Source organism: Saccharopolyspora indica, from assembly GCF_027853965.1.
Classification (GTDB): Bacteria; Actinomycetota; Actinomycetes; order Mycobacteriales; family Pseudonocardiaceae; genus Saccharopolyspora; species Saccharopolyspora indica.
Window position 1 is genome coordinate 680,836 of the sequence record NZ_JAQGLB010000002.1, and the last position, 56,405, is coordinate 737,240.

A 56,405-nucleotide genomic window follows, 5' to 3' on the forward strand; every position below is an offset into this window, starting at 1 on the left:
GCGAGTTGAGGACGGTCTCGCTGAAGGCCCGCCAGCGTTGGGTTTTCGCTGCTGAGGACAAGATCCGAGAGCTTCGGGAGAACCCCCTTCCCACGGCGTTCGGGCTGTCCCTCAGCGGCGAGACGCTGATCGAGCTGACCAAGGGCACCGCGGCCGAGGAGCTGGGCCGGGCGCTCGCGGAGTTGAAGGGCCAGAGGTCGCTGGCTCAGCTGGCTCTCGACTCGGTGCACGAGGACGGCTTCGTGCACCCTGAGATCACGAACCTCCAGCGCTCCGGCAGGTGGAGCACCACGAAGCCGGGGCTGACGGTCTGGACGTCTCGGGGAGAAGGAGCGGCGGAGAAAAGCTACTTCATCCCCGACTCCGAAGACGATCTGCTGCTGGAAATCGACTATTCGAACGCTGACGCTCGGATCGTCGCGGCCCTCAGCGGAGACGCGAAGTACGCCGAACGATTCGAACCAGGAGCGGACGGCCACACCATTAACGCGATTGCCGCGTGGGGCGAGGAAGCCGTAGCCGCCGAGCCGGAAAAGTACCGGCAGATGGCTAAGCCTTTGGGGCATGGCTGGTCATACGGTGGTCGGGCGAAGGGTCTTTCCCGTGCTTCGGGACTGCCGCTGGAAACGTCCGAGACCTTCGTCAACGGTATGGACGCCCAGTTCAAGGTTCTCATTTCCTGGCAGAACCGGGTTCGCGAGTTCGCTCGGAAGAACGGTTACGTTCAGAACGAATGGGGAGGGAAGCTGTGGGTTGAGAAGGGGCGCGAATTTACCCAGAGTCCGGCGCTGCTCGGGCAGAACGGGACGACGGAAATCGTCTGTGACGCTTTGCTCGCTATGCCGTACCACGTCATCCGACGAGTGAAGGCGCAGATTCACGACGCCATCTTGTTCTCGGTGCCCAAGAAGAACTGGGAAGCCTGCCGGGACTACCTGTTCGAAATCATGGGGACGAAGTTCAAGCCTGCTATCGGCGGGCAGGAGATCGAGTTCCCAGTCGACGCTAAGCCAGCCGGGGAGACCTGGCAGGAAGCCAACCACGCATAAGGGGAGAAAATGAATCAGCCCGAATTCCGGAAGTGGCCCTCCACTCCGCGTCTTTACCGCGACATCGTGATTACCGAGAAGATCGACGGAACGAACGCCTGCGTCATCATTGCGGAGGACGGCTCCGAGATCTGGGCGCAGAGCCGGAACAAGCTCATTACGCCGGACGATGACAACTTCGGCTTCGCCCGCTGGGTAGAGAACCACGCTGGAGTTCTCGCCGACACGCTTGGCCCTGGCTACCACTACGGGGAATGGTGGGGATCAGGCGTGCAGCGCGGCTACGGCCTGGAGAAGGGCGAGAAGCGGTTCAGCTTGTTCAACGTCGGCCGGTATTCCGACGTAGAGCTGGACATGGTGCCCGGCCTTGGCCTGGTGCCAGTTCTCTACGAGGGTCCGTTCGATCAGGCGGAGATCGAGCAGACGCTTGCGGATCTCGAAGTTCGGGGTTCGGTCGCGGCTCCTGGATTTATGAAGCCTGAGGGGATCATCGTGTACCACTCCGCAGCTCGCCAGGTTTTCAAGGCGCTGTTGGAAAACGACCACCTCAGCAAGACGGAAGCGGGCGTGAAGTGACTGACCTCGAATACCGAATTCAGACACGCCTGGATTGGGCTTACGAGGACCCCTATTCATTCGGGGAGAGCCCTTTAAACGCTCTTCGGGCTGTGCTGGACCTCTGCAACTCGATGGAGCTGGCACCGGTCTACGCCGGTATCGCAGCAGATTTCCGAAACACCATCGCCAGGGAGTTGGGAGTGATCGGTGCTTAACCAGGGTTTCGTGACCATCACGGCGAAGCGTTTGCGAGATCTGGAGGAGGCTTACGAGGAGCTAGCTGCTCTTGAGGCTCACGGGGTCGATAACTGGTCCGGCTACAGCGAGGCACTTATCTGTGCTTCGGGTGAGGAATGCGAGATCTGTGGATGACGAGACGCCGGACCTTGTAGTCGAGGTCTGCTCTCACGGAAAACAGAACGACGGCGGTTACACAGCGGTTCCGGAAGGGACCGCTTTTTCATTCCCGGCCTGCGGTCGAACTCATGTCGCGACTCGGGACAAGTACGAGGTCGATCCGCGGTGGGTCGAGGAACAGGAACGGCTGAAGGTGATGCGCGAGCGGGCCGCTAAGGCTCGTGCAGCTCGATTGGAGGGGTGGGATGAACGGCGGCGAAGTCGAACAGCTCGTTGATGAGTTCACCGCAGACGTCTTCGACGCTGCAGAGGGCGTCTACACGGAAACGATGTGCGGCCCCGCAGGATGCTGCGGAGATCTGCACGGGGCACTTCAGGTTGCTATCCGATACACGATCAAGAGGTTGGGCAGTGGAGCGGCCTGATTGGGATGAGTACTTCCTGCAAATCGCTGAGGCGGTGGCCGCTCGCTCTGACTGCGAGCGGTCCCGCGTCGGCGCTGTAGTCGTCCAGGAAAGGCGAATTCGTGGAACCGGTTACAACGGAGCCCCAGCTGGTACTCCGGGGTGTCGCACCTGCCCAAGGAGAATGGCGGAGGTTAGACCTGGTTCTGATTACGACTCAGGCGCAGGCCAATGCGTCGCTATTCACGCCGAAGCGAACGCACTTCTCTACTGCGACCGAGAAGACCTCATCGGCGCAGACCTCTACATCACCCGAGAGCCTTGCTACGGATGCCGAAAGCTGATTGCAGGTGCGGGCATCAGTCGAGTCATTACACCTGAAGGGGAGATCGAAGCATGAAGAAGTTCGCGCTTATCGCGGTCCTGGCCGCTCCGATTTTGGCGGGGTGCGGAAACAGCGAGGGAAGCACATTCGTGGACACCTGGTGTGAAGGTTCTGACAAGGTATTCATCTATTCAGGAACCGGTATCTACGTGATTCCTGATCACCGCGGCTGCGAGCGGCGGTGACTGACGCAGCTCTTCAACTCATAGCGATTCTGTTGCTGGTAGCGGCCGGGTATGCACTCGGCCGCTTTGTGTCTAAGGAGAGAGAATGAAGCTTCACGAACTGCTCGACATGACGGAGCTGAACGAGATGATCGAGCAGAAGTTCATCCGGGTGCAGCGCCACCCGGATTACCCGCTGTCGATCTACAACTACACCGACAAGGCAGTTATTTTCCACGTGTGGAACAAGGTCACTAAGACCTGCCGGGGCCTGATTGTGGATGATGAAGGAACCATTGTCGCCCGGCCGTTTCCGAAGTTCTTCAACTACGGTGAAGCGGAAAGCAAGACGTACAAGGAGTACGAGCGAGTCACGGTCTCTGACAAGCTGGACGGGTCGCTCGGGATTCTGTACCCGACCCCTGACGGCCAGTGGGCAATTGCAACCCGCGGTTCGTTCACCTCGGACCAGGCTCTCCACGCCACTGCGGTTCTCCAGGAGAAGTATTCGGATGCCCTGTTCCAGGAGTCGGAGACGTGGCTGTTCGAGATCATCTATCCGGAGAATCGGATTGTGGTTGATTACGACGGTTTGGATGACCTTGTTCTGATCGGAGCCGTGCACAAGGAATCCGGGCTGATCTACCCCGCCCGGTACTTCGAGAAGGAGGACTGGTCCGGACCGCAGGCCGAGGAGTTCGAGTACTCCACGCTCGAAGAAGCGCTGGCTGCTCCGAGCCGGCCGGGCCGTGAGGGTCTAGTGGTTCTGTTCTACGAGACGCAGACGATGCTGAAGCTCAAGCAAGCGGACTACCTCCGGCTGCACAAGATCGTGACCGGTCTGAATGAGCACGTTGTTTGGGAGCACATCCAAAATGCGTGGCTGGTCCGCGATCTGCTGGAGTGCCTTCCCGACGAGTTCCATGGCTGGGTTCTGCGAGTGGCCGATGACCTGTTCGGGAAGTGGTACGACCTGAACGACGAGATCCAGGATCGGTTTAGCGAGCTGGTGAGCCACGGCCTTACCGAGGGGCCTCGAAAGGACTTCGCTCTTGCAGTGAAGGATCTGCCTCCGGTTGTTAAGGCAAGCCTGTTCAAGTTGCTGGATGGCCAGAATCCGCAGGCTTTGATCTGGAAGGCGATCGAGCCGAAGAAGAACACGTTCGTTCATTGAGTTGACATTAACGTAAGGGGAGAAAATGAAGGAACTGTTCGTGTACCGCGGCTTGCCGGGCAGCGGCAAGACCACTCGGGCTCGGGAACTCCAGGCGGCGACCGGCGCTTGCTTGGTCGGCCGGGACCACCTTCGGAAGCTGCTGTTCGGGAAGTTCGTCGGACTAACCCAGGCGCAGGAGAACGAAGTCACCAAGGTTCAGGAGCGGCTGATCCGAGACGCACTGCGGAGCGACCAGCCCGCGATCGTGGACGACATGAACCTGCGGGCTCGATACGTTCGCCGGTTCATGGAGATTGCGGAGCAGGAAGGGGCGCAGATCTCCGTCATCGACCTGACGAACGTCGAACTCGCGTGGTGCGAGTTCAACGACCGCAGTCGAGAGAGGTCGGTCGGCTGGGAGGTGATCGAAGACCTTCACCGAAGGTTCATCGAGGGGAGGGAATACCCCCTTCCGCTTCCAGAACTGCCGGAGAAGCCGTCTGAGCTCTTGACGTACAAGCCGCCCGAGGGCGGACAGCCGGCGATCATCGTGGACATCGACGGGACCGTTGCGAAGATGGACGGGCGTTCCCCGTACGACTATTCCCGCGTCTCCGAGGATCTGCCGAACGAGCCTGTAATCGGAATTGTCTTGATGTATCACGCGATGGGTTACGAGATCCTGTTCACCTCTGGTCGGCCGGAAACCTGCCGTGCCGACACGGTGTTGTGGATCAAGGAACACCTTGGCTTCGGATGGGGTGCCGACTACGAGCTGATGATGCGTAACGCTGGAGATCACCGGAAAGATAACGTAGTGAAGAAGGAGCTGTTTGACCGCTTCATCCGGAACCACTACCGGGTCGCGATCGTCCTGGACGACCGGGACCAGGTGGTGGAGATGTGGCGATCGCTCGGGCTGACCTGCCTCCAGGTGGCCCCTGGGAATTTCTGAGGAGACAGAAGTGAAGAGGTCGCTGCTAGTCGTCGGAACCGCCCTGGCGGTCAGCGGGTGCGCGCCGAGCATCCCGGCTGCACCGCGGCCTCCGGCCGAGACCGTGACGGTTGCGGCGCAGCCGGAGGCCGAAGCCACGTCAGGCGACATCGGCGACGGCACCCACATCGTCGGCAGCGACATCGAGCCCGGCACCTACAGCACGGACGGCCCCAGCAACGACCGGCGAGCCTGCTCCTGGGCTCGCTTGTCGGACACGACGGGCGATACTTCGTCGTACCTCGCGAGCGGGTACGAGAAGGGGAAGGCGACCGTCACGATCAAGGAATCGGACGGGGCTTTCCGAACTCAGGGAGGATGCACCTGGGTCAAGAAGTGACTGGTACGCTGTCGCCGTTCTGACAGCACCGGACACCGCAAGGCGTCACCGATGGCATTCTACCGTTGCAGAACAATGATTGAGCCCCTGGCTGGACTCCCAGCCAGGGGCTCTTTTTTCGTTTCACAGGAGAATCACCTGCGGACACCTTGGGTTCAGATTGCTACTAGCGGGCAACGCCTCGGGGTACGGTCCGAGCATGATCGAGGATGAAGAGCGGGGGATACCGAGACGGGTTGCAACCCCGACGCAGGTGCACCTGACGGACGAGCGGGTGCTGCTGGCTGGTCGGGATGTTGCCGACCCGTCAGGGGAGACGCGCATCGTGGTCCAGCGGCCCATGGTGATGCTCTGGTACCAAGACGGCACGCTGGTCGCGCACCCTGACCTGTCATCGGCCGTCGTGGACGACTGGCTGAAGTCCGATGAGATGGACATCGACTCGGTTCAGTACATCCCAGGTGATCCGGAAGAGCAGATCCCTGGAATTCGGGAAATAGCGGATAACTTCGGTACTTTGTACCTGAAGGCCATGGGTGCATTCATTCGCGAGAAGGGCGGAGCTGCTGAGTATTGGAAGTCTCACGTGCACGGCCCATTCGACCCCGGCCGGCGTCCAGAAAAGACGCGCGAGTGGGACACGCTACTTCGAATGATCGACGCTTATTTCGGCGATAGAGTTAGGCTGGATGACAGGCCGCGGTTGGACGACATTGTCCTAGTGCCGATGCTCCAGCGGGAATTCGAGATGCTGTGCGAGGGAACCTACTTCTCGGACTACCAAAATAGCGGGAACCGAGGTCCGCACGAGTACCTTCTTCGTGAGCTGGTGCTGACTATGCGATTTAGGGGAGGGAATCTGTCGAAGAAACCCTTCACGGAAGAATCGCTCAGGGAGGCGTTTGACCAATCGTACCCTGGAATGGACATCATGGTGGCAAGGCTCGCGCAAGGAGTTAGAGAGCTCTGGAGACAATGGGGGCTGGATGGCACGGCCGAGGAGCGCAGGAAGCGGAAGGCTCGCGAGAATGATGAATTGACACCCTGACTGAATACGTACGTAAAGACCCCCTCCCGGCCGGTATCCGGGAGGGGGTCTTTTTGTGTTTCAGGACTTAGTAGTGCATCGACCGACGCCAGGCTGTGGCCTTCTGCTCCTCGGTCAGTCCGAAGTCCTTCTCGGCCTCTTCCTCTTTCTGTGGCTGGTTCTTGTCGTCATTGTCACTCATGGTTCTCCTTCAGAGCTGAGGTCCGACGTTGGGCCAGATCGTGGTTCCGTTATAGTCGTGATCCGGCTTGATCTCTTCGTTCTCCTGGGTTTCTTCCTTCGGCTCTTCCATTTCTCTCCTCATTTCTTCTTGGTGCCGACAAAGATCCAGTTGCCTTCGGGTTCTTGCTCGTCGCTCATTTCCTCCTTCCGGGCTGATGATTAGAAAGGGATCCATGGCCCAGGAGCCATAAGAGTTTTATTCAGCCAGTTAACGGAATCATAGTAGGCGTACCGGAACATGAGATAGTCCCAGAATGCGAACCGCACAAACGCAGGCAAAACAACGAATATGACCCATAGTCCGACAACGAATAAGATTGGATACGCGATGAGCTTCAGCATGCCCCTCGGTGGTTTCTGTTGGTCGTCTCCATTGGAAAGAGGGGCCAACCCGCCCATGCCCCACGCTGCGGACGGATCGGCCCCTCAGCGGACACACACCCAGCTCCACCACAGGGCGCATGTCCGGGCCTCTAGCCCCCTACGCGGCCCATGCGGTACTCTCCGGCACGGCCCCGGGCGGTCCGGCTAGGTAACGACTAGCCGGAACGTCCGGGGCTTTCTTGCTGAACTCCGCAGACGGATTCTGATCCTGGGTGGGCCACTGGATATCGCCCAGCAGCATTTTCAGCGGCGAATCGAGCCGGGGCATTCGGATCGTTGGGATCGTCGGAATCGTGGTGTCCCGTATGTTGTCCCGCCAGAAGAGGCAGTTATCGCATAAAGAATAACCGTCAGAGGCATCTGGAAACTCGCCCTGCCGTTTATGGACGGGGCCCCTAACGTAGTGATGGCACAATGCCCGGACAGGGTCACCATAGTATTTGACGAGGTGCCAGCGGGATTCATGGACGCTCAGCACCCACGCGGTAGTGTCGATCAAGATATTTTCCCGCTCTTGCCTTTGGGGTCGTGCGGTTGTGGATTCGGCCCCCAAGCCATAAACAGCAGGGCCACAATCAGGATGAGGACTAGTGCTACCCCGAGCATGATCAAACACCTCCCCTCTCCGTTGAGGGTCCCCGATCAGAGGAGGGCGCAGGGTCCACACCAGCAGCCAACTCAGCAGGCGAATCACCCACACAGGACTGGTTCCTTTCCGCGAACCAGTCGAAAGGCTCTGGGTTGAGAGTGGATATCCATAACACGACAGCGCGTCTCATCGGATTCCCTTCTGGCTCGCTTACTAGCAGGTGCAAAGGCACACAATTCGTGCCTTGAGGTAGGAGGAGCCGTCCCTGAGTCCTGGGGGTCGGTGGTGAGACTCAGGGACGGCTCATTTGGCCGGGTGCAGGAGAAGAAGTCCCGGCCAGGCATGGCGTTACACCGATGAACGCGGAATGATTTGGGGCCGTCCCCTCGCGCAGAGCTATCGGGGGCTAAGGCGAGGGGACGGCTGCCCGACCGAGGGCTGCGACCCGTGATCCTGTTGGTATCTCGGACCCTCGGTCGGGCGGTCTCGAAATCTGCGATCGGGACGCTGCCTAGAGGTCAGAGCCGCACGCGCACTCGGCGGCGCTCCCGCGCCCGGCGAGCCTGTTCCCGTGCCCGGTGCTCCTGATACCGGTGAAGCCATCCTCTGATAGAACGTCTCATGCGATCACCGCTTGTGTTGACTGCTGCTCTGGCACTATCAGACACTAAACCTGATACTGTCAGGTTCGCAAGTCCTCTAGATGGGTGAACAGGTGGTGATCGCAACGAGCGATAAGCTCTCGCGCATGTCGACGGCGCGACAGCGGCAACTCGGAAGTTGGCTGACGAAGCTACGCAAGCAAGCGGGCCTGGACGTGGACGCAGCCGCAGAGGTCCTGGGCTGTTCGGTCTCCAAGATCAGGCATCTAGAAGCCGGGCGAGCCAAGGTCAAGAAGGCTGAGCTTGACCGGCTGCTAGCCGCCTTCGAAGCGCCGGCTGAGGTTCGTCATCACCTGAACGAGCTCCGCAGTCAGGCGGAGCAGCGCGGTTGGTGGCACAGCTACAAGTTGCCGTCTTGGTTTGAGCCGTACGTGGATTTCGAACAGGCAGCGACCGAGGTGTGCAACTTCGAGTTGGATCTCGTTCCAGGGCTGTTGCAAACCGAGGCGTACGCGCGGGAGATTCACCGCGTTGGCCGGAGTCAGGTTCTCGACATCGATCGATTCGTGAGCGCTCGCATGGAACGGCAGCGTCGGCTGCTGGCGGAGTCGCCTCTCCAGCTGAGGGCTGTGGTTGGCGAATCGGCGCTGCGTAGGCTGGTTGGTGGGCCTGACGTGATGCGTGAGCAGATCGAGCGGTTGATCGATCGGTGCCAGCTTCCGAACGTCATCCTTCAGGTCTTGCCGTTCGGGGCGGGCGCGCACGTGTGTCCGAGCAGTGCGTTCGTCGTGCTGGCCTTCGCGGCAGATGAGGAGCCAATCGGCTACATGGATAGCCCGTTGGGCGGCCATACTGTTGATGAGGCCGAAGACGTGACGGTGCTTCGGTACCTCTTTGACGGCCTGCGAGCGACGGCGCTCCCAGCAGCCGCTTCGCTGGAGCTGCTCCGTAGCATCGCAATCGACATCTCTAACTCGTAGGAGGTAGGACGTGACCAACGTGTCGCGAGACGTCCTAGACCACGCGGCGTGGCGCAAGTCGTCGCGGTCCAACGCCGGAGGCCAGTGCGTGGAGGTTGCTCAAAACCTCCCAGGGATGGCCCTGGTTCGGGACTCGAAGCTCGGGGACGACAGCCCGGTCCTGGGCCTGTCCCCGGCTCAGTTCGCCGCTTTCACGGCTAGCGTCAAGGACGGCCGTTACGACGGCTGAACGAACTAACCGCGGCCCCCACCTGGCGTCTTGCTAGGTGGGGGTCTTTTCGTGTGCCTACTGTCACACTCTGATACTAACCAGCTACCCTCGCTGATGCGACCTGTGATTCTGTCACGTCCCAAGTTGAGGGAGCAGCGATGGCTATCAGCCCAGGACGAGATCCTGAGTACTTCAGCCCGATCTGGGCACCGCCTCACCAGTGCTTCCACCCGTTCGAGCACGTTCGCCTTCAGGCGGGCCAGTTCCCCCCAGAGAACCCTGAGCAGCTGAGCGTGTTCCGGATGGACTGCCTCATGTGCGGGTCCTACTGGGATCAAACGTCCACCGAGGACTGGGTCTACGAGTACCTGGGCCGGATCATCGCCGAAGGCAAGTTCGGGGTCGTGTCGCCAAGCGGACTGGACCTCGCCGCGCCAGTGGAGTGGCGGCGGCAGACACGGTACGGCGCGATCATGGAAGACCTCACCGGGTCGGATAACCCGATCCTGTCGAGCACTGTCAACTTGAAGCGACCCGATTAGCCGATCGTTGTCAGTGGTTCTGCCTGATAGTGTCAGCCTGCGACCTGTGATCCAGAGATGGAGCGCAGAATGAAGCTCATGGTCAACGGCAACGAGCTGGAGTTCGTCAAGGCCAGGAAGAGCTACTGGGAAGGCTCGGAGTGCCTGTACGTCAGCGCTGACGGCGACCAGGTGCACCTGGTTGAGAGCGAGAACCAGGAGACGGTTCTCAGCACCACCCGCTCCAAGTTCGCGGCGTTCCTGGATGGCGCGAAGAAGGGCGAGTTCGACTTCGCGATCTGATCCTCTGGAGAGCCCCCACCCAAGGTGGGGGCTCTCGTCGTGTGGAAACAGGCGTAAGGATCTGATCGAGGAGTAGCCCGTGTTCCCATCCCAGCCCGTTGATGGCTGGATCACGTCAAGCCACAGCCACGCCGGAACGTGCGTACAGGTCCGCGGTGTGGATGGCGGTGCAGCGGTGCGTGACAGCAAGAACCAGGGCGGCGGGTACTTCGTCGCCGACCGCGCGCAGTGGTCCGCCTTCATGGCAGCGGTCAAGGCGGACCGCTTCGGCGGCTGAGCCCTGACGTGAAGCGCCCCTTCCTTCGGGTGGGGGCGTTTCCGCAGTTCAGGGGGCATTTGTAAAAGTTGTCAACGCTAGAGGAGCGAGGTCCCGCTCAGCGACGCGACGAACGCCTTGATCAGGTCCTTGCGGGGTGGCCGCGCGGTGGCGGGGGTGGCTTGAGTCATCGGGGTCCTTGTCGTACCAGGTCATCGGCTTGCCGCGCCGAGGTGCGGGTGGCTGTGATACTAAATGTATACAACCGGTATGCCGTCTTGGAGGGGATTGTGTTTCCACTGCGTTTCGATGTCAACGGCGAAGTCGTCGAGGTGTCGGTGACGACGCTGCTCAACGGCGGCTACGCCGGCCGCAGCCAGGAGGACGTGGCCGCGCACGTCGCCGAGCTCGCCGAACTCGGCGTGCCCGCGCCGACCAGCACGCCGTGCCTGTACCCGGTCGCGCCGTACCTGGCGATGCAGCCGGACCAGGTCCCGGTGCAGCACGACCGCACCTCGGGCGAAGCGGAGTGGGCGCTGGTCATCGCCGGGCCTGAGGAGCGCGACGTGCTGCTCACGGTCGCCTGCGACCACACCGACCGGGCGCTGGAGGTGCACGGCGTCGCGTGGAGCAAGCAGGCCGGACCGGACGTGCTGGGGCGCCAGGCGTGGCGGCTGGTCGACGTCGCCGACCGCGTCGACGAGCTCACCCTGACCGCGTGGGCGGGCGGCGAGCAGATCCAGCGAGGCACCCTGGCGGAGCTGCTCTCGCCGCAGTACTGGCTCGACGACCTGCGGGAACGCGGCCTGCTCCAGCCGGGCACCGTGCTGCTGTCGGGCACCATCCCGATGGACTCGGCGGTCGACCAGTTCGCCGGTTCCTGGCGGGTGGAGCTCGGCGACCCGAAGACCGGCGCCACCATCTCCTGCGAGTACCGCCTCGACCGCATGCCCGACCCGGTGGCGTGAGCGCGGCCGGACCCGTGAGCGCTTCGGGGCGCTATAACACCCCAAAGCGCTCACGGGCATGGCGAGGAAGCTCACCATTATTGAGAAACATTTGCAGCAGTGCTTAAAGTTCAGGCGTGCTCAATCGTCGTGGCTTGCTCATCGCCGTTCCAGTCGCGTTGACCCTGCTCGGTGCCGGGTGCGCCGCGCCGACCGCACCGGGGTCCGCGGATCCCGGTTCCATGCTGCTCGCCGACGGTTTCGAACCGGAGAGCCTGAACCCGCTGCTGGGCTACGGGGCGGAAGGCGCGGCGAAGTTCTACGACGGCCTGCTGGCCTTCGACGGCCGCGCTGAGCTGCGGCCCGCGCTGGCCGCCGAGTCCCCGCAGGCCTCCCCGGACGCCAAGACCTGGACGGTGAAGCTGCGCGACGGCGTGCGCTTCCACGACGGGACGCCGTTCGACGCCGAGGACGTGGTGGCCACCTACAAGGCGGCGATCGATCCCGCCTACGCCTCCACCATCAGCTCCGACTACGACATGCTCGCCGAGGTGCGCGCGCTCGACCCGCACACCGTGCGGTTCGACCTGAAGATCCCGTACTCGGCCTGGCCGTCGAAGCTGGTGCTGGGCATCGTGCCGAACGAGAAGCTGGCCGCGCCGCAGTCGCAGGAGAGCTCCGAGCTCAACACCGAGCCCGTCGGCACCGGCCCGTACAAGCTGGTCGAGTGGCGGCAGGGCGACCAGATGACCTGGGAGGCCAACGCCGACTACTGGGGCGGCGCTCCGGCGATCGGCAAGGTCACCGTGGTCTTCGCCAAGGACGACAACACCCGCGCCCAGCGGCTGGCCTCCGGCGAGTTCGACGGCACGGTGCTGCCGCCGGTCCTCGCCGAGAGCGTCGGCCGCGACGGCTACCGCACGGTGCACCACAACACCGCGGACTTCCGCAGCATCGCGCTGCCCAACACGCACCCGGCCGCCGGTGACCCCGCGGTGCGCGAGGCGCTGAACCTCGCGGTCAACCGCGAGGGGATGATCAAGGCGCTGCTCGGCGGGCACGGCAAGCCCGCCTACGCACCGGTCCCGGAGTCGATGGGCGCCAACTTCGAGCCCGCCGCCCGCTTCGCCTTCGACCCGGAGCAGGCGAAGAAGCTGCTCGACGAGGCCGGCTGGCGGCCGGGCGCGGACGGCATCCGCGAGCGCGGCGGGGTGCCCGCCCGGTTCACCGTGATGTACTTCGCCGACGACAGCCTGCGCAAGGACCTGGCCACCGCGTTCGCCTCCGATGCCAGGGCGGTCGGCATCCAGGTCGACCTCGCCGGGGTGGACCGCTCCGCGGTCGCCGCCCGGATCGGCAACGAGGGCATCGTGCTGGGCGGCGGCAACCCGATCGACCCCGACCCGCAGGTCTACAACAGCCTGCACTCGTCGGTGATCGGCACCGGCACCTACAACAACCCCGGCCAGTACCGCAACGCCGAGGTCGACGCGGCGCTCGACGGCGCCCGCCAGGAGCTCGACCCGGCCAAGCGCGCGGAGCTCTACCGGCAGGCCCAGCGCGCCTACGTCGCCGATCCCGGCCTGGTGTACCTGGCGTTCATCGACCACAGCTACGTGATGCGCGACGGCGGGTGGACCGGCTACCAGCCGCCGGTCGAGCCGCACACGCACGGCACCACCTGGGGTCCGTGGTGGAACATCGAGGCCTGGAAGCCGCAGGGATGAGCGGTGCGATCGGCCGCCTGGTGCTGCGGCGGATCGGGTTCGCGGTGCCGGTGCTGGTGATCGTGGCGCTCGGGGTGTTCCTGCTCGCCGCGGCCTCGCCGTTCGACCCGATCCACCAGTACTACGGCGTGGAGATCTTCGGCGCCTCGGCGGCCGACGTCGCGCGGGTGCGCGCCGAGCTCGGGCTCGACGATCCCGTGCTCGTGCAGTTCTGGAACTGGCTGAGCGGCGTGCTCGGCGGGGACCTCGGGGTGTCGCGCTCGTTCCGGCAGCCCGTCGCGCAGGTCGTCGCCGAGCGCCTGCCGTGGACGATCCTGCTGGCCGCGACCGGCCTGGCGTTCGCGGTGGTGCTCGCGCTGGTGCTGGGCACGGTGGCCGCGTGGCGGCAGGGCGGCTGGGTCGACCGGTTCGTCACCGCCATCGGCCACGCGCTGGAGGGCCTGCCGCCGTTCGTGCTGGCGCTGCTGTCCATCGCGGTGTTCTCGCTGGGGCTGGGCTGGCTGCCGGTGGCGGGGCTGACCGATGCGGGCCAGGCCGTCTCCTTCGGCCAGGTCGCCGAGCACCTGGTGCTGCCCGCGCTGGTGCTGGGCGTCTCGCAGTCGCCGTGGCTGGTGCTGCACGTCCGGCAGTCGATGCTGACCTCGCTGTCCGAGGACCACGTGACCGGCGCGCGGGCGCGCGGGCTGGCCGAGCGGGTGGTGGTGCTGCGGCACGCGCTGCCGACCGCGCTGCTGCCGTTCGTGACGCTCATCGGCGCGCGGATCCCGGAGCTGGTCACCGGGGCGGTGCTGGTCGAGGAGGTCTTCTCCTGGCCGGGACTGGCCGCGGCGGTGGTCACCTCGGCGACCGCGGTGGACTACCCGCTGCTGGCGGTCCTGACGCTGGTGGCGACCGCGGCGGTGCTGATCGGCTCGCTGCTGGCCGACATCGCCGCGATCCTGCTCGACCCGAGGGTGGCCGCCGATGGCTGAGACCACGTGGCGGCCCGCCGGTCGCTCCCGCACCACCCGGGCGCACCCGCGGGCCCGGTTCTGGGGTTCGCTGGTGGCGTTCGCGGTGCTCGTGGTGGGCGCGTTCGCGGTGCCGGTGCTGTTCGGCAGCGAGTCGGTGCGCTACGACTCGATCCGGCTCGCGCCGAGCCTCGCGCACCCGTTCGGCACCGACTCCGGCGGCCGGGACCTGTTCGTGCAATCGCTGACCGGACTTCGGATCTCCTTGCTGGTGGCCGGGTTCAGCGCACTGGTGTCCACTGTGCTCGGTTCGCTGGTGGGTGCGGTCGCGGGAGCGCTCGGCGGCTGGCCGGACCGGCTGCTGATGCGGGTGGTGGACACCGTGAACTCGGTGCCGCACCTGCTGCTGGGCATCGTGATCGTCGCGCTGTACCGGGGGAGCCTGGGCGCGGTGATCCTGTCGATCGCGCTGACGCACTGGACGACGGTGGCGCGCATCGTGCGCTCCGAGGTGCTGTCGCTGCGCAGCCGCCCGTACGTCGACGCGGCGATCGCGGGCGGCTCGTCGCGCTGGCGGATCCTGGTGCGGCACCTGCTGCCCGCGATCGTGCCGCAGGCGGCGCTGTCGGCGGTGCTGCTCGTGCCGCACGCGGTGTGGCACGAGACCGCGCTGAGCTTCCTGGGCCTCGGCCTGCCCCCGCACCTGGCCAGCATCGGCAACATCCTCGGCGACGGCCGCGAAGCAGTCCTGCTGGGCGCCTGGTGGATCGTGCTCTTCCCGTCGCTGCTGCTGGTGGCCACCACGCTGGCGGTGTCCGGCCTGGCGGCGACCTGGCGCGACCGCGTCGTGCCCCGACGCCGATCGGAGCTGGCCCTGTGACCGCGAGAATCCCCGGAGCGCACGGTGCCCGCACCGTGCGCCGACGACGGCCCTCCGTGCCCGGCGGCGCCTCCCCGCGTCAGGCCTGCGCGATTTCAATGGAAGTCGCACGACCAGTCGGTGCGTCGGGCACCCGACACGCCGACGGCGCGTCGGGATCCACGCGATTTCAGTGGAAATCAGACGTCCGGTTTCCACTGAAATCGCGCACACCGCATCGAAGGGCTGGGGAACGGGCACGAGTTCGGAGGTCGTCGGATGGGTGAGCCTCTCCTCGAACTGGAGCGGTTGTCCGTGCGGTTCCTGCTCGGGCGCCAGGCCGAGGTGCGCGCGGTGACCGACGCGACGCTGCAGCTGCGGCCCGGCCGGGTGCTGGCGCTGGTCGGCGAGTCCGGCTGCGGCAAGTCCGTGCTGGCCTCGGCGCTGCTCGGGCTGCTGCCCGGCAACGCCGAGGTGCGCGGGAAGGCGTTGCTGCGCGGCGGGACCGAGCTGCTGTCCGCGCCCGAGCAGGTGCTGGCCGGGCAGGTCCGCGGGCGGGTGATCGGGTTGGTGCCGCAGTCGGCGGGCACCCACCTGACCCCGGTGCGCACCGCGCGCAGCCAGCTCGTCGAGACCATCCGGGCCCTCGACGGGCCTGCCGATGCCGATGCGCTCGCCGAACGCGTCGGCCTCGACCCCGCCGCCCTCGACCGGTACCCGCACGAGCTGTCCGGCGGCATGGCCCAGCGGGTCGCGCTCGCGCTGGCGCTGGCCGGGAATCCGCAGATCGTGCTGGCCGACGAGCCGACCACCGGCCTCGACCGGCCGCTGGTGCACCGCACCGTGGACCTGCTCGCCGAAACCGCCACCGAGGACCGCGCGGTGCTGATGATCACCCACGACCTGGCGGCGGCCCGGCGGGTCGCCACCGACATCGCGGTGATGTACGCCAGCCGCGTCGTGGAGGCCGGGCCGGCCGCCGAAGTGCTGGCCGAGCCCTGGCACCCCTACACCGCGGGGCTGCTCGCCGCACTGCCCGACGGCGGGTTCCGGCCGATCCCCGGCCACCCGCCCGCCCTGACCGAACTGGACCGCATCGAACGGGAATGGGGTTGCGTGTTCTGCCAACGTTGCCCGGACGTGCCCGGTTTCCCGCCGTGCACGGGTGATCCGGAGCTGATCGACCACGGCGGCCGCTGGGTCGCCGCGCACCCGCCGTGCTGAGCGCGACCGGGATCGTCGCCGGATACCGGCGCGGCGAACCGGTGCTCGACGGCGTCGACCTGGAGCTGCCCGCCGACGTGGTGGTCGGCCTGGCCGGTCCCAGCGGCTGCGGCAAGTCGACCCTGGCCAGGGTGCTCGGCCTGCTGCACGAGCCGTGGGCCGGGCAGGTCTCGCTCGACGGCGAGCCCGTCGGCGGCTTCCGGCACGCCACCCCGAAGGCGCAGCGCGCCGCCATCGGCATCGTCTTCCAGCACCCGCGGCCCGCCGTGGACCCGCGGTTCACGCTGCGCGAGATCGTCGCCGAGCCGCTGCGGGCCACCGGGACGACCGGCGACGTGGACGAGCTGGCCGAGGAGGTCGGGCTCACCGCGGAGCTGCTCTCGCGGCGCCCGCACGAGGTCAGCGACGGCCAGCTGCAGCGGGCGTGCCTGGCCCGCGCGCTGGCGCTGCGGCCCCGGTACCTGATCTGCGACGAGATGACCGCCATGCTCGACGCCTCCACCACGGCGGCGTTGGTGCAGGTCGTGGACCGGCAGGTGAAGGAGCGCGGAACCGGGGTGCTGGCGATCAGCCACGACGAGGACCTGCTCGCCCACTGGGCGGAGCACGTGGTGCGCCTGAGCGGCCAGGCGGTATGACAAGGTGGAGCCGTGCGCGGTTGCGGGGAACCGCTCGGCAAGTGACGACGGACCCGAGGAGTCGACGGTGAGCGACGGCGAAGGCACCACCTTCATGCAGTGGCGGGAGCGGGCCCAGAGCGAGGTGCGCGACGACCGCCCGAAGATGCGCGCGGTCATGATCACCGCAGCGGTCGTGGTGGTCATCGGGATCGTGGTGGGAGCCCTGTTCCTGCTGCTGTCCTGACCCGGCGGAAGCTTCCGGCCCCTCCGGCCTCGCGGCGGAGGGGCCGTCGCCGTCTTCCGGGGCGATTTCGGGCTCTTGCGAGGTGTTCGTGGGTGCGGCGCTTGGTGGTCGGCGGTGATAGCGGGGCTGGGTCGGGGTGGTGGCCGGGTTGGGTTCAAAGCGGTAGGTGGTCGCCTCGTGGGGGTAGCGATTTCGCCTGAAATTGGCCGCGTTGTCGACGAATCCTGCGGTGCCGAGGCCGCCAATTTCAAGCGAAGTCGACGAAGCCCGGCACTGCTGTCACGGCCGTAGCAGGGCTCCAAGCCCGTTCCACGACCTTCAGCGCGGTGCCGAGCGGTCGTGCCGTTCTCAGGGCTGCTCGTCGAGGTCGGCGACCAGGAGGCGGGACACCCGGTGGCCGTCCATCGCCCGGACGGTGAAGCGGTGGCCGAGCGCGGTCAGCGAATCGCCTTCCGCCGGAACCCGGCCGAGGCGGCTGACCACGAATCCCGCCACCGTGTCGAACGGCCCGTCCGGCAGCGCGATGCCGGTCTGCTGCTCGAAGTCGCTGCGGTGCAGCAACCCGTCGACCTCCAGGCTGCCGTCGCTCTTGGCCCGCACCGGCGCCGCGCTCGGGTCGTACTCGTCCCAGATCTCGCCGACGACCTCCTCCACCAGGTCCTCGACGGTCACGATGCCCGCCGTCCCGCCGTACTCGTCGACCACCACCGCCAGGTGCCCGCCCCGGCGCCGCATCTGCGAGAGCGCGGCCAGCACCGGTTTGCTCGCGGGCAGCGCGGTCACCGGCCGGGTCAGCTCGCCGATGGTGCGCACGTCCTCGCGGTGCGCCCTGGTCAGCAGATCGCGGACGTGGATGAAGCCCACGACGTCGTCGGCGGTGTCGCGGATGACCGGGTACCGGGAGTGCGGTTTGCCCGCCACCTCCTCGATCGCGTCGGCCACCGTCGTGGACAGGTGCAGGAAGTCGACCTCGGTGCGCGGCACCATCACCTCGCCGAGCACCCGGTCGGTGGCCCGGAACGCGTCGCTGAGCAACCGGCGCTCCTCGACGGTCAGCTGCTCGCTGGTGCGCACCATGTCGCGCAGCTCCTCCTCGCTGACCGGCTCCTCGTTCGCGCGGGGATCGATGCCCAGCAACCGCACCACCGCGTTGGTCGACTTCGACAGCAGCCAGATCACCGGCCGCGACAGGCTCGCCAGCCGGTCCAGCACGCCGGCGGTGACCAGCGAGACCGCCTCGGACTTCTGCAGCGCGAGGCGCTTGGGCACCAGCTCGCCGAGCACCAGCGACAGGTACGACACGAACAGCGTCACCACGATCAGCGCCAGCGAGGCGGCCAGCCCGATCGGCAGCCCCCAGCCCTGCAGCACCGGTTCCAGCCGCACCGCGATGGTCGCGCCGCCGTAGCTGGAGGCGAAGAACCCGGCGAAGGTGACGCCGATCTGGACCGCGGAGAGGAACCGGTTGGAGTCCGACCGCAGCTTCGCCACGCGGGCGCCGCGCCGGTCCTGCTCGGCGAGCCTGCGCACCTGGCTGTCGCGCAACGACACCAGAGCGATCTCGGCCGCGGCGAAGTACCCGCCGAACAGCACGAACAGCAGCACCAGCGCGAGGTTCCAGACAACACCGTCCACCTCTCGATTCTCACACCAGGAGCAGGCCGGTACTGCGGCGCGACGCGCCCGCCGCGCTCGTGGATGATGTGCCGTGACCACGCGGAGAGGGACACGTGCCATGACCCCCTTGCATCGAGTCCTGCTCGACCGCACCTCAGGGGACCGTGACGCAACCCAGCCACAAGAACCCGCAAAACGCGAGATCGACTACGAACGCAACCACCACTGAAAATCCCGGAGAGGCGGGACAGAGAGGCGGAACAGGGCATGGGCATCCAGGGCATCAGCAAGGCCGTCGTCCCGGTGCGCGACCAGGAGCGTGCGAAGAAGTTCTGGACGGAGACGGTCGGTTTCGAGCTCACCACCGACGCCGCCTACGACGACCAGGGCGCCCGCTGGGTGGAGGTGACCGCGCCCAACGGCAGCTCCGTGCTGATCCTGAGCGCGAGCGAGTCCGACCAGGCGCTCTTCCGGGACCACGGCGACGGTGTCCCGACCGCCACCTTCTTCCTCTACGCCGACGACGTGCAGCGCACCTACGAGGAGCTGTCGGCCAAGGGCGTGGAGTTCCCGGAGCCGCCGGTGCAGCAGCCGTGGGGCTGGTGGTCGACCTTCCTGGACAGCGAGGGCAACCGCTTCACCCTCCAGCAGGCGTGAGCGGCTAGGACGACGCGACCGCTCGCCAGTACTGGCGGTGCTTCGAGTCGCGCACCACGATGCCGCGCTCGGCGAGTTCCGCGCGCAGCAGCGCGGCTTCCTTGCGGTCGCGCTTGCGCAGTGCGCGCTCCCGGTCGGCCAGCAGAGCGTTGATCCGCAGCGGCAGCTCGGAGGTGTCGTCCTCCCACAGCCGGTACTCGTGCGGATCTCCGTCGCGCCACGGGTAGCCGTGCTCGGCGAAGGCCTTCCGCAGCTCCTTGCGGTCCAGTTCGGACCGCCTGCGGACGAGTTCGGCGCCCGCGGCGTCCAGCACCACGAAGTCCTTGCCGTCGACGAAGACCGCGTCGACCTCGGCGCGGTCGAGGTGCTGCTCGGTGTCCCCGATCCCCAGCGTGATCCGCTCCGGGGCGACGGTCACGGTCAGCCGTTCCTTCGCGAACAGCCCGGCGAACCCGAAGCCGATGAACGCGCCGATCGCGATCGCACCGATGGTGCCCCACGGATCGGCCACCGAAGCGGCCAGCTCGAACACGCCCTGGAACGGCGCCCACGACAACCCGGCGACCCACCCCGAGGCCAGCCGGAGCAGGAGCAGCAGCAGCGCGCCGACGAGCGGGCAGATCACCCACGTCCCGCGACGCAGGAGCGCGTGCTCGGCCACGGTGGTCGGAGCAGGTTCGGCAGCCATGCCGCCATTATCACCACCCGGCGGAGTGCCCCAGCGCCACCACTACGACCGTTCAGCCTGGTGAGCTCCCGTGAGTACTTTGGGGGGCTATAGCACCACAAAGCACTCACGGGCCCTGTGCAGCCAAAACCTTCACCACTACCGAAGCAGAACCGGCCCGGGACACCTCTGGGGGCGTCCCGGGCCGGTGGGGCTCGGCGTCAGGTCAGGCGCCCGCCTCGCGGAGCAGGATGTCCACCGCGGCGTCGTTGCGGGTGGTCTCCTTCTCGATCACCTCGGCCGGCGGGTAGAAGCCGTCCAGGCCGCCGCCGCTGGCCGGGTACATCTCGAAGGTGTAGGCCAGGATCTTGTGCTCGCCCCACATCCAGTCGAGGCTGTCGCCGTCGGTGACGTAGAGGTCGCTGGACTGCTGCGGGGTGTAGCCGTTGGACTGGGCCATCTCCCCGCCGACCCGCGCGAACCGGTCGTACTCCTCCTGCGTCATGCCCTCGGTGACGTCGTCGGAGGTGTGCCCGAACGGCCACAGCACCAGCTCCGAGTAGGTGTGGAAGTCGATCGCGGCCTTGATCTGCTGGGCCCCGCCGACCACCCGGGAGTCGATGAAGTCGCGCATCGCCGCGGTCTCCGGCGCCGACCACGCGGCCGTGCCCCGGTAGTCCTCGGCGTTCGGGTCGTCGCTGGAACCGCCGCAGCAGCCCCACTTGTAACCCCAGTTGCGGTTGAGGTCGGTACCGGTGGTGTCCTGCCGGTTCTTGCGCCAGCCCTGGAACTCGCCGGAGGCGATGTCGTAGGACTTGCCGTCCGGGTTGACGATCGGGATCACCCAGATCTCCCGGCCGTCCACGGCCTCCTTGACCGCCGGGTCGGAGGCGTAGCCGGCGGTGAACCGGTCGGCGATGCGCAGGCACATCTCCGTGGTCAGGTGCTCGCGGGCGTGCTGGTTGCAGTTGAACAGCACCTCGGGCTCGTCCTCGTCCTGCCCGACGTTGTCGCTGATCTTCAGCACCGGGATGTCGCGGCCCTCGACGGACTTGCCGATGCTGGACTTCGCCGCGATGTCGGGGTGCGCGCCGGCGATCCGGTCGAGCTCGGCGACCGTCTCGTCGTAGTTGTGGTAGCCCTCGTAGCCGGGCGGGAAGTCGCCGGGAGCGGCCTGCCCGCGGTTGATCCGCTGCAGCGCCTCGCCGAGCCCGGTGCCCTCGCCGATCGCGAACCCGGCGGCCCGCAGCCGCTGGGCCTGCTCGGGCGTGGCCTCCACGGTGGCCACGCCGTCGCGGACCCCGATGACCTGTGCACCGGTCCGGTTGATCTCGGTGCGGCTGGTGCCGTCGGTGTTCGGGACGGTGTAGATCGCCGGGTCCTGCGCGGCGGACGTCGGCTCCGCGGACACGCTGGCCGAGAACGGGGCCAGCAGGACCAGGCAAGCGGCGGCCGCCACGGTCACTGCCCTGCGCCGTGAGCTGAACATCGGGTCTCCGATCGATCACTGGTGGTGACGTGGAGAGGTTGTAGGAGTGCACCGATGTTGGCAAGCCACTGGCGAACAATGGTCGCCCGTCAACATCTATCCCAGATGGTGGGCCGGTGTGACCGCCGTCCGGGCGCGGGGACAGCCACCGGTGGCGGCGATTACCCTGGTCGGTGCAACCTCGAAGCCCCGGGAAGGACGCTCATGCTCACCCGTACCGACCTGCGCGGTCGCGTTCCGTCCACCGTCGAGCTGCGCGCCACGCTGCCGCGCGCCGAGATGGACGTGGAGCACGTGCTGCATCGGGTCCGGCCGCTGGTCGAGGAGATCCGCGAGCGGGGTGTGCCCGCCGTCCTGGAATTCACCGAGAAGTTCGACGGAGTTCGACCGGAACGGGTGAGGGTCGGCGCGGCGGAGCTGCGCCGCGCGCTCGACGAGCTCGACCCGGAGGTGCGCGCCGCGCTGGAGGAGTCGATCAGCCGCGCCCGCAAGGTGCACGCCGACCAGCGGCGCACCGACACCACCACGCAGGTCGTGCCCGGCGGCACCGTGACCGAGCGGTGGGTGCCGGTCGCCCGCGTCGGCCTGTACGCGCCGGGCGGGCTCGCGGTGTACCCGTCCAGCGTGGTGATGAACGTGGTCCCGGCGCAGGCGGCCGGGGTGGAGTCGCTGGTGGTGTGCAGCCCGCCGCAGGCGGAGTTCGGCGGCCTGCCGCACCCGACGATCCTCGCCGCCGCGCAGCTGCTCGGCGTCGAGGAGGTCTGGGCGGTCGGCGGCGCGCAGGCGGTGGCGCTGCTGGCCTTCGGCGGCCAGGACACCGATGGCGCGGAGCTGGCGCCGGTGGACATGGTGACCGGGCCGGGCAACGTCTACGTGACGGCGGCCAAGCGGCACCTGCGCAGCGTGATCGGCATCGACTCGGAGGCCGGGCCGACCGAGATCGCGGTGCTGGCCGACGGCACGGCCGACCCGGCGCACGTGGCGGCGGACCTGATCAGCCAGGCCGAGCACGACCCGCTGGCGGCCAGCGTGCTGGTGACCTCCTCGCCGGAGCTGGCCGACGCGGTCGACGCCGAGCTGGAGCGCCAGGTGGCGCGGACCAAGCACGTCGAGCGGATCCGCACCTCGCTGGGCGGCGAGCAATCCGGCTGCATCCTGGTGTCCACTGTGGAGGACGGGCTGCGGGTGGTGGACGCCTACGCCGCCGAGCACCTGGAGATCCAGACGGCGGACGCCGACGCGGTGGCCGCGCGGGTGCGCAACGCGGGCGCGATCTTCGTCGGCCCGTACGCACCGGTGTCGCTCGGCGACTACTGCGCGGGCTCCAACCACGTCCTGCCCACCGGCGGCTGCGCACGTCACTCGTCGGGGCTGAGCGTGCAGAGCTTCCTGCGCGGCATCCACGTGATCTCCTACAGCGAGCAGGCCCTCCGCGACGTCGCCGACAAGGTGGTCGCGCTGGCCAACGCAGAGGATCTGCCCGCCCACGGCCAGGCGATCACCGCCCGCTTTTAAAGAGGGGATGGACTCACCTTGCTTAGCGGTGCAGGTAGCGGAACCTCAGACGCCGTCTGGACTCCGGGAGCCCGTTCTTATGTATGTCCGATACACGGCGAACGGGCTGTCCTCGCCAGACGACGTCTGAGAACCCGCGGCGGTGCGAGCTGCGAGGGTGGGTCAAGCGGCTGCGCCGCTTCAAAGACGAACGAAGGTTGAAACATGAGTGACGTGCTGGGCGCTGAAACGGCGCTGGCCGACCTGCCGCTGCGGGAGGACCTGCGCGGCCGCAGCCCCTACGGCGCACCGCAGCTGGACGTGTCGGTCCGGCTCAACACCAACGAGAACCCCTACCCGCCGCCGCCGGAGCTGGTCGACGACGTGACCGCGGCGGTCCGCGAAGCCGCCGCCGAGCTGCACCGCTACCCCGACCGCGACGCCAAGGCGCTGCGCACCGACCTGGCCGCCTACCTGGCCGGGGCGACCGGGGTGCCGCTGGCGATGGAGAACGTGTGGGCCGCCAACGGCTCCAACGAGGTGCTGCAGCAGATCCTGCAGGCCTTCGGCGGACCGGGCCGCACCGCGCTCGGCTTCGAACCGTCGTACTCGATGCACCCGATCCTGTCCGCGGGCACCCGCACCGACTGGGTGCCCGCCCCGCGGCGCGCCGACTTCAGCCTGGACGGCGTGGAAGCGGCCCGGATCGTCGCCGAGAAGCAGCCGAGCGTGGTCTTCGTGACCAGCCCGAACAACCCCACCGGCCAGTCGGTGTCGCAGGACGACCTGCGCGCGATCCTCGACGCCGCGCCCGGCGTGGTGGTGGTCGACGAGGCCTACGCCGAGTTCTCCGCCCGCCCCAGCGCGATCGAGCTGATCGAGCAGTACCCGGCGAAGGTGATCGTCAGCCGCACCATGAGCAAGGCGTTCGCCTTCGCCGGCGGCCGCCTCGGCTACCTCGCCGCCGCGCCCGCGGTGATCGAGGCCCTGCTGCTGGTGCGCCTGCCGTACCACCTGTCGGCGGTCACGCAGGCGGCCGCGCGCGCCGCGCTGCGCCACGCCGACGCGACGCTCGGTTCGGTGCGCGCGCTCATCGACGAGCGGGAGCGGGTGGTCGGCGAGCTGGCCGCGATGGGCTTCTCGCCGGTGCCCAGCGACGCCAACTTCGTCCTCTTCGGACGGTTCGCGGACGCGCACCGCGCCTGGCAGCGCTTCCTGGATTCCGACGTGCTGATCCGCGACGTCGGCATCCCCGGCCACCTGCGGGTCACCATCGGCACGCCGGAGGAGAACGACGCCTTCCTGGCGGCCGGCAAGGCAGTGAGCGAGGAGATCGAGCAGTGACATTCCAGCCGGGAACCCGAGTGGGCCGGGTCGAGCGCAGCACCAGGGAGTCCTCGGTGCTGGTGGAGCTCGACCTGGACGGCACCGGGCAGGTCGACATCGACACCACGGTCCCGTTCTACGACCACATGCTCACCGCCCTGGGCACGCACGCGGCCTTCGACCTGAAGGTGAAGTCGACCGGTGACGTGCACATCGACGCGCACCACACGGTGGAGGACACCGCGATCGTGCTCGGCCAGGCCCTGCGCCAGGCCCTGGGCGACAAGAAGGGCATCCGCCGCTTCGGCGACGCCTGGATCCCGATGGACGAAACCCTCGCGCACGCGGCGGTGGACGTCTCGGGCCGCTCGTACTGCGTCCTGACGGGAGAACCGGAGCAGTACAACAGCTTCACGATCGGCGGGAACTACCCGTTCGTCCTCAACCGCCACGTCTTCGAGTCCCTGGCCTTCCACGCCCAGATCAACCTGCACGTCCGCGTGATCCACGGCCGGGACCCCCACCACATCGCGGAAGCCCAGTACAAGGCGATCGCCCGAGCCCTCCGAGCAGCGGTCGAACCAGACCCCCGCTTCGTCGGCGTCGTCCCCTCCACCAAGGGCGCCCTGTAACCCCGATCGTGACGAGGTGAAGGGCACCTTTCGCCAAGTAAGTTGGCGAAAGGTGCCCTTCACCTTTCCGGCGGTGCAGCCGCGGCCACCGCGTGCCGGAGTCGTCGAATCGCGTCCCCGGCCCTGCCTCCTTTGGTATGACAGTGCGGTGATCGGCACCGTCGGAGGAGGGCCTTGGTGGCGCGTCAGGAACGTCCGCTTCGCGACTTCGCAGTCCTGCTCTACGGGGCCGGGCTCGGGTTCCTGACGAACCTCGCGACCAACAGCGCCGACGGCTGGGCGCCGCCGTTCACCCTGATCCGCGACCACTCGGAGTTCCTGATCGGCGCGGGGGTGCTGGTGCCCGCGGGCTACTACGCGTGGCGCCAGCGCAAGCTGCGCACCGAGCACGACTGGGACGCCGGGAAGAACCCGTACCCGGGCTTGCAGGCCTTCGACCAGGAGCGCGAGTCGGTGTTCTTCGGCAGGGAAGGAGCCAAGCGCGAGCTGCACGAGCGCCTGGACGTCTCCGGGGGAGCACCGGAGGACCGGTTCCTGCTGGTGGCCGGTCCTTCGGGATCGGGCAAGTCGTCGCTGGTCAACGCCGGGCTGGTGGTCGAGCTGCGGAAGCGGAGGTGGAACCTCACCGCCCCGGTCACGTTGAACCGCGACCCGTTCGGTTCGCTGGTGCACGAGCTGCAGGGCGAGCTGCCGAGGTCGGACGCCGACGCGCTGGTCCGGGACCTGCGCGTCGAGGGGCGGCGTGCCCTGGAGCGGTTGCGGCGCACCGACGACCCGCGCTCGGAGCACCCCGAGGTGATCAACGCGGTGTTCCGCGAGCTGGTCGGTGGCAACCGCCCGGCGGCGCTGCTGCTGGACCAGGCCGAAGAACTCGTGACGCAGGTCGACGCCCAGACCCGGCAGGAGTTCATGGCCGTCCTGCACACCGCCCTCGCCGACCACAAGCGCCTGCACGTGGTCGCCACGATGCGGGCGGAGTTCATCGACGCCTTCCTCCCGGAGCCGAGCGGGACGCTGCTGCGCGACGCGTACTTCGTGACCCGCCTGAACCGCGCGGAACTCCGCCAGATCATCACCGGCCCGGCCCGAAAGGCCGGAGTGGAGATCGAGCCCGATGCGGTCGCCGCGATGGTCGACGACGCGACGGAGGCGGGTGCCGACGTCCTGCCGCTGCTGGCCCACCTGCTGCGCAACCTCTACGAGGACTACGCGTCCGATGGCCGGATCACCTTGCAGGAGTACGTGAACTCCGGGCGGGTCGAGCAGGCGATCTCGTCCACCGCGGACAAGGTGCTCGCGCGGTTGTCCCGCCAGCACGACGAGGAGAAGGTCCTGCGGACGCTGCTGCGCTTCGTCTCGTGGGCCTCCCACGCCGAGGACCCGACGCGCAACCGCGTCCGCCGCGACGACCTCGACACCGATGAGAAGCACATCGTCGACGAGTTCCTGGAAGCCCGCCTGCTGGTGGACGACAGCAACGGCCAGCGCGACCTGGCGCACGAAGCGCTGCTGCGGCAATGGGTTCCGCTGCGCACCCGGCTGGAGGAGCAGCGCCCGCTCCTGCGCCAGCGCACGGTCTTCGAGCAGCGCGCCGAAGAATGGGCGCAGGCCGATCGCCGCGCTGATCTGCTGCTCCCCGGGAGCCAGGTGGACGAAGCGGAGAAGCTGGTCAACGCGATCGAGTGCAGCGACCTGCTGCGCGAGTTCACGGCGGCATCGGCCGAGTCCAGGCGGAAGGATCGTCGTGACCGCGCGATCGCGGCTGCTGGCCAGATCGATCAGATCAAGGAGAGCAATCCGGTGCTGGCACTGGCTGCCGCGCGGGAGATCGCCGAGCTCAGCCCCGACGTCGGCACCGCCGCCGTGCTGTGGGCTCGGCTGCGGGACCCGCTGGTGTGGAGCGCGCGCCGCCACGCGGAACGAATCCTCGACGTCCGCTGGGACGACGACGGGCGAATGTGGGTCGTGGACGCCAGCGGCACGGTCATGGTCCACGACATCGCGCAGGAGCAGCCCGTCCTGATCAAGAGGGTGCCAGCTGCGGGGTACGTCGACGAAGCGGTCTGGACGCAGGCCCGCGGACTGGTCTTCAACGATCGCGATTCCCTGAAGCTCTGGGACGTCGAAACCGATGAGGTGCGGGTTCTGGAGCAGCCGGGCTCGTCGCGGCTCGGAGGGCTCGTCGCCGAGAACGGCTGGCTGGCCTATCACACCTCCGACGCGGTCGTGCTCCGAGCGCCCGGTGCGGTGGAGTCGGTTGCGGTGCCGGTGGATCCGGGCGAGGTCGATCTGATCGCGGTGTCGTCCGAAGGGCTGCTCGCCGTCGGCGGCGACGGAGCGGTGCGGGTCTGGGACCCGGGTGCCGCTGAGCTGACCACCGTCCACGAGCACGTGGGGGAGCTGGAGTCGCTCTCGTGGTCGCCATCCGGGCGGCTGGCCAGCTGTCACGCCTTGGCGGTCCGGGTGTGGGATTCCCGGACGGGGCGGACCGACGTGGTCCTGCGCGGTTGGAACCACGCCCTGCTGGGTGCGTCGTGGGCGGACGACGAGCAACTCGTGATCGGCGTGCAGACCGGGCAGTCCGACAGCGTGGTCCAGCTGTGGAACAGCGCTTCGGAGCAGCACCGAACGCTCCGGTACTGCGCGGACGACGTGCGGGGCGTGTTCCCAGCGCCCGACGGGCGCCTGCTGAGCTGCAATCCCGACGGCAACCTGGAACTGGTCCGGGCCGACCTCGGGCACCACACCGAGCGGTGGCAGGAAGCTCCGGTCACCGCTGGCGCCGTGCACGGCTCCTCGATCCTGGCCCTCGGCGCGGACGGGCGGCTGAGGCGGGAAGTCGCCGACCGCTCGGAACAGCTCGGTGAGGAGCTCCACCTGGGTGATGCCGACCTGCTCGCCTGGTCGCCGGGCGGCCTGCTGGCCAGTGCGAGGTGGGACATCTCGGACCACTGCGAGGTGCGAGTGCTGGACCCGCGGTCGGCGGAGGTCTGGACCGCGTTCCGGGGTGTCGGCATGATCAGCGACTTCGCCTGGTCGGTGGACGGGATCCTGGCCGTCGCCACGGGTGAGGTGGTGTGCGCTTGGGACGGTGCGGCCCGCATCGCGATGGAGTTCGTCGCGCGGGTGGTGGCGATCGCGTGGTCGCCGAGCGGCCTGCTCGCCGCAGCATCGAGCAGCGGTGAGCTCAGGGTCTGGGATCCGGTGTCGTCCGCGCAGCGAGTTGTCCAGTCCAAGGAGGCCCGGACCACGGGCGTCCGATCGGTCGCCTGGTCCCCGCACGGGGTGCTGGCGTTCGGGGACGAGGCAGGGGCCGTGCGGACCTGGGATCCCCGGTCCGGCGAGGTGCAGCTGCTGGCCGTGCACACCGGAGAGGTGGAGGTGGTGGCCTGGTCCCCGGACGGGGTGCTGGCCAGCGGTGGAGATCAGACCGTGCGGGTGTACCCGGCAGGGACGGGTGGTGGCCGGGTCGTCGAGCAGCAGGACGAAGCGCTGGCGTCGTTGGCGTGGTCGCCGACGGGCGCCTTGGCCAGCGGGTGGCACGGCGGGGCCGTGCGGCTCTGGGACCCGGAGACCGACGACTCCCGCGTGTTGCACGAGCACCAGATCCAGGCCGCATCGCTGGCCTGGTCCGCGGACGGTCGGCTCGCGAGTTGCCAAGGGACGCTGGTCAGCCCGGCGCTGATCTGGGACCCGGGTGACGAGGAGAGCACTCGCCGGACCGCGGATGCGGTGCGGGGAATCGCGTGGTCGCCGAGTGGTGAGCTGACGACCTTCTACTACGACGACCGGATCAGGTTGTGGGACAGCGATTTCCAGCAGAACCGGGAGATCGTGATGCACGGGGGGCCGGTGGAAGGCGCAGCGATCACCCGCACCGGGCGACTCGCTTCGTTCGGTCTGGACGGCGACATCCGGGTGTGGGACGAGCCGACCGGCGAGTGCAGCCACGTCGTCTCCGTCGGGAACCGCTACGTCCGCGCCCTGGCGTGGGGCCCGCACGACAGGCTGACCCTCTCGTGGAACGACGGCGGGGTCTCGGCCTGGGACCCGGGAACCAGCGAGTTCGCCGAGCTGACCGATCAGATTCCGCCCGTTGACACCATGGCCTGGAACGATCGCGGAGTCCTCGCCACCGGTGGTGACGACTTCGTGGTCCGTCTCTGGGAGCCGGACAGCGGTCGCGTGCGCGAGTTGCGCAAGCACACCGCCGCGGTGCGAGCGCTGCTGTGGCTGGACGACGAGCGGTTGGTCAGCGGAGGCGAGGACGGGCTGCTGGTGTGGGACACCAGCGCTGGCACGGTGCTCACCACCGGCGATGCCGTGCAGATCCAGAAACTGGCGTGGCTGCCGGACGGTCGGCTGGCCAGCGCGGACCGGGAAGGCCGGATCCGGCTGTGGGACTTGGACTCCGGCCACGTCATCACGACGCTTTCCGCGCACGACGGGGACGTCACCGTGCTCGGCTGGCGGGACGACGGCGTGCTGGTGAGCGCTGGCTTGGACCGCGCGGTCCGCACCTGGGGCGTCGACACCGACGTCGAGCGGCTGCTCCGCGAGGCCGACGAGCGTGGCGTGCGGCGGCTGACCGAGCAGGAACGAGCTCGCTTCGGGCTGATCTGACACGGAGCGTGGTGGTCGGAACTCCTCGCGTTACGCCGTTTGGATTACCCGGGTGGTTAACCGTTGCGTCACTACGGGGTCTCCCCACCGTCGGTTTCGTCGATAACGATGGCCCTTTGTGACTGAGGTTTCTCGACGTCGGGTGCTCGCCGGGGCCGCTGGTGCGGTCGGTGGCGCTGCTGCTGCTTCGCTGTTGCCACCTTCGCTGCACCGGGCCATGGCCCAGCCGGTGCTCCAGGGCGGTTTGGACGCGCTTGAGCACGTCATCGTGCTTATGCAGGAGAACCGGTCTTTCGACCACTACTACGGGACGCTGCAGGGCGTTCGCGGGTTCGGCGACCGGCATCCGCTGGAGCAGCCCGACGGCCGTTCGGTGTTCCAGCAGCCCAAGGTCGGTGGCGAGGTGCTGCCGTTCTCGCTGCGGCAGGGCGCCGAGCGGGAGGGGCGGCCGGTTTCCGACATCCAGTACCTCGGCGACCTCGACCACAGCTGGGGCGGCAGCGGCAAGGCGTGGGCTCGCGGCTGGAACAACGACTGGGTGGCGGCGAAGACCGCCGCCACCATGACCTACTACGAGCGGCAGGACATCCCGCTGCAGTACGAGCTGGCGGACACCTTCACGCTCTGCGACGCCTACCACTGCTCGGTGTTCGGCTCCACCAACCCGAACCGCAACTACCTGTTCTCCGGCACCACCGGGTACGAGCCGGGCAGCACCAAGCGCGCGGTCACCAACGCGGCCTACGACTACGACCACGCCGGCTACGAGTGGACCACCTACCCGGAGCGGCTGGAGCAGGCCGGGCTGTCCTGGCAGGTCTACCAGGAGTGGGACAACTTCACCGACAACTCGGTGGAGTACTTCAAGACCTTCAAGGAGATCGGGCGCAAGGTGCTCGGCCCGGTGGACGGGAACTTCCGCACCACCGAGGAGTTCTACACCGCGCTGTTCGACAAGCCGGACGAGGAGCGGAAGCGGCTGCTCAAGCAGCTGGACGCGGGCCGCGCGGCGCTGACCGATGCCGAGCGGAGCCTGTTCGACCGCGCGATGTACCGCAGCGAGCCGGGCACGCTGGTCGAGCGGCTGCGGGCCGACATCGCCGCCGGCCGGTTGCCGCGGGTCGTCTGGCTGGTGCCGTCCTCGACCGACTCCGAGCACCCGGGCAGCTCCACGCCGGTCGGCAGCGCGAACCTGATCTACCAGGTGCTCGATGCCATCGCCGATCCGAAGGTCTGGCCGAAGACCGCGCTGCTGCTCAACTTCGACGAGAACGACGGCTTCTTCGACCACGTGCCGCCGCCGGTGCCGCCGAAGCCGGAGTCGGGGGAGGGCGACGACCACTTCGAGGGGCAGCCGATCGGCCTCGGCCCGCGGGTGCCGATGACCGTGGTCTCGCCGTGGACCATCGGTGGGTTCGTCAACTCCGAGACCTTCGATCACACCTCGGTGCTGCGCCTGCTGGAGCGCTGGACCGGGGTGCAGGAACCGAACATCAGCTCCTGGCGGCGCACCGCGTGCGGCGACCTGACCTCGGTGTTCGACTTCGACAACGCCGCCGAACCCCCGAAGCCCGCCGAACCGGGCCCGGTGCCCGAGCCGATCAAGCGCTGGCATCCGAAACCCCCTGCGGAGCAGGCGCTTCCGGTGCAGGAGCAGGGACGGCGCCCGGCCCGCGCGCTGCCGTACCAGCCGCAGGTCTCGGGCGTGCTGAACGGGGAGGCCGTGACGCTGCGCCTCGGCAACGTCGGCGCCGCCTCGGCGCACTTCGCGATCTACCCGTACACCGGCGAACTCCCCGAACCGTCCCATGTGGACGTCCTCGGCGAGCAGGTGGTGACGGTGCCGATCGGCGACGAGTACCGCCTCGCGGTGCAGGGCCCGAACCGGTTCTGGTTCGAGCTCAGCGGCTCGCGCGAGGGCAAGGCGGCGGGCGTGGACGTCCAGACCCGCCACACCGCCCGCGGCCTGGCGCTGGAACTGCGCAACGACGGTTCGGCGGACATCACCCTCCGGCTGCGCTCGGTCGGCTACGTGGTCCACGAGGAGCAGGTCCGCGTCGCGGCGGGCGGTGCCCAGCCGCTGGAGTGGCCGACGGACCAGGGCTGGTACGACGTGGAGATCACCACGCCCCAGGACAAGACGTTCCGCCGCCGCATCACCGGCCGCTCCGAGAACGGCGCCCCCGGAGTCACCGGCTGACCGGCCAGGACACCCCGGTACGCTGCCGGTCATGGCCGATGTCCTCCCGCTCCTCCTGCTCGCGCTGGCGGGCTTCCTCGTCGGCGGCGTCTACGCGACGTGGAAGACGGCCCGCGGCTTCGCGATCATGCTCGCCGTCGCCGCCGTCATGGCCATCGCAGGCGGCATCGGCTGGATGATCTACGGCTGACCCAGCGCGCCGCGCTCGACCCGCTGACGGTGAAGGGCACCTTTCGCCAACCAAGTTGGTGAAAGGTGCCCTTCACGCTCCCCACGATCGGATCGCGTCGCGCGTCTGAATGCCCGGTGAAGGGCACCTTTAGGCAAGTAAGTTGCTAAAAGGTGCCCTTCACCGGGGTGGTCAGCTCTTGGTGGTTGCGGGTTCTTCGGGCTCGGGGCTGGGGGCGTGGTCGTCGACGAAGGATTGTTCGTTGAAGGGGCTTTCGCCCGCGAAGACCTGCTTCATCTGGTCTCGGTCGATCTCCTTGGTCCAGGAGCCGATGAGGACCGTGGCCACCGCGTTGCCCGCGAAGTTGGTCAGGGCGCGGGCTTCGGACATGAAGCGGTCGATGCCGACGATCAGGCCGACGCCGTCCAGCAGTTCCGGGCGGTGCGACTGCAGGCCGCCGGCCAGCGTCGCCAGGCCCGCGCCGCTGACCCCGGCCGCGCCCTTGGAGGCGACCATCATGAACAGCAGCAGGCCCACCTGCTCGCCCAGCGACAGCGGGTCGCCCAGGGCGCTGGCGATGAACAGCGAGGCCATCGTCAGGTAGATCATGGTGCCGTCGAGGTTGAACGAGTAGCCGGTCGGCACCGTGATGCCCACCACCGGCTTGCTCACGCCGAGGTGCTCCATCTTCGCGATCAGCCGCGGGAGCGCCGCCTCCGACGAGGAGGTGGACACGATCAGCAGGAACTCGCGACCCAGGTAGCGCAGCAGCGAGAAGATGTTGACCCGCGCGAACATCCACAGCATCGGGCCCAGCACCAGGAAGATGAACAGCACGCAGGTCGCGTAGAAGCCGAGCATGATGACGGCCAGGCCCTTGAGCGCTTCCACACCGGTCGCGCCGACCACCGCCGCGATCGCGCCGAACGCGCCGACCGGGGCCGCCCACATCACCATCGCCAGCATCTTGAACACCAGGCGCTGGATGTGCTCGATGCCGCGCAGGATCGGGGCGCCCTTGTCGCCCATCGCCTGCAGCGCGAAACCGGCCAGCAGCGCGACCAACAGCGTCTGCAGCACCTGGCCCTCGGTCAGCGAGGAGACCAGCGTCTTCGGGATGATCCCGAGCAGGAACTCGGTGGTGCTCTGGGCTTCCTTGCCCGCCTGCTCCGCGCCCTGACCGCGGATCTCGTCGCTGATGTGCAGGCCCTCGCCCGGGTGCAGCACGTTGCCGACCGCCAGGCCGATGACCAGGGCCACCACCGACATGATCATGAAGTAGCCGAGGGCGAGGCCGCCGACCTTGCCGACCTTCGCGGCCTGCCGGACGCCGCCCACGCCGAGCACGATGGTGCAGAAGATGACCGGCGAGATCATCATCTTGATCAGTTCGACGAAACCGCTGCCCAGCGGCTTGAGGGCCTTGCCCAGATCGGGGGCCAGGAACCCGACGGCGATACCGGCCAGCACCGCGATGATCACCGCGATGTAGAGGTAGTGCGTCCGGTCCCGGCGACGTGGTGCCGCAGCGTCGTTGCTTGCCACTGTTGCGCTCCTACCTGGGCTGGCCGGGTCACACTAGAGGTCCACTCCGTGGCCCAGGTCACGGTGTGGCCGGGAGAGACTATCTGTGCCCGGCAACACTGTCGTCACGCTTGTGTTCATTGTGTTCACAAATGTTCCCGGCCCCGCAATGCGATCTCGGCGGCCCGCCGGACGACGTCGGACGTGCTGCCGGCAGCGGTCAGGTCGGCGTGCATGGCGGCGTCGATCGCGCCCAGCAGCGCGCCGGTGAGCGCTGCGGCGGTCAGCTCGTCGACCTCGGGGCAGGCGTCGCGGAGGGCGTGCGCGAGCTGCTTCTGCAGCGTCGCGTTGCGCAGCAGCGCGCCCGCGCGCAGGGCCGGGACCTCGGCGATGAGTCGGGCGCGGATGCGGGTCAGCTCGTGGTCGAGCGGGAAGCTCCAGGACTCCGCCGTGCTGAGCCGCTCGATCGCGCGCAGCAGCAGGTCTTCCGGGGTCGCGCTGGTGCGGTCGGCGAAGGCCTGCGGCAGCAGTTCGAGGTAGATCGCGTCGTCGGCGAAGACGACCTCGTCCTTGGTGGCGAAGTAGTTGAAGAACGTCGCAGGCGAGACCTCGGCGGCCGCGGCGATCTCGGCGACCGTGGTGCTGTCGTAGCCCTTGGCGTCGAAAAGCCGGAGCGCGGCGTCGATCAGGGCCTGCTTGGTGCGCCGCTTCTTGCGCTCGCGCAGTCCGGTCATGAGCAGATCCTACAGCGGATACAAAATTAGAGTCGCTCTAATTTTCTGCTAGCGTGGTGCCACGACACCCCTTGTGTCAACCGGAGTCCTGCTCAACCGCACCTCAGGGGACCGTGATGCAACCCAGCCCCAAGAAACCGCCAAACGTGAGATCACCACAGACGCAACCGCCACTGAAAAACCCGGAGAGGCGGGACTGCTGCGTGGTCGGTGGCGGCCCGGCCGGGATGATGCTGGGCCTGCTGCTCGCCCGCGCCGGTGTCGAGGTGACGGTGCTGGAGAAGCACCGCGACTTCCTGCGCGACTTCCGCGGCGACACCGTGCACCCCTCGACGCTGCGGCTGCTCGACGAGCTCGGGCTGGGGGAGCGGTTCGCGCGGCTCCCGGCCGGGCGGCTGGAGCAGATGCGGATCCAGGTCGGCGGGACGACCGTGGTGATGGCCGACTTCCGCTGGCTGCGCGGCCCGCACCGGCACGTCGCGATGGTGCCGCAGTGGGACTTCCTGGACCTGCTGGCCGCGGCCGCCGCCGAAGAGCCCTCCTTCGACCTGCGGATGTGCCGCGAGGTGACCGGGCTGCGCACCGATGCCGGACGCGTCACCGGCGTGCGCTACCTCGGTGCCGACGGCGTGGAGCGCGAACTCGCGGCACCGCTGACCGTGGGCTGCGACGGCCGCGGATCGGTGGTGCGCCGCGCGGCCGGGCTGCGATCGGTCGACTTCGAGGTGCCGATGGACGTCTGGCAGGTGCGGGTGGCCAAGGCGGACGGCGCCACCGACGGCGAGGTGTTCGGGCGCTTCGGCGGCGGGCAGGCCTCGGTGACCATGGACCGCGGCGACTACTACCAGACCGCCTACCTCATCGCGAAGGGCAGCGACGAAGCCCTTCGCGCGCAGGACATCTCGGTCTTCCGGGCGCGGCTGGCCGAGCTGTTCGGCTGGTCGGAGCACCAGCTCGAATCGGTGCGGACCTGGGACGACGTGAAACTCCTGAGAACCGAGATGAACCGGCTGCGGCGCTGGTACGGCGACGGGGTGCTGTGCATCGGCGACGCCGCGCACGTGATGTCCCCGGTCGGCGGCGTAGGCGTCAACATCGCCGTGCAGGATGCCGTTGCCGCGGCGCGGCTCCTGGCCGGGCCGTTGCGCCGCGGCCAAGCGCCCACCAGCGTGCTCGCGAAGATCCAGCGGCGGCGGTCGTTGCCCGTGCGAGTAGCGCAGCAGACGCAGCGCGGCGAGCACGAGATGCTCCTGCGCCCCGCGCTGGACGGCACGCTCGACGAGCACGACCTGCCGCTCCTGCTACGACTCCTGCGGCGCTTCCCGTTCCTGCGCGGCCTGACCGGCTACGTCGGCGGCGTCGGGATCCGCCCGGAACGCGCGCCCGCCTTCGCCCGGCGGAGCCCGGCCCGGGTGCCCTAGTCCGCGTGCTGGCTTCGTTTTCACTGGTCAAAGACCGTGAGTGCTTTGTGGTGCTATAGCCCCCCGAAGTACTCACGGGTCCTCACCTGCGGAAACGGGGCGCGGGCCGGAGAAATTGCTGAGGTGGCCGGGTTTCCGCAGGTCGCGAGTGGTGTAGCCTCCTGGGGTCCCCGCTCGATTCGTCCACCGGATCCGCCATGCCCCCTGCCGATGCGCGCAACTGGTTCGGCCGCGTCCGGCCGCAGTGGAGCCTGGCCCGCCAGCTGTTCGTGCTGCAGGTCGTGGTGGTGGCCGTCGTGGTGCTCGCCGGCACCGCCCTGGCCTGGTACGACGCGGAGCAGCGCAACGAGGACGCGGCCCGCGACAAGGTGGTGGCGGTGGCCCGCACGCTGGCCGCGCAACCGGACGTCCGGGGGGCCCTGGTCGCGCCGGACCCGACCGCGACCCTGCAGCCGCTGGCCGAACGGGTGCGCGCCGACACCGGGGTCGACTTCATCACGATCATGTCCCCGCGGGGCATCCGCTACACCCACCCCGATCCGGCGCGCATCGGCCAGCCGTTCCTCGGCCACATCGAGCAGGCCGTCGCCGGTCAGGTGTTCACCGAGATCTTCCCCGGCACGCTCGGCTTCTCGGTGCGCGCCGTGGTGCCGGTCCACGACGACGGGCACCGGCTGATCGGCCTGGTCTCCGACGGCATCACCGTGCGCTCGATCTCCCTGGAGCTGGAGAAGCAGGTCAGCGTGCTGGTGCTGGTCGCGGCGGCGGCGCTGCTGGTCGGCGGGCTGCTGACCTACCTGGTCAGCGCCCGGCTGCGCCGCCACACCCACGGCCTGCGGCCCGCGGAGCTCAGCCGCATGTACGAGTACCACGACGCGATCCTGCACGCGGTGCGCGAAGGCCTGCTGCTGATCTCCCCGGCCGGGCGGGTGACGCTGTGCAACGACGGGGCCGGTCTGCTGCTGGGCCTGGACCCGCTGGCCGTCGAAGGCAGCACGGTGGCCGGGCTGGAGCTGCCGGAATCCCTTGTGGACAGTCTTGGCTCGGGGCGGGCGGTGCGCGACGAGGTGCACCTGACGGACGAGCGGGTGCTGCTGGTCAACGCCTCGCAGATCCGCAGCGGCGATCGGGACCTGGGCATCGTGGTCACCCTCCGGGACCACACCGAGCTGCAGGCGCTGAGCGGGGAGCTGGACTCCATGCGCGGGTTCGCCGAATCGCTGCGCTCTCAAGCGCACGAATCGGCCAACCGCCTGCACACCGTGGTGTCGCTGATCGAGCTCGGTCGCGCCGACGAGGCCGTCACCTTCGCCACCGCCGAGCTGGAGCTCGCCCAGCAGCTCACCGACCGCGTCGTCGGCGCGATCGGGGAGCCGGTGCTGGCCGCGGTGCTGCTGGGCAAGAGCGCCGAGGCGGGGGAGCGCGGGGTGGAGGTGGTGCTCACCGACGACACCGAGATCGACGACGTCGACCTGGCGCACATCGACTCGCGGGACCTGGTGACGATCCTCGGCAACCTGATCGACAACGCGGTGGAGGCCGTGGTGGAGCGCCCGCGGCCGCGGGTGGCGGTGACCGTGCGGTCCACTTCGGACGGAGTGCTGATCCGGGTCGCCGACAACGGTCCGGGCGTGAATCCGGAGACCGCGCAGCGGTTGTTCGAACGCGGCTGGTCCACGAAGGACTCCGGCCGCGGGCTCGGGCTCGCGCTGGTCGGGCAGAGCGTGCGACGGCATCGCGGCAGCATCGAGGTGACCAGCGTCGACGGCGCGGTGTTCACCGTGCTGCTGCCCGCCGGATCGGACGTGGCCCGGTGATCTCGGTGCTGGTGGTGGAGGACGACCCGCTGGTCGGCGAGGCGCACGAGACCTACGTCAACCGGATCGACGGGTTCTCGGTGGCCGGGCGGGTCCGCACCGGGCAGGCGGCGCTGCGCTTCGTCGAGCGGACGCCGGTGGACCTGGTGCTGCTGGACCTGCGGCTGCCCGACATGGACGGCCTGCAGGTGGCGCGCGCGCTGCGCACCGCGGGCAGCAGCGCCGACGTCATCGCGGTGACCTCCGCCCGGGAGCTGAAGGTGGTCCGCGCGGCGGTGTCCAGCGGCGTGGTGCAGTACCTGCTGAAACCGTTCACCTTCGCGGCGATGCGGGAGAAGCTGGAGCACTACGCGCGCTTCCGGACGAGCCTCGGCCACGACCGCGAGGTCAGCGGCCAGGCCGAGATCGACCGCGCGTTCTCGACCCTGCGCGGCGTGGACCGCGCGGCCCTCCCGAAGGGCATGGGCGATGAAACGCTCGCCTCGGTCGTCTCGGCGCTGCGCGCGGCCCCGGAAGGAGCCCCGGCGGGCACCGTCGGCGAAGCGGCGGGAGTGTCCCGCGTGACGGCCCGCCGCTACCTGGAATACCTGGTGCACAACGGGATGGCCGAACGCCGCCCGCACTACGGGGGCGTGGGCCGCCCGGAGATGACCTACCGCTGGATCGGCGAAGCCTGAGGCTCGAGCTGGGTCGAGCTGGAGGTTTGGTGGTGGGTGGGGCCGTGAGTGCTTCGGGGCGCTATAGCACCACAAAGCGCTCACGGGTGGTCACCCGATTCCGCGCTCCGAGGTGGGGCGGAGGAGCGGTGCTCCGGGGCCGAACTCGGCGAGCTTGTCGTCCGCGTTGTGCAGGGCGCAGGTGCGCAGCGACAGGCAACCGCAGCCGATGCAGCCGGTCAGGCGGTCGCGGAGGCGCTGCAGGCCGTCGATGCGGGCGTCCAGCTCGTCGCGCCAGCGGCGGGACAGGCGCGCCCAGTCGGCCTTGGTCGGCGCGTGGTCGTCGGGGAGCGTGACGAGCGCTTCGGAGATCTGCTCCAGGCTCAGGCCGACGCGTTGCGCGGAGCGGATGAAGGCCAGGCGGCGCAGCACTCCCCGGTCGTAGCGGCGCTGGTTTCCCGAGGTCCGGGTACTGTTGATCAGCCCGCGGTCCTCGTAGAAGCGCAGCGCGGTCTGCGCGACTCCGCTGCGGTGCGCGACCTCACCGATGGTCAGCAGTTTGGGTAGCTTCGACACGTCCGCCAGGCTAGCTCAAACACTTGGAGCATGGTGGAGGTTTTTTCGGCGAATCGGGGGCTTGACCTCTAGTTCGCTCGAAGTTCCACCCTGGTCGCATGACGATCACGACGACGTACGGCTACGCGGATCTCCGGCCGCTGATGAGCGCCATGACGGGCGACGAGAAGCACGATGTCGCCGCCACCTCCACCCTCGACGTGCTGTGGGTGCTCTACGACCAGGTCCTGTCGGTCGACCCGCAGCGCATCGACGACCCCGACCGCGACCGCTTCCTGCTGTCCAAGGGGCACGGCCCGATGGCCTACTACGCGGTGCTGGCGGCCAAGGGCTTCCTGGACCCCGCCGAGCTGAAGAGATTCGGCGCGTTCGACTCCCGGCTCGGCTTCCACCCCGACCGGATGCTGGTTCCCGGCGTGGAGATCGGCAGCGGTTCCCTCGGGCACGGCCTGCCGCTCGGGCTCGGCGTGGTGCTGGGCCTGCGCGCGCAGGACCGCGACGAGTCGCGGGTGGTCGTGCTGGTGGGCGACGCCGAGCTCGACGAGGGCAGCAACCACGAGGCCATCCAGGTCGCCGGGCGGTGGGGGCTGGGGCAGCTGACCACCGTCGTGGTGGACAACAGCTCCTCCAGCACCGGCTGGCCCGGCGGCATCGCCGACCGCTTCGCCCGCGAGGGCTGGGCCGTGCACACCGTCGACGGCCGCGACCACGACGCGCTCCGCCGCGCCCTCACCGACACCCACCCGGACCGCCCGCTCGCGGTGGTCGCCGAAGTCGAATCCAAGGAGCTGTGATGAGCGCCCCGACCATCGCCACCACCATGCGCGAGCAGTTCGTGCAGACCATCGACAACGCCCTCGACACCGACCCGCGGGTGGCCGTCGTGCTGGCGGAGATCTCCGCCGACCGCTTCGAGGACGCCGCGCGCCGCCACCCGCGCCGGGTGCTCAACGTCGGCATCCGCGAGCAGGCCATGGTCGGCGTCGGCGGTGGGCTGGCGCTGACCGGCCTGCGGCCGGTGGTGCACTCGATCACGCCGTTCGTCGTGGAGCGCCCGTTCGAGCAGCTCAAGCTCGACCTCGGCCACCAGGGCGTCGGCGCCGTCGTGGTCAGCACCGGTGCCTCGTACGACTACCCGACGGCGGGGCGCACGCACATGGCGCCCGGTGACGTCGCGCTGATCGACACGCTGCCCGGCTGGACAGTGCACGTGCCCGGTCACCCGGCCGAGGTGGACGCGCTGCTGCGCTCGGCGCTGCCCGGCGACGAGCCGGTCTACCTGCGGCTCTCCGAGCGGGTCAACGCCGAACCGCTGGTGACCGGCCCGGGCTGGCACACCGTGCGCACCGGCGGCAGGGGCGTGGTGCTGGCCGTTGGCCCGATGCTCGACCCGGTCCTGTCCGCCACCGCCGCGCTCGACGTGACCGTGCTGTACACGGCCACCATCCGCCCGTTCGACGCCGCCGGGCTGCGCGCGGCGGTGCGCGCGGCGACCTCCGACGTGGTGCTGGTCGAGCCGTACCTGCGCGGCACCTCGACGCACGAGATCAACGACGCGCTCGCCGACGTCCCGCACCGGGCCCTGGCGCTGGGCGTCCGCCGCGACCAGGAGCTGCGCGCGTACGGCACGACCGACGAGCACGAGGCCGCGCACGGCCTGAGCCCGACCGCGATCGCCGCGTCGATCCGCGACTTCCTGGACGGAGCCACCCGATGACCTTCACCCCGGCCGAGATCGACTACTTGGAAGGGCAGACCCTGGGACGGCTGTGCACCCTCGGGCCCGGCGGGGAGCCGCAGGCCCGGCCGGTGGGCGTGCACCTGGGCCCGGACGGCACGATCGACGTTCTCGGCTACCGCAACGCCGAATCGCAGAAGTGGCGCAACGTGCTGCGCGATCCGCGCGTGACCTTCGTGGTCGACGACATCGCCTCGCAGACGCCGTGGCGGGTCCGCGGCATCGAGATCCGCGGGGAGGCCGACGCGCTGCTCGGCGTCGGGTCGACCGAAGACGGGATGAGCGGCGACGTGATCCGCATCCGCCCGAAGCGGATCCTCTCGTGGGGAATCGAGACCGAGCGCGCCCAAGCCCGCGACGTGGGGTGACCGCCTGCGCCGGTAGCCTGGGCCCGTGGCACGAGTCGTCATCTTGGACTACGGATCAGGCAACCTCCGCTCCGCCGAACGCGCGCTGCAGCGCGTCGGGGCCGACGTCGAGGTGACCGCCGACCATCGTGCCGCGGTGGAGGCCGACGGCCTGGTGGTTCCCGGCGTCGGGGCGTTCGCGGCCTGCATGCGGGGCCTGCTGGAGGTCGGCGGCGACAAGATCATCGACCACCGGCTGGCCGGCGACCGGCCGGTCTTGGGCATCTGCGTGGGCATGCAGGTGCTCTTCGACCAGGGCGTCGAGCACGGCATGCAGGCCAACGGCTGCGGCCAGTGGCCGGGCACCGTCGAGCGGCTGGAGGCCGACGTCCTGCCGCACATGGGCTGGAACGAGGTCGACGCCCCGGAGGGCAGCGTCCTGTTCGCCGGGATGGAACCGGGCACCCGGTTCTACTTCGTGCACTCCTACGGCGTGCGCCGGTGGGAGCTGGAGCTGTCGGACTCGATCGCGCCGCCGCTGGTGACCTGGGCCGAGCACGGCGAGCGGTTCGTCGCAGCGGTGGAGAACGGCCCGCTGATGGCGACCCAGTTCCACCCGGAGAAGTCCGGCGAGGCAGGCGCCCGGCTGCTGCGCAACTGGCTGGACACCCTGTGACCCGCCGCCACGGGATGCTCAGCCAGCGGGCGATCAAGCTGATCGCCACCGTGCTGGCGTTCGGGATGATCGCCGGCATCGGAGCGCCCTACCTGCTGCAAGCCGGCTTCCCGCTGTGGACGGTGCTGCTGCTGGTGCTGGTCGTGCTGGCGGTGCCGATCGTGGCGGTGCTGTACGCGGAGCGCAGCCGCGGCTGATGGTTCCGTGCCCGTGAGTGCTTTGGGGTGCCATAGCGCCCCGAAACGCTCACGGGGGTGAGCGCCCAGCAGGTGACGGCGGTGCGGTCGTGGCCGGTCGGGGTGGGGACAGTAGGGTTGGGGCGTGAGCTTCACGTTGCTTCCCGCAGTTGACGTTGCCGACGGGCAGGCGGTCCGCCTCGTGCAGGGCGCCGCCGGTTCCGAGACCTCCTACGGCGACCCGTTGGAGGCCGCGCTGGCCTGGCAGCGCGCGGGAGCGGAGTGGATCCACCTGGTGGACCTCGACGCGGCGTTCGGCCGCGGCTCGAACCGCGAGCTGCTGGCCGAGGTGACCGGGAAGCTCGACGTGAAGGTGGAGCTCTCCGGCGGCATCCGCGACGACGCCTCGCTGGAGGCGGCGCTGGCCACCGGCTGCGCGCGGGTCAACCTGGGCACCGCGGCGCTGGAGAACCCGGAGTGGGCGGACCGCGTGGTCGCCGAGTACGGCGAGCGCGTCGCGGTCGGCTTGGACGTGCGGATCACCGAGCAGGGCCACCGGCTGGCCGCCCGCGGCTGGACCAAGGACGGCGGCGACCTCTGGGAGGTGCTGGCGCGGCTGGACGCGGCCGGCTGCCGCCGCTACGTGGTCACCGACGTGAGCAAGGACGGCACCCTGCAGGGTCCGAACACCGAGCTGCTGCGCGAGGTCTGCGCCCGCACCGAGGCACCGGTGATCGCCTCCGGCGGTGTGTCCAGCGTGGACGACCTGGTGGAGCTGTCGAAGCTGGCCCCGCTCGGCCTGGAGGGCTCGATCGTCGGCAAGGCGCTGTACGCGCAGAACTTCACCCTCGAAGAGGCGCTGGCCGCCGTCCGCTGACCTGCCGTCATCGGCGGCGGAATCCGCCTCGGGCGTACCGCCCGGGAGGCGTGCCCAGGACCTTCTTGAAGTGCCGGGTGAGGTGGGACTGGTCGTAGAAACCGGCCGCGACCGCCACCTCGCCGGATGGCCGCCCTTCGAGGAGCAACCGGCGGGCGAGGTCACCTACTGGTGCGGCGCGATGCCGAACGCGGCGCTGAAGGCCCGCACGAGGCGCGCGGGGTGGGCGTGCAGCAGCCGTGCGATCTCCGCCAGCGTGGTGCTCTCCCGGATCCGCGAGTCCAGCAGGTCGTGCGCGATACCGCGGTCATCCGCCACGCCTCCGGCGACGAGCCGGGGGCGCAGGTGCTCGCGCAGGCCGCAACCTCGGGGCATGGGAACCGAGAACGTGCGCTTCGACACCAAGATCGCCGTGCTGCTGCGCGATGACCTCGCGACCTGGCAGCGGCTGAACGTGACCGCCTTCGTCGTCAGCGGGCTCGGCGCGGCGGCACCCGAGCTGATCGGCGAGCCGTACGCCGACGCCGACGGTGTCCGTTACCTGCCGATGTTCCGCCAGCCCGTGCTGGTCTTCGAGGGGACGAAGGAGGTGCTGAGCGCCGCGCACCGCAAGGCGCTCTCCCGCTCGCTGCACACCGCGGTGTTCACCTCGGACCTGTTCAGCACCGGCAACGACCGGGACAACCGGGCTGCCGTGCGGGGGGTGGGCACCGAGCAGCTCGACCTGGTGGGGCTGGCGGTCCACGGGCCGCGCAACGCGGTGGACAAGATCCTCAAAGGCGCGCGGATGCATCCCTGACGGCGGCCGTTCGGCCCAATGACCCTGCCTCCCACCAGGGCGGATGCGGGTCGGCTCGGGGAAAGGCCTGATCCGCTCCGGGGCGCGGATCGCCCACGATCGCGACCGAGATCCGAAATGCGGATCGCGATCGGAGGTCCTCGATGAGACGAGGGATGACGTCCGCCCTCGGAGTGCTGCTGGCCGCCGGTGCGACGCTGGGTGCCACCGTTCCGGTGGCCGCCGCCCCCGCACCCGCGCTCGACTGGCAGCCCTGCCCGGAGAACGCCGAAGTCCAGTGCGCGACCTTGCCGGTGCCGCTGGACTGGGCGAATCCGGATGGCGAGCAGATCGAGGTGGCCGTGGCGCGCCGCCCGGCCACCGACCCGGACCAGCGGATCGGTTCGCTGGTCTTCATGCCCGGTGGCCCGGGCGGCACCGGCGTCGACAGCCTGCTCGCGGGCTCGCCGTTCTCCCCGGAGCTGAGCTCGCGGTTCGACGTCATCAGCTACGACCCGCGCGGCTTCGGGCGCAGCAACCCGCTGCAGTGCGACACCGAACTGGTCCTGGCCGGGCCCGACATCCTGCCCGGCGGGCCGGAGAAGTTCGAGGAGATCAAGCGCTACAACCGGGAGGTCGCCGCGGACTGCCGCGCCCGCACCGGACCGATCATCGACCACATGGACGCGGTCAGCGTCGCCCGCGACATCGACGCGTTCCGGCAGGCGCTCGGCGAGGAGCAGCTCAGCCTCTACGGCATCTCCTACGGCACGCTGGTCGGGCAGATGTACGCGGAGAACTTCCCCGACCGGGTTCGCGCGCTCGTCCTCGACAGCGTCATGGACCACAGCCTCAGCGCCGGCGAATTCCTGGTCACCGAGGCGGAGACGGCCGAGGACTCCTTCACCGAGTTCGCCGAGTGGTGCGCGGAGAACACGCAGTGCGCGCTGAACGGCGAGGACGTCGGCGCGGTCTACGACGAGCTCTACAAGCGGGCCGAGGCGGGAGAACTGCACGCGCCGGGCGATCCCAGCACACCGATCGGTCCGGTGCAGCTGAGCAGCAGCACCCTCGGTGCCTTCTACGGGCCGAACTGGCAGCGCCTGGCGGACCAGCTCAAGGCGTTGCGCGACGACCAGCCCGCACCGACCGCGCTGGTGCTGCCCGAGACCATCCCGCACAACGTCGCCGCGTTCTGCGGCGACTGGAACATCGACATCGACTCCGCCGAGCAGTACGCGCAGGAGTGGCAGCGGCAGAACGAAGCCGCGCCGCACATGCGGTTCGGCCTGGGCGGCGGAGTCGCGTGGGGCTGCATCGACTGGCCCTCGCCGGTCCAGAACCCGCAGCACGTGCCGCAGATCCGCACCGAAGCCCCGATCCTGGTCCTCAACGCCCAGCACGACCCGGCCACCGGGTACAACTGGGCGACCAATGTGGACCGCCACGTCGAGCAGGCCACGCTGCTGACCTACGACGGCTGGGGCCACGGCGTCTACGGCCGCAGCGAGTGCACCACCTCGGCCGCGGACCGGTACTTCGCCGACGGCGTCGTGCCGCCGGAGGGCACGCACTGCGCCGCGGTCCCGCCCGAGGACAACCCGGCCGTCCGGCCCACGATCGGCTGGGGCGGGTGATGGTCAATTTCGTACGAAATTGACGTCCACTGAGGCGGGAGTGGCGGTTTCGCGCGAAATCGCCCCGTGCACCGCGCCGCGCGGCCGTGTCTCTACCCTGGTGGCATGGCCGTTGCGGTGCGTGTGATCCCCTGCTTGGACGTCGATCAGGGGCGGGTCGTCAAAGGTGTCAACTTCACCGACCTCCGGGATGCGGGCGACCCCGTCGAGCTCGCCAGGGCCTACGACGCGGAGGGCGCCGACGAGCTGACCTTCCTGGACGTCACGGCCTCCTCCGGCAACCGGGAGACCACCTTCGACGTGGTCGGCCGCACCGCCGAGCAGGTGTTCATCCCGCTGACCGTCGGCGGCGGCGTGCGCAGCACCGAGGACATCAACCGGCTGCTGCGCGCCGGGGCGGACAAGGTCAGCCTCAACACCGCGGCGATCGCCCGGCCCGAGCTGCTCAGCGAGGCCTCGCAGCGCTTCGGCGCCCAGTGCGTGGTGCTGTCGGTCGACGCGCGCCGGGTGCCCGAGGGCGGGCAGCCCACGGCATCCGGCTACGAGGTCACCACGCACGGCGGTCGGCGCGGCACCGGGATCTGCGCGGTCGAGTGGGCGGCCAGGGGCCAGCAGCTCGGCGTCGGCGAGATCCTGCTGAACTCGATGGACGCCGACGGCACCAAGGCCGGTTTCGACCTGGAGATGATCCGCGCGGTGCGGGCCGTCGTGGACGTGCCGCTGATCGCCAGCGGCGGTGCCGGAGCGGTGGAGCACTTCGCCCCGGCGGTGCGCGCGGGCGCGGACGCGGTGCTCGCGGCCAGCGTGTTCCACTTCGGACAGCTGAAGATCAGCGATGTCAAGAACGCCATGCGGGCGGAAGGGATCACGGTGCGATGAGCGGTCTGGACCCGGCGATCGCGGCTCGCCTCAAGCGCAACGCCGACGGGCTGGTCGCCGCGATCGCGCAGCAGCGCGGCACCGGCGAGGTGCTGATGATGGCGTGGATGGACGACGAGGCGCTGCACCGCACCCTCATCACCCGCCGCGCCACCTACTTCTCCCGCAGCCGCCAGCAGTACTGGGTCAAGGGCGAGACCTCGGGCCACACCCAGCAGGTCCACGAGGTCCGCCTGGACTGCGACGGGGACACGATCCTGCTGGTCGTGGACCAGGAAGGGGCGGCCTGCCACACCGGCGACCGCACCTGCTTCGACGCGGACGTCCTGCTGTCGGCCGAGCGCTGACACCCGGACCAGGTGATTTCAGTGGAACGTCCGATTTCCGTTGAAATCGCGTCCTGCCCGCCGCCGACGGAGCTGTCCACCGGGTCGGCTCAGTCGAGGGCTCCGGTGAGGTAGCGCTGGAGGTTGGGGCCGATCGCGGCCACCACCGTGTCGTGGTCGGCTGAGGCCAGGGGCTCCAGGCGGACCACGTAGCGGGCCATGCCCAGGCCGACGATCTGCGATCCGCACAGCGCGCCGCGCAGGTCCGGCTGGTCCACGCCGAGCGCCTTGATCAGCTTCTCGAACATCACGTTCTGGATGAACTCCCGGAGCATCGCCACCGCGTTCTCATTGGTCGCGATGCTGCGCACCAGCGCCGCGAACTGGCCGCCCTCGGCGTTGTCCCACACCGTCAGGAACCGCCGCAGCAGCCGCTCGGCCAGCTGATCCCGGTCCCCGGCCAGCAGCTGCGGCACCACCTCCGCCGGGTTCACCGGGATGTGCACCGCCGCGGAGAACAGCCCCGCCTTGCCGCCGAACCAGTGGTTGACCATCGCCGGGTCGACCCCGGCCTGCGCCGCGATGGCGCGGACGGTGGCGGCGTCGTAGCCCTGCTCGGTGAACACCTCGCGCGCCGCCGCCAGCAACGCGGCCTTGGTGTCCGCACCGCTGCGCCGCCGTCCGCGCCGCTTCGGTTCGGTGCCGTTCGTTCCACTGCTCACCCGCTCATCCTGGCCGCTGCGGCGGTGCGGGGGCAAAGCGGTGCGGAGGGCGCGCGCGAGCCGGAACGGGTGCGCGGCACAATGACGGCATGGTCGGCGACGGTGATATCGGCTCAATCAGTCCCGGACGCGAGGAGTTCCGCGCCCTCGCCGCGGACCGCCGGGTGATCCCGGTGGTGCGGCGGCTGCTCGCGGACGACGAGACCCCGCTCGGGGTGTACCGCAAGCTCGCCGGGAACCGCCCCGGGACGTTCCTGTTCGAATCCGCCGAGAACGGGCGCTCCTGGTCGCGATGGTCCTTCGTCGGTGCCCGCAGCGCCGCCGCGCTGACCGTCCGCGACGGCGAGGCGCACTGGACCGGCACCCCGCCCACCGGCCTGCCCCAGGGCGGCGACCCGCTGCAGGCGCTGCGCGAGACGGTCCGGCTGCTGCAGACCGATCCGCTGCCCGGCCTGCCGCCGCTGACCGGTGGCATGGTCGGCTACCTCGGCTACGACGCGGTGCGCCGCCTGGAGCGGCTGCCCGAGCTCACCGAGGACGACCTGCGGATCCCCGAGCTGGTGATGCTGCTGGCCACCGACCTGGCCGCGCTGGACCACCACGAGGGCACCATCACCCTGATCGCCAACGCGGTGAACTGGGACGACAGCCCGGAGCGCGTCGACGCCGCCTACGACGACGCGGTGCGCAGGCTCGATGAGATGACCGAGCAGCTGTGCACGCCGTCGGCGCCCACGGTGGCGGCCTTCTCCCGGCCGAACCCGCAGTTCGTCCGCCGCCGCGAGCCCGAGGAGCACTACGCGGCGGTGGAGAAGGCGAAGGAGGCGATCCGCGCCGGCGAGGCGTTCCAGGTCGTGGTCTCCCAGCGCTTCGAGATGTCCACCAGCGCCGACGCGCTGGACATCTACCGCGTCCTGCGCACCACCAACCCCAGCCCGTACATGTACCTGCTGCGGCTGGAGGCACCCGACGGCGGTACTCCGTTCGACATCGTCGGCTCCAGCCCGGAGTCGCTGGTGACGGTGCGCGACGGCCAGGCCACCACGCACCCGATCGCCGGGACCCGCTGGCGCGGCGCCGACGAGGACGAGGACTCGCTGCTGGAGAAGGAGCTGCTCAACGACGACAAGGAGCGCGCCGAGCACCTGATGCTCGTCGACCTCGGCCGCAACGACCTGGGCCGGGTCTGCAAGCCGGGTTCGGTGCACGTCGTCGACTTCTTCCGCATCGAGCGCTACAGCCACGTCATGCACATCGTGTCGACCGTGACCGGGCAGCTGGCCGACGACAAGACGGCCTTCGACGCGATCGCCGCCTGCTTCCCGGCGGGCACCCTCTCCGGTGCGCCCAAGCCGCGCGCGCTGGAGCTGATCGAGGAGCTGGAGCCCACGCGGCGCGCCCAGTACGGCGGCGTGGTCGGCTACCTGGACTTCGCGGGCGACGCCGATACCGCGATCGCGATCCGCACCGCGCTGGTCCGCGACGGCAAGGCCTACGTGCAGGCGGGCGGCGGGATCGTGGCCGACTCGGACCCGGTCGCGGAGGACCAGGAGTGCCTGAACAAGGCGCGCGCGGTGCTCAACGCGGTCGCGACGGCGGAGACGCTGGCCCGTCCGGGCGGCGAGCAGGTGACGGAGGAGCGGGTTGACCACCGAGCCGGGATCTGAACCGAGCCGGTCCAGGGGACTGCTGTGGCTGGTCGTGCTGCTGGCGCTGGCCGCGGCCGGGGCGTTGTGGGGTGCCAGCGGCCTGACCTGGGCCGAACAGCTGTTCCGCGGCTCGTTCGGCAACGAGGTCCTGGTCGGGCTGACGGGCGCGGACCTGCGCCCGGAGCTGGTGCCGATGGCGTTGGCGTCGCTGGCCGCGGTGGCGGCGGTGCTCGCCACCGGAGGCTGGCTGCGGCGCGTGGTGGGCGTGCTGGTGCTCGTCGCGGGTGCTGCGCTGGCCTGGCGGTCGGTGCAGGCCTTCACCGGCGGTCTGGCGGTGCGGAGCGCGCCGTCGGCGCCGCCGGGCAGCGCTCCGGTCGGTGAGGTCGCCGCGCAGCCCTACGGGCCGCTGCTGGTGCTGACCGCCGCGGTGCTGCTGGTCGTGGCCGGGGCGTTGGTGCTGCTCCGGGCCGGGCGGATGCCTGCGATGGGTGCCAAGTACTCGGCGCCCGGGACGGCGAAGCGGAAATCCCACGATCCGGACCGGCAGATGTGGCAGGACCTGGACGCCGGTCGCGATCCGACCGACGACCAGGATCGCTGAATTTATTTCAAGTTTCCCCGTGATGTCGGAAAACGCAGTTCGGCACGGTTCCGAACACCCGCACCGGCCGCGCGCAAGGGCCGAAGGTCCTTGCTGCGCTGGGACGTTCCGGACACCCCTTGATGGGCCGGGGCCCGGGCGAGGTTTAGCATCGGCCATGCGACGGCACGGCGGGAAGGGGAGTGTCGTGATCGAGCGCAATGAGTTCATCTGCGCATCCAGCTCGTGGTTGAGGGACTTGCGGGTAGCTGTTCGGGGCAGGGCCGGCGAGGTGTTCGCGTGACCGTTCTGGAATCCATCATCGAAGGCGTTCGCGAGGATCTTGCAGTTCGCGAATCCGCGATTCCGTTCGACGAGATCAAGCAGCTGTCCGCGGCGGCGACGCCGCCGCACGACGTGCTCGCGGCGCTGAAGGCGCCGGGCGTGGGCGTCATCGCGGAGGTCAAGCGGCGCAGCCCGTCCAAGGGCGAGCTGGCCGAGATCGGTGAGCCGGCCGAGCTGGCCGCCGACTACGCCGACGCCGGGGCGCGGGTGATCAGCGTCCTCACCGAGGGACGCCGGTTCGGCGGATCGCTGGCCGACTTCGACGCGGTGCGCGCGCGGGTCGTCGGCACGCCGCTGCTGCGCAAGGACTTCATCGTCAGCCCGTACCAGGTGCACGAGGCCCGCGCGCACGGCGCGGACATGGTGCTGCTGATCGTCGCGGCCCTGGAGCAGAACGCGCTGGAAGCGCTGCTGGACCGGGTCGAGTCGCTGGGCATGACGGCGCTGGTCGAGGTGCACACCGCGGAGGAGGCCGACCGCGCGCTGGAGGCCGGCGCGAAAGTGATTGGCATCAACGCCCGCAACCTGCATACGCTCGAGGTCGACCGCGACGTGTTCGGCCGGATCGCGCCGGGTCTGCCGCAGCACATCCTCAAGATCGCCGAGTCCGGAGTTCGCGGGCCCAGCGACCTGATGGCCTACGCGGGCTCGGGTGCGGACGCGGTGCTGGTGGGCGAAGGCCTGGTGACCAGCGATAATCCCAAGACGGCCGTCACCCAGCTGGTGACCGCCGGGTCGCACCCCGCATGCCCGCGGCCGAGCCGGTGACCGGGCGGCGCGGGGTCGGCGAGGCACAGGAGGTAGGGCAATGACCGTGGGGGCGGACACCGCGCGCGCACACCGCCAGGGCAAGGCCGTGCCGGAAGGGCACGACCCTGACGAGCGCGGGCACTTCGGGGAGTACGGCGGCCGGTTCATGCCGGAGGCGCTGATCGCGGCGCAGGACGAGCTGGCCGCCGAGTACGCCAAGGCGCAGCAGGACCCGGAGTACCTCGCCGAGCTCGACGACCTGCTGCGCAACTACGCGGGGCGCCCGTCGCTGCTGACCGAGGCCAAGCGCTTCGCCGAGCACGCGGGCGGCGCGCGGATCCTGCTCAAGCGGGAGGACCTCAACCACACCGGCTCGCACAAGATCAACAACGTGCTGGGTCAGGCGCTGCTGGTCAAGCGGATGGGCAAGCGCCGGGTCATCGCCGAGACCGGCGCCGGGCAGCACGGCGTGGCCACCGCCACCGCCTGCGCGCTGCTCGGCCTCGAGTGCGTGATCTACATGGGCAAGGTCGACACCGAGCGGCAGGCCCTCAACGTGGCGCGGATGCGGCTGTTGGGCGCGGAGGTCATCCCGGTCAGCAACGGCTCGGCGACGCTCAAGGACGCGATCAACGAGGCGCTGCGGGACTGGGTCGCCAACGTCGACCACACCCACTACCTGCTGGGCACCGCCGCGGGCGCGCACCCGTTCCCGATGATGGTCCGCAACTTCCACCGGATCATCGGCGACGAGGCCCGCGAGCAGGCGCTGGCGATGACCGGCAGGCTGCCCGACGCGGTCGTCGCCTGCGTCGGCGGCGGTTCCAACGCGATCGGCATCTTCCACGGCTTCATCGACGACGCAGGCGTGCGGCTGGTCGGGTTCGAACCGGCCGGGCACGGCATCGACTCCGGCGAGCACGGCGCGACCCTCGGCGAGGGCACGCCCGGCACGCTGCACGGCGCCCGCTCCTACCTGCTGCAGGACGACGACGGGCAGGTCGTCGAGGCCTACTCGATCTCCGCCGGGCTGGACTACCCGGGCGTCGGGCCGGAGCACTCGTACCTGAAGGACACCGGCCGCGCCGAGTACCGGTCGGTGACCGACGACGAGGCCATGCAGGCGTTCAAGCTGCTCTCGCGCACCGAGGGCATCATCCCGGCGATCGAGTCCGCGCACGCGCTGGCCGGGGCGCTGGAGCTCGGCAAGGAGCTCGGACCGGAGGCGATCATCGTGGTCAGCCTCTCCGGGCGCGGCGACAAGGACATGGACACCGCGGCGAAGTACTTCGGGCTCGTCGACGAGGCTCAGGAGGATGCGCGGTGAGCCTGCGCGAGGTTTTCCAGACCTGCCGGGAGGAGCAGCGCGCCGCGCTGATCGGCTACCTGCCCGCCGGGTTCCCGACGGTGGCGGAGTCCAAGGAGCTCTTCGGCGCGATGCTGACCGGCGACGGCTCGGCGGGCTGCGACATCGTCGAGGTCGGCATCCCGTTCTCCGACCCGGTGATGGACGGTCCCACCGTCCAGGCGGCCAGTGACAAGGCGCTGCGCGCGGGCTTCCGGCTGCGCGACACCTTCGACGTGGTCTCCTCGATCGCCGAGGCGGGCGGGCGCGCGGTGGTGATGACCTACTGGAACCCCGTGCACCACTACGGCGTGAACGCCTTCGCCCGCGACCTCAAGGCCGCGGGCGGGCTCGGCGTGATCACCCCGGACCTGATCCCGGACGAGGGCGAGGACTGGATCGCCGCCACCGACGAGCACGGCCTGGACCGGATCTTCCTGGTCGCCCCGTCCTCCACCGAGGAGCGGCTGGCCCTGACGGCGAAGGCCACCAGCGGATTCGTCTACGCGGCATCGGTGATGGGCGTGACCGGCGCCCGCTCGAGCGTCGGCTCGGCGGCTGCGGGCCTGGTCCAGCGCACCCGCGCGCACACGGACCTGCCGATCGGCGTCGGCCTCGGCGTGCGCTCCGGCGAGCAAGCGGCCGAGATCGCTGCCTACGCGGACGGCGTGATCGTCGGATCGGCCTTCGTGACCGCCGCTGAGCAGGGCGGCGTCGCCGGAGTCCGCGACCTCACCGCGGAACTCGCCCGAGGCGTCCGCAGCCGCTGAAGTGTGGCGTCACCCGGGGCGGTGTCAATTTCGCACGAAATTGACGTTCACCCGGGTGACGGTCAATTTCGTACGAAATTGACACCCCGCCGCCGGTCGGGAGCCGCGGACCGCGCAGGACTCCGCGAGTAGGCCGATCGGGTGTGCGCGTTGGGCCGTCCGCTGCATCTGGCGGGCGAGTGCTCGGTTCTCCGCTGGTGCACACCGGGGGCCGCGCGTTCCGCGCCGGGGCGACCGATACCGTTAGCCCCGTGAGTGCCCCGGTTGCCGCCACGGCGAATTCGTTCTTGGCCACCATCCCGAGCCCGTCGCAAGGGGTTTGGTACATCGGCCCGATTCCGCTGCGCGCGTACGCGCTGTGCATCATCGCGGGCATCGTCGCCGCGGTCTGGATCGGCAGCCGCCGCTGGGTGGCGCGCGGTGGCGCCGAAGGCACGGTCATCGACATCGCGGTCTTCGCGGTGCCGTTCGGCCTGATCGGCGGCCGTCTTTACCACGTGGCCACGGACTGGCACAAGTACTTCGGCCCGGACCGCAACCCGCTGGACGCGCTCAAGGTCTGGGAAGGTGGCCTGGGCATCTGGGGCGCCGTCGCACTCGGCGCCGTGGGCGCCTGGATCGGCTGCCGCCGCCGGGGCGTCCCGCTGGCCGCGTTCGCCGACGCCGTCGCGCCCGGCATCATCCTGGCGCAGGCCATCGGCCGCCTCGGCAACTGGTTCAACCAGGAGCTCTACGGCGCCGCGACGACCGTGCCGTGGGGCCTGGAGATCTACCGGCGCGTCGACCCGGCCACCGGCCTCAACGACCCCATCGGCGGCGTGGCGCTGGACCACACCCCGATCACCGTCGTGCACCCGACGTTCCTCTACGAGCTGCTGTGGAACCTGCTGGTCTTCGGCCTGATCATCTGGGCCGACCGCAAGTTCCGGATGGGCCGCGGCCGGGTGTTCGCGCTCTACGTCGCGGGCTACACCCTCGGCCGACTGTGGATCGAGATGATGCGCACCGACGAGGCCACCCTCGTCATGGGCATCCGAATCAACGTCTTCACCTCCCTGATCGTCTTCGCCGGTGCGGTGCTCTACCTGGTGCTGGTGCGCGGCAAGCGCGAGGACCCCGAGCTGCTGAAGGGCAAGCCGGAGCACGGCGAAGCCCCGGCGGAGCCGGTGGAGCCCGCCGAGCCGGAGGCGAAGGCTGAGCCGGAGGCGAAAGCCGACGCGGCGGAGCCGGATGAGCCGAAGGCGGACGAGCCGGAGGCGAAGGAGCCTGAGGCGACCGAGCCGAAGGCGGCCGAGGCGAAAGCCGAGGACGCCGAAGGCGATTCGCAGGCTCGCAGCGCCGGAGGCGCGAAGAGCGAGAAGGACTGAGCATCGGGCCGCGCTGAGTGCGCGGCCCGTCTCGTTCTGCCGCTCTGCGCGGCCGGGCGCTACCGGGAGCCGAAGGCGACCGCGCTGCTCCCGGTGTCCCTGGGTTCGGTGTCGTCGTTCGGCGACGCGACCAACTCCAAGCGGACGTCGACGGCCTGCCCGAGGCGGTCCAGCAGGTCGATCGTCGGCATGCTGCCGCCGCTCTCCCACCGGGCCACCGAGGACTGCGTCGTGCCCATCCGGCGCGCGAGCTCGGTCTGCGTGAGCCCGGCCTGCGTGCGCAGCCCGTACACCAGGCGCGCCAGCGAGAACGCCAGCGATGCCTCCGCGTACGACTCGTCGTACTCCTCCCGATCGGTGATCGGATTCTCGCGCCGAATCTGATCGAGCTTCTTCCAGGTCATCTCGAATCCCTCCGCTTGTACTTCATGACCGAGTGGGCGCGCGCGACTTCGCGCCGTTCGTTCGGGCGTTGCTTCCGGAACGTCGTCAGAACGATCGCCAGACGATCCGGGTCGGGGAAGTAGGCCACCCGGCGATCGACTCCTTCGCAGTGGAACCTGAGTTCGCGCAGGCCACCTCCGAGATGCTTGCTGTGCGGCATGCGGAGAAGTGGGCCGAACTCCGCGAGCAGGTCGAACATGCGATCCGCTGTGGCTCGGTCCCGGGTCTTCAAGCTCCTGTACCAGTGCTCGACTTCTGGCGATAGCACGAGCGTCCATCGTTCACCTCCGGTTTCGTGGGGCACGAGTCGATAATAGCGTCGACGCGATATCGCGTCGACGCTATTATCCGGGCATGGTCAGTTCGAGTGACGGGGAGAACGTCGTGGACGGTGCAACCGGGTTTACCGGTCAGGAGGTCGAAGACCGATTGGAGGTGCTGGCTGGCCTTCCGCCGATCGATCGGGAAGCCGCGTGGCGACGAGAGCCGTCGTCAGCCCCGGATCGGGGCGATGACGGGTGAGCCGTCGGGGGTGTGGAGGACCGTGACCCGGGCCGTGTAGCGCTTCTCGAGGACTTCCGGCGTGAGGACTTCGGCGGGGGTGCCCTCGGCGGCCGCGCGGCCCGTGTCCAGCAGGAGCAGGCGTTCTGCGTACTGGGCCGCCAGGGTCAGGTCGTGCAGCGTCATGACGACCGTGGTGCCCAGCTCCCGGCGGAGTTCGTCGATCAGGTCGAGCAGGGCCTGCGCGTGTCCGACGTCCAGGCCGGTGGTCGGCTCGTCGAGCAGCAGCACGCCCGCGCGCTGGGCCAGGGCTCGGGCCAGCACCGCGCGCTGGCGCTCGCCGCCGGAGAGCGTGGCCAGGTGGCGATCCGCGAGCCGAGCCAGGTCGAGGCGGTCCAGCAGGGAGCGCACCACGTCCAGATCGCTCGCGCCCTCGCGGCCCAGCGGGCCGAGGTGCGGAGTGCGGCCGAGGAGCACGTAGTCGGTGACGGTCAGGCCGATCGGCAGCTGCGGGATCTGCGGCGCGTAGCCGATCGCGCGGGCCCGTTCGCGGCGGCGCAGCTCGGCCAGCGGGCGGCCGTCGACCAGCACCGCACCCTTGTGGTGCACGAGCCCGGCGATCGCCTTCAACAGGGTCGACTTGCCGGAACCGTTCGGCCCGATGATGCCCAGCCAGCCCCCGGTGTCCACAGTGGCCGAAATCCCGGAGACCACCGTGGCGCGCCGGTAGCCCGCCGACAGCTCGCGCACCTCCAGCTGACTCATGCCAGTCCCGCCTCCTAGTCCCGTGCCTGCGTCAACACGCGTCAACCTGCGTCCTGCTCAACCGCACCTCAGGGGAACGTGACGCAACCCAGCCACAAGAAACCCCGAAAACGTAAGATCAACAGCAAGCGCAACCGCCACTGTGAATCGCGGGGAGGCGGGACTGCTCATGTGCGCCTCCTGTGGAGCAGCACGGCGAAGAACGGGGCTCCGGTGAATGCCGTGATCACGCCGATCGGGATCTCCGCGGGAGCCAGCAGGGTGCGGGCCAGCATGTCCGCCAGCACCAGGAACACGCCGCCGAACAGCAGCGACATCGGCACGATGATCCGGAAGCTGCCGCCCATCGCCAACCGCACCAGGTGCGGCACGACCAGGCCGACGAAGCCGATCAGGCCCGCCGCGGACACCGCCGCCGCGGTGGCCAGCGAAGCCGCCACCAGCACCAGGAGCCGCACCCGCCCCGGGTGCACCCCGAGCGCGGTGGCCTCCTCGTCGCCGGTGCCCAGCAGGTCCAGCAGCCGCGCGCAGACGCACAGCACGACCGCCGAGACCACCAGGTACGGCAGCACGATCAGCACTTCGCGCCAGCCCGTGGTGGACAGCCGCCCGAGGATCCACATGTAGACCTGCTGCAGCGAGTCCACCCGCAGCTGCTGCACGAAGGTCTGCCCGGCGGTGAGGAACGCCCCGACGGCGACCCCGGCCAGCACCAGCGTCGCGGTCTCCCGGCCCGCCGAACGCCCGACCAGCCAGGTCAGGCCGACTCCGCCGAGCGCCCCGGCGAAGGCCGCGGCCTGCACCGGGACGGACAGCGCGCCCTGCGGTGCGCCGGTGATCACCAGCGTCACCGCGAAGCCGGCGCCGGCCGCCGCGCCCAGCAGGTACGGGTCGGCCAGCGGGTTGCGGAACACGCCCTGGAACGCCGCGCCGGACACCGCCAGCGCGCCACCCACCAGCACCGCGAGCACCACCCTGGGCACCCGCAGGTGCCAGAGGATGGCCGCTTCGCGCTCCGACAGCGGCGAGACGCCGCC

General features: G+C 69.3%; 61 protein-coding genes (2 of these 61 only partly in view). 48 read left to right on the forward strand and 13 right to left on the reverse strand.

Annotated elements, in window-relative coordinates:
• From OU416_RS07145 to OU416_RS07245, 22 genes are all read left to right on the forward strand, one after another.
• On the forward strand, window positions 1–1,049 hold the 3' portion of the coding sequence (locus OU416_RS07145; protein WP_270926011.1) for a DNA polymerase. The gene continues 934 nt to the left of window position 1, outside the view; 1,049 of the gene's 1,983 nt are visible here — the last part of the coding sequence; its start codon lies off the left edge, out of view; its stop codon occupies window positions 1,047–1,049.
• 66 nt (window positions 1,050–1,115) lie between these two features.
• A complete protein-coding gene (locus tag OU416_RS07150; protein ID WP_270926012.1) occupies window positions 1,116–1,625 on the forward strand; it encodes an RNA ligase family protein in 510 nt (169 codons plus the stop codon).
• Between the two features lie 207 nt (window positions 1,626–1,832).
• Complete coding sequence (locus tag OU416_RS40365; protein WP_456300276.1) at window positions 1,833–1,979, forward strand: hypothetical protein; 147 nt, start codon at window positions 1,833–1,835, stop codon at window positions 1,977–1,979.
• Between the two features lie 230 nt (window positions 1,980–2,209).
• The gene (locus OU416_RS07155; RefSeq protein WP_270926013.1) at window positions 2,210–2,389 is read left to right on the forward strand and encodes a hypothetical protein; all 180 of its coding nucleotides are present in this window, start codon (window positions 2,210–2,212) and stop codon (window positions 2,387–2,389) included.
• Window positions 2,376–2,768 carry a deoxycytidylate deaminase gene (locus OU416_RS40280; protein ID WP_270926014.1) on the forward strand — a complete coding sequence of 131 codons (393 nt, stop codon included), beginning with the start codon at window positions 2,376–2,378 and terminating at the stop codon, window positions 2,766–2,768. The genes OU416_RS07155 and OU416_RS40280 overlap by 14 nt, the downstream gene beginning before the upstream one ends.
• Window positions 2,765–2,938, forward strand: a complete 174-nt coding sequence (locus OU416_RS07165; protein WP_270926015.1) for a hypothetical protein — start codon at window positions 2,765–2,767, stop codon at window positions 2,936–2,938. Before OU416_RS40280 ends, OU416_RS07165 begins: the two co-directional genes overlap by 4 nt.
• An 85-nt stretch (window positions 2,939–3,023) precedes the next feature.
• Window positions 3,024–4,091, forward strand: coding sequence for an RNA ligase (locus OU416_RS07170; protein WP_270926016.1), 1,068 nt, complete (start codon window positions 3,024–3,026; stop codon window positions 4,089–4,091).
• Between the two features lie 25 nt (window positions 4,092–4,116).
• Window positions 4,117–5,028, forward strand: coding sequence for a phosphatase domain-containing protein (locus OU416_RS07175; RefSeq protein WP_270926017.1), 912 nt, complete (start codon window positions 4,117–4,119; stop codon window positions 5,026–5,028).
• Between the two features lie 10 nt (window positions 5,029–5,038).
• Entirely contained in the window at window positions 5,039–5,407 is a 369-nt protein-coding gene (locus OU416_RS07180; protein ID WP_270926018.1) for a hypothetical protein, read from the forward strand.
• Window positions 5,408–5,606: 199 nt separating this feature from the next.
• Entirely contained in the window at window positions 5,607–6,455 is an 849-nt protein-coding gene (locus OU416_RS07185; RefSeq protein ID WP_270926019.1) for a hypothetical protein, read from the forward strand.
• Window positions 6,456–8,353: 1,898 nt separating this feature from the next.
• On the forward strand, window positions 8,354–9,232 hold the full coding sequence (locus tag OU416_RS07190; protein WP_270926020.1) for a helix-turn-helix domain-containing protein: 879 nt from the start codon (window positions 8,354–8,356) through the stop codon (window positions 9,230–9,232).
• A 19-nt stretch (window positions 9,233–9,251) separates the two neighbouring features.
• Entirely contained in the window at window positions 9,252–9,461 is a 210-nt protein-coding gene (locus OU416_RS07195) for a DUF397 domain-containing protein (protein WP_270926093.1), read from the forward strand.
• 140 nt (window positions 9,462–9,601) lie between these two features.
• Window positions 9,602–9,985: a hypothetical protein gene (locus OU416_RS07200; protein WP_270926021.1), complete on the forward strand. Its 384-nt coding sequence runs from the start codon at window positions 9,602–9,604 to the stop codon at window positions 9,983–9,985.
• Between the two features lie 57 nt (window positions 9,986–10,042).
• A complete protein-coding gene (locus OU416_RS07205) occupies window positions 10,043–10,267 on the forward strand; it encodes a DUF397 domain-containing protein (protein ID WP_270926022.1) in 225 nt (74 codons plus the stop codon).
• Between the two features lie 79 nt (window positions 10,268–10,346).
• Window positions 10,347–10,544: a DUF397 domain-containing protein gene (locus OU416_RS07210; RefSeq protein ID WP_333779622.1), complete on the forward strand. Its 198-nt coding sequence runs from the start codon at window positions 10,347–10,349 to the stop codon at window positions 10,542–10,544.
• Window positions 10,545–10,813: 269 nt separating this feature from the next.
• Entirely contained in the window at window positions 10,814–11,491 is a 678-nt protein-coding gene (locus OU416_RS07215) for a DUF2848 domain-containing protein (RefSeq protein WP_270926023.1), read from the forward strand.
• Between the two features lie 116 nt (window positions 11,492–11,607).
• Window positions 11,608–13,197, forward strand: coding sequence for an ABC transporter substrate-binding protein (locus OU416_RS07220; RefSeq protein WP_270926024.1), 1,590 nt, complete (start codon window positions 11,608–11,610; stop codon window positions 13,195–13,197).
• Window positions 13,194–14,168: an ABC transporter permease gene (locus OU416_RS07225; protein WP_270926025.1), complete on the forward strand. Its 975-nt coding sequence runs from the start codon at window positions 13,194–13,196 to the stop codon at window positions 14,166–14,168. Before OU416_RS07220 ends, OU416_RS07225 begins: the two co-directional genes overlap by 4 nt.
• Complete coding sequence (locus OU416_RS07230; RefSeq protein ID WP_270926026.1) at window positions 14,161–15,027, forward strand: ABC transporter permease; 867 nt, start codon at window positions 14,161–14,163, stop codon at window positions 15,025–15,027. The genes OU416_RS07225 and OU416_RS07230 overlap by 8 nt, the downstream gene beginning before the upstream one ends.
• A 258-nt stretch (window positions 15,028–15,285) precedes the next feature.
• Window positions 15,286–16,230, forward strand: coding sequence for an ABC transporter ATP-binding protein (locus tag OU416_RS07235; RefSeq protein WP_270926027.1), 945 nt, complete (start codon window positions 15,286–15,288; stop codon window positions 16,228–16,230).
• Entirely contained in the window at window positions 16,224–16,868 is a 645-nt protein-coding gene (locus OU416_RS07240) for an ABC transporter ATP-binding protein (RefSeq protein WP_270926028.1), read from the forward strand. Before OU416_RS07235 ends, OU416_RS07240 begins: the two co-directional genes overlap by 7 nt.
• A gap of 67 nt (window positions 16,869–16,935) precedes the next feature.
• A complete protein-coding gene (locus OU416_RS07245; RefSeq protein WP_270926029.1) occupies window positions 16,936–17,094 on the forward strand; it encodes a hypothetical protein in 159 nt (52 codons plus the stop codon).
• A gap of 348 nt (window positions 17,095–17,442) precedes the next feature.
• On the opposite strand, the gene OU416_RS07250 is transcribed toward OU416_RS07245, so the two are convergent.
• Entirely contained in the window at window positions 17,443–18,729 is a 1,287-nt protein-coding gene (locus tag OU416_RS07250; protein ID WP_270926030.1) for a hemolysin family protein, read from the reverse strand.
• A gap of 249 nt (window positions 18,730–18,978) precedes the next feature.
• Here OU416_RS07250 and OU416_RS07255 point away from each other — a divergent pair, with 249 nt between their 5' ends.
• Window positions 18,979–19,368: a glyoxalase superfamily protein gene (locus OU416_RS07255; protein ID WP_270926031.1), complete on the forward strand. Its 390-nt coding sequence runs from the start codon at window positions 18,979–18,981 to the stop codon at window positions 19,366–19,368.
• A gap of 4 nt (window positions 19,369–19,372) precedes the next feature.
• Here OU416_RS07255 and OU416_RS07260 read toward each other — a convergent pair whose 3' ends face one another.
• Window positions 19,373–20,056 carry a YqeB family protein gene (locus OU416_RS07260; RefSeq protein WP_270926032.1) on the reverse strand — a complete coding sequence of 228 codons (684 nt, stop codon included), beginning with the start codon at window positions 20,054–20,056 and terminating at the stop codon, window positions 19,373–19,375.
• Between the two features lie 205 nt (window positions 20,057–20,261).
• Window positions 20,262–21,524 carry a M14 family metallopeptidase gene (locus OU416_RS07265; RefSeq protein ID WP_270926033.1) on the reverse strand — a complete coding sequence of 421 codons (1,263 nt, stop codon included), beginning with the start codon at window positions 21,522–21,524 and terminating at the stop codon, window positions 20,262–20,264.
• 204 nt (window positions 21,525–21,728) lie between these two features.
• On the opposite strand from OU416_RS07265, the gene hisD reads away from it, so the two are divergent.
• The 6 genes from hisD (at window position 21,729) to OU416_RS07295 (ending at window position 31,989) form a co-directional block, all read left to right on the forward strand.
• Window positions 21,729–23,039 carry a histidinol dehydrogenase gene (hisD, locus tag OU416_RS07270; RefSeq protein WP_270926034.1) on the forward strand — a complete coding sequence of 437 codons (1,311 nt, stop codon included), beginning with the start codon at window positions 21,729–21,731 and terminating at the stop codon, window positions 23,037–23,039.
• 204 nt (window positions 23,040–23,243) lie between these two features.
• Window positions 23,244–24,362 carry a histidinol-phosphate transaminase gene (locus OU416_RS07275; RefSeq protein ID WP_270926035.1) on the forward strand — a complete coding sequence of 373 codons (1,119 nt, stop codon included), beginning with the start codon at window positions 23,244–23,246 and terminating at the stop codon, window positions 24,360–24,362.
• Window positions 24,359–24,976, forward strand: a complete 618-nt coding sequence (hisB, locus tag OU416_RS07280; RefSeq protein WP_270926036.1) for an imidazoleglycerol-phosphate dehydratase HisB — start codon at window positions 24,359–24,361, stop codon at window positions 24,974–24,976. Before OU416_RS07275 ends, hisB begins: the two co-directional genes overlap by 4 nt.
• Before the next feature lie 177 nt (window positions 24,977–25,153).
• Window positions 25,154–29,599, forward strand: a complete 4,446-nt coding sequence (locus OU416_RS07285) for an nSTAND1 domain-containing NTPase (RefSeq protein WP_270926037.1) — start codon at window positions 25,154–25,156, stop codon at window positions 29,597–29,599.
• Window positions 29,600–29,717: 118 nt separating this feature from the next.
• Window positions 29,718–31,799, forward strand: a complete 2,082-nt coding sequence (locus OU416_RS07290; protein ID WP_270926038.1) for a phosphocholine-specific phospholipase C — start codon at window positions 29,718–29,720, stop codon at window positions 31,797–31,799.
• Between the two features lie 31 nt (window positions 31,800–31,830).
• Entirely contained in the window at window positions 31,831–31,989 is a 159-nt protein-coding gene (locus OU416_RS07295) for a hypothetical protein (RefSeq protein WP_270926039.1), read from the forward strand.
• Between the two features lie 171 nt (window positions 31,990–32,160).
• Here the strand turns inward: OU416_RS07295 and OU416_RS07300 are convergent, their stop codons facing one another.
• Together OU416_RS07300 and OU416_RS07305 are read right to left on the reverse strand one after the other, a co-directional pair.
• A complete protein-coding gene (locus OU416_RS07300) occupies window positions 32,161–33,513 on the reverse strand; it encodes a cation:dicarboxylate symporter family transporter (protein WP_270926040.1) in 1,353 nt (450 codons plus the stop codon).
• A gap of 125 nt (window positions 33,514–33,638) precedes the next feature.
• Window positions 33,639–34,226, reverse strand: a complete 588-nt coding sequence (locus OU416_RS07305; protein WP_270926041.1) for a TetR/AcrR family transcriptional regulator — start codon at window positions 34,224–34,226, stop codon at window positions 33,639–33,641.
• 116 nt (window positions 34,227–34,342) lie between these two features.
• Between OU416_RS07305 and OU416_RS07310 the strand changes: the two genes are divergently transcribed.
• The 3 genes from OU416_RS07310 to OU416_RS07320 all read left to right on the forward strand — a co-directional run bounded on the left by OU416_RS07310 (window position 34,343) and on the right by OU416_RS07320 (window position 38,141).
• A complete protein-coding gene (locus OU416_RS07310; protein WP_372907154.1) occupies window positions 34,343–35,647 on the forward strand; it encodes an FAD-dependent oxidoreductase in 1,305 nt (434 codons plus the stop codon).
• Window positions 35,648–35,844: 197 nt separating this feature from the next.
• Window positions 35,845–37,464 carry a sensor histidine kinase gene (locus OU416_RS07315; protein WP_270926042.1) on the forward strand — a complete coding sequence of 540 codons (1,620 nt, stop codon included), beginning with the start codon at window positions 35,845–35,847 and terminating at the stop codon, window positions 37,462–37,464.
• Entirely contained in the window at window positions 37,461–38,141 is a 681-nt protein-coding gene (locus OU416_RS07320) for a response regulator (protein ID WP_270926043.1), read from the forward strand. The genes OU416_RS07315 and OU416_RS07320 overlap by 4 nt, the downstream gene beginning before the upstream one ends.
• A gap of 90 nt (window positions 38,142–38,231) precedes the next feature.
• On the opposite strand, the gene soxR is transcribed toward OU416_RS07320, so the two are convergent.
• Window positions 38,232–38,696 carry a redox-sensitive transcriptional activator SoxR gene (soxR, locus tag OU416_RS07325; protein WP_270926044.1) on the reverse strand — a complete coding sequence of 155 codons (465 nt, stop codon included), beginning with the start codon at window positions 38,694–38,696 and terminating at the stop codon, window positions 38,232–38,234.
• Window positions 38,697–38,794: 98 nt separating this feature from the next.
• Here soxR and OU416_RS07330 point away from each other — a divergent pair, with 98 nt between their 5' ends.
• The 6 genes from OU416_RS07330 to priA all read left to right on the forward strand — a co-directional run bounded on the left by OU416_RS07330 (window position 38,795) and on the right by priA (window position 42,510).
• A complete protein-coding gene (locus tag OU416_RS07330) occupies window positions 38,795–39,490 on the forward strand; it encodes a thiamine pyrophosphate-dependent enzyme (protein WP_270926045.1) in 696 nt (231 codons plus the stop codon).
• Window positions 39,490–40,413: a transketolase family protein gene (locus OU416_RS07335; protein ID WP_270926046.1), complete on the forward strand. Its 924-nt coding sequence runs from the start codon at window positions 39,490–39,492 to the stop codon at window positions 40,411–40,413. The genes OU416_RS07330 and OU416_RS07335 overlap by 1 nt, the downstream gene beginning before the upstream one ends.
• A complete protein-coding gene (locus tag OU416_RS07340) occupies window positions 40,410–40,802 on the forward strand; it encodes a PPOX class F420-dependent oxidoreductase (RefSeq protein ID WP_270926047.1) in 393 nt (130 codons plus the stop codon). The genes OU416_RS07335 and OU416_RS07340 overlap by 4 nt, the downstream gene beginning before the upstream one ends.
• A 25-nt stretch (window positions 40,803–40,827) precedes the next feature.
• A complete protein-coding gene (gene hisH, locus OU416_RS07345) occupies window positions 40,828–41,457 on the forward strand; it encodes an imidazole glycerol phosphate synthase subunit HisH (protein WP_270926048.1) in 630 nt (209 codons plus the stop codon).
• Window positions 41,454–41,654 (forward strand): hypothetical protein, encoded by a 201-nt coding sequence (locus OU416_RS07350; protein WP_270926049.1) that lies wholly within the window; start codon window positions 41,454–41,456, stop codon window positions 41,652–41,654. Before hisH ends, OU416_RS07350 begins: the two co-directional genes overlap by 4 nt.
• Window positions 41,655–41,778: 124 nt before the next feature.
• The gene (gene priA / locus OU416_RS07355; RefSeq protein WP_270926050.1) at window positions 41,779–42,510 is read left to right on the forward strand and encodes a bifunctional 1-(5-phosphoribosyl)-5-((5-phosphoribosylamino)methylideneamino)imidazole-4-carboxamide isomerase/phosphoribosylanthranilate isomerase PriA; all 732 of its coding nucleotides are present in this window, start codon (window positions 41,779–41,781) and stop codon (window positions 42,508–42,510) included.
• A 7-nt stretch (window positions 42,511–42,517) separates the two neighbouring features.
• Here the strand turns inward: priA and OU416_RS40190 are convergent, their stop codons facing one another.
• Entirely contained in the window at window positions 42,518–42,628 is a 111-nt protein-coding gene (locus OU416_RS40190; protein ID WP_333779626.1) for a hypothetical protein, read from the reverse strand.
• Window positions 42,629–42,675: 47 nt separating this feature from the next.
• Window positions 42,676–42,885 (reverse strand): helix-turn-helix transcriptional regulator, encoded by a 210-nt coding sequence (locus OU416_RS40195; protein WP_333779624.1) that lies wholly within the window; start codon window positions 42,883–42,885, stop codon window positions 42,676–42,678.
• Between OU416_RS40195 and OU416_RS07365 the strand changes: the two genes are divergently transcribed.
• The 4 genes from OU416_RS07365 to hisI all read left to right on the forward strand — a co-directional run bounded on the left by OU416_RS07365 (window position 42,884) and on the right by hisI (window position 46,151).
• Window positions 42,884–43,309, forward strand: coding sequence for a DUF2000 domain-containing protein (locus tag OU416_RS07365; RefSeq protein ID WP_270926051.1), 426 nt, complete (start codon window positions 42,884–42,886; stop codon window positions 43,307–43,309). The genes OU416_RS40195 and OU416_RS07365 overlap by 2 nt on opposite strands.
• A 155-nt stretch (window positions 43,310–43,464) precedes the next feature.
• The gene (locus OU416_RS07370) at window positions 43,465–44,925 is read left to right on the forward strand and encodes an alpha/beta hydrolase (RefSeq protein ID WP_270926052.1); all 1,461 of its coding nucleotides are present in this window, start codon (window positions 43,465–43,467) and stop codon (window positions 44,923–44,925) included.
• Between the two features lie 105 nt (window positions 44,926–45,030).
• The gene (hisF, locus tag OU416_RS07375) at window positions 45,031–45,804 is read left to right on the forward strand and encodes an imidazole glycerol phosphate synthase subunit HisF (RefSeq protein ID WP_270926053.1); all 774 of its coding nucleotides are present in this window, start codon (window positions 45,031–45,033) and stop codon (window positions 45,802–45,804) included.
• The gene (hisI, locus tag OU416_RS07380; RefSeq protein ID WP_270926054.1) at window positions 45,801–46,151 is read left to right on the forward strand and encodes a phosphoribosyl-AMP cyclohydrolase; all 351 of its coding nucleotides are present in this window, start codon (window positions 45,801–45,803) and stop codon (window positions 46,149–46,151) included. The genes hisF and hisI overlap by 4 nt, the downstream gene beginning before the upstream one ends.
• Window positions 46,152–46,240: 89 nt before the next feature.
• On the opposite strand, the gene OU416_RS07385 is transcribed toward hisI, so the two are convergent.
• A complete protein-coding gene (locus OU416_RS07385; protein ID WP_270926055.1) occupies window positions 46,241–46,852 on the reverse strand; it encodes a TetR/AcrR family transcriptional regulator in 612 nt (203 codons plus the stop codon).
• 89 nt (window positions 46,853–46,941) lie between these two features.
• Between OU416_RS07385 and OU416_RS07390 the strand changes: the two genes are divergently transcribed.
• The 6 genes from OU416_RS07390 to lgt all read left to right on the forward strand — a co-directional run bounded on the left by OU416_RS07390 (window position 46,942) and on the right by lgt (window position 53,658).
• Window positions 46,942–48,519 (forward strand): anthranilate synthase component I, encoded by a 1,578-nt coding sequence (locus OU416_RS07390; protein WP_270926056.1) that lies wholly within the window; start codon window positions 46,942–46,944, stop codon window positions 48,517–48,519.
• Window positions 48,497–49,102 (forward strand): Trp biosynthesis-associated membrane protein, encoded by a 606-nt coding sequence (locus OU416_RS07395; protein ID WP_270926057.1) that lies wholly within the window; start codon window positions 48,497–48,499, stop codon window positions 49,100–49,102. Before OU416_RS07390 ends, OU416_RS07395 begins: the two co-directional genes overlap by 23 nt.
• A gap of 279 nt (window positions 49,103–49,381) precedes the next feature.
• Window positions 49,382–50,194 carry an indole-3-glycerol phosphate synthase TrpC gene (gene trpC / locus OU416_RS07400; protein ID WP_270926058.1) on the forward strand — a complete coding sequence of 271 codons (813 nt, stop codon included), beginning with the start codon at window positions 49,382–49,384 and terminating at the stop codon, window positions 50,192–50,194.
• A gap of 40 nt (window positions 50,195–50,234) precedes the next feature.
• A complete protein-coding gene (gene trpB / locus OU416_RS07405) occupies window positions 50,235–51,503 on the forward strand; it encodes a tryptophan synthase subunit beta (RefSeq protein WP_270926059.1) in 1,269 nt (422 codons plus the stop codon).
• Window positions 51,500–52,291 (forward strand): tryptophan synthase subunit alpha, encoded by a 792-nt coding sequence (gene trpA, locus OU416_RS07410; protein ID WP_270926060.1) that lies wholly within the window; start codon window positions 51,500–51,502, stop codon window positions 52,289–52,291. The genes trpB and trpA overlap by 4 nt, the downstream gene beginning before the upstream one ends.
• A gap of 251 nt (window positions 52,292–52,542) precedes the next feature.
• Window positions 52,543–53,658 (forward strand): prolipoprotein diacylglyceryl transferase, encoded by a 1,116-nt coding sequence (gene lgt / locus OU416_RS07415; protein ID WP_270926061.1) that lies wholly within the window; start codon window positions 52,543–52,545, stop codon window positions 53,656–53,658.
• Between the two features lie 59 nt (window positions 53,659–53,717).
• On the opposite strand, the gene OU416_RS07420 is transcribed toward lgt, so the two are convergent.
• The 4 genes from OU416_RS07420 to OU416_RS07435 form a co-directional block, all read right to left on the reverse strand.
• Entirely contained in the window at window positions 53,718–54,062 is a 345-nt protein-coding gene (locus OU416_RS07420) for a helix-turn-helix domain-containing protein (protein WP_270926062.1), read from the reverse strand.
• A complete protein-coding gene (locus tag OU416_RS07425; RefSeq protein ID WP_333779625.1) occupies window positions 54,059–54,406 on the reverse strand; it encodes a type II toxin-antitoxin system RelE/ParE family toxin in 348 nt (115 codons plus the stop codon). The genes OU416_RS07420 and OU416_RS07425 overlap by 4 nt, the downstream gene beginning before the upstream one ends.
• A 188-nt stretch (window positions 54,407–54,594) precedes the next feature.
• Window positions 54,595–55,368, reverse strand: a complete 774-nt coding sequence (locus OU416_RS07430; protein ID WP_270926063.1) for an ABC transporter ATP-binding protein — start codon at window positions 55,366–55,368, stop codon at window positions 54,595–54,597.
• Between the two features lie 167 nt (window positions 55,369–55,535).
• Window positions 55,536–56,405, reverse strand: the 3' portion of a protein-coding gene (locus OU416_RS07435; protein ID WP_270926064.1) for a FecCD family ABC transporter permease. It continues 156 nt past the right edge of the window; the window shows 870 of its 1,026 coding nt (coding positions 157–1,026); its start codon lies off the right edge, out of view; it ends in the stop codon at window positions 55,536–55,538.

Coding starts and splice junctions, on each gene's coding strand:
- OU416_RS07260 (WP_270926032.1), bottom strand. CDS start 20,056: ATGGCTGCCGAACCTGCTCCGACCACCGTGGCCGAGCACGCGCTCCTG.
- OU416_RS07295 (WP_270926039.1), top strand. CDS start 31,831: ATGGCCGATGTCCTCCCGCTCCTCCTGCTCGCGCTGGCGGGCTTCCTC.
- OU416_RS07335 (WP_270926046.1), top strand. CDS start 39,490: ATGAGCGCCCCGACCATCGCCACCACCATGCGCGAGCAGTTCGTGCAG.
- OU416_RS07265 (WP_270926033.1), bottom strand. CDS start 21,524: ATGTTCAGCTCACGGCGCAGGGCAGTGACCGTGGCGGCCGCCGCTTGC.
- OU416_RS07315 (WP_270926042.1), top strand. CDS start 35,845: ATGCCCCCTGCCGATGCGCGCAACTGGTTCGGCCGCGTCCGGCCGCAG.
- OU416_RS07230 (WP_270926026.1), top strand. CDS start 14,161: ATGGCTGAGACCACGTGGCGGCCCGCCGGTCGCTCCCGCACCACCCGG.
- OU416_RS07330 (WP_270926045.1), top strand. CDS start 38,795: ATGACGATCACGACGACGTACGGCTACGCGGATCTCCGGCCGCTGATG.
- hisD (WP_270926034.1), top strand. CDS start 21,729: ATGCTCACCCGTACCGACCTGCGCGGTCGCGTTCCGTCCACCGTCGAG.
- OU416_RS07235 (WP_270926027.1), top strand. CDS start 15,286: ATGGGTGAGCCTCTCCTCGAACTGGAGCGGTTGTCCGTGCGGTTCCTG.
- OU416_RS40195 (WP_333779624.1), bottom strand. CDS start 42,885: ATGCCCCGAGGTTGCGGCCTGCGCGAGCACCTGCGCCCCCGGCTCGTC.
- OU416_RS07365 (WP_270926051.1), top strand. CDS start 42,884: ATGGGAACCGAGAACGTGCGCTTCGACACCAAGATCGCCGTGCTGCTG.
- OU416_RS07155 (WP_270926013.1), top strand. CDS start 2,210: ATGAACGGCGGCGAAGTCGAACAGCTCGTTGATGAGTTCACCGCAGAC.
- OU416_RS07390 (WP_270926056.1), top strand. CDS start 46,942: ATGGTCGGCGACGGTGATATCGGCTCAATCAGTCCCGGACGCGAGGAG.
- trpB (WP_270926059.1), top strand. CDS start 50,235: ATGACCGTGGGGGCGGACACCGCGCGCGCACACCGCCAGGGCAAGGCC.
- OU416_RS07430 (WP_270926063.1), bottom strand. CDS start 55,368: ATGAGTCAGCTGGAGGTGCGCGAGCTGTCGGCGGGCTACCGGCGCGCC.
- OU416_RS07225 (WP_270926025.1), top strand. CDS start 13,194: ATGAGCGGTGCGATCGGCCGCCTGGTGCTGCGGCGGATCGGGTTCGCG.
- OU416_RS07170 (WP_270926016.1), top strand. CDS start 3,024: ATGAAGCTTCACGAACTGCTCGACATGACGGAGCTGAACGAGATGATC.
- OU416_RS07185 (WP_270926019.1), top strand. CDS start 5,607: ATGATCGAGGATGAAGAGCGGGGGATACCGAGACGGGTTGCAACCCCG.
- OU416_RS07310 (WP_372907154.1), top strand. CDS start 34,343: ATGCAACCCAGCCCCAAGAAACCGCCAAACGTGAGATCACCACAGACG.
- OU416_RS07200 (WP_270926021.1), top strand. CDS start 9,602: ATGGCTATCAGCCCAGGACGAGATCCTGAGTACTTCAGCCCGATCTGG.
- hisI (WP_270926054.1), top strand. CDS start 45,801: ATGAGCGGTCTGGACCCGGCGATCGCGGCTCGCCTCAAGCGCAACGCC.
- hisF (WP_270926053.1), top strand. CDS start 45,031: ATGGCCGTTGCGGTGCGTGTGATCCCCTGCTTGGACGTCGATCAGGGG.
- OU416_RS07255 (WP_270926031.1), top strand. CDS start 18,979: ATGGGCATCCAGGGCATCAGCAAGGCCGTCGTCCCGGTGCGCGACCAG.
- OU416_RS07340 (WP_270926047.1), top strand. CDS start 40,410: ATGACCTTCACCCCGGCCGAGATCGACTACTTGGAAGGGCAGACCCTG.
- OU416_RS07420 (WP_270926062.1), bottom strand. CDS start 54,062: ATGACCTGGAAGAAGCTCGATCAGATTCGGCGCGAGAATCCGATCACC.
- OU416_RS07205 (WP_270926022.1), top strand. CDS start 10,043: ATGGAGCGCAGAATGAAGCTCATGGTCAACGGCAACGAGCTGGAGTTC.
- OU416_RS07275 (WP_270926035.1), top strand. CDS start 23,244: ATGAGTGACGTGCTGGGCGCTGAAACGGCGCTGGCCGACCTGCCGCTG.
- OU416_RS07190 (WP_270926020.1), top strand. CDS start 8,354: ATGGGTGAACAGGTGGTGATCGCAACGAGCGATAAGCTCTCGCGCATG.
- OU416_RS07370 (WP_270926052.1), top strand. CDS start 43,465: ATGACGTCCGCCCTCGGAGTGCTGCTGGCCGCCGGTGCGACGCTGGGT.
- OU416_RS07305 (WP_270926041.1), bottom strand. CDS start 34,226: ATGACCGGACTGCGCGAGCGCAAGAAGCGGCGCACCAAGCAGGCCCTG.
- OU416_RS07165 (WP_270926015.1), top strand. CDS start 2,765: ATGAAGAAGTTCGCGCTTATCGCGGTCCTGGCCGCTCCGATTTTGGCG.
- OU416_RS07175 (WP_270926017.1), top strand. CDS start 4,117: ATGAAGGAACTGTTCGTGTACCGCGGCTTGCCGGGCAGCGGCAAGACC.